The following is a 57,671-nucleotide window of genomic DNA, read 5'->3' as shown; positions in this document are numbered from 1 at the left end:
CCGTCATCAAGAAACTGGCCGACCATCCGTTGACGGACAAAGGTCTGGAAACCTTCCTCGCGGACTGGGCCAAAACCGGCCAGAAGATCCTCTGATCCCAGACCCGACCGCGCGGTGCCGAAAGGCGCCGCGCCCGGCCCAACGGCCAAATGCCTGATCTGTGATCAGGCATGGCGGGCGGGAGCCCCTGCGCCACAGCATGCAAGGAATCCCACCCTTGCATGCATTTTTTCCAAGGCAAATCCGGACCGGCATGTTATAAGCCGCGACAACAAAAAAGACCGGACGGAACATGAGCAGCAATCCCAAACTCGAGGATAACCTCCGCGCGGCAATTCTGGCCGAGCCGGATGTCGTGCTGGACGACAAAGACCTGATGCAGGCGCTTGTCGCAGCCAACGAGCAAGCACGCGGCGACAACGTGATTGACCTGCGCGGCATTGCGATGCAACGGCTCGAGGCCCGGCTGGATCGTCTGGAAGACACCCACCGTTCCGTCATCGCCGCGGCCTATGAAAACCTTGCGGGCACCAATCAGGTCCACCGCGCCATTCTGCGATTGCTGGAACCTGTCGAGTTCGAAGATTTCCTGCGCACGCTGGGCGCCGATGTGGCGGACATCCTGCGCGTCGACAGCGTTACGCTGGTTCTGGAAACCACCGTGGTTCAGAACGATCCTGCGATTGACACGCTGGGTGGTGTCCTGACGATCGCGGAACCCGGCTTCATCGACCGGTATCTGACCATTGATCGCGGTGGCCCCGCACGGGACGTGATCTTGCGGGAAATCCATCAGCCAAGCCGCCGCATTTTCGGGTCACAGGCCGATCAGCTTCGTTCCGAGGCCTGCCTGAAGCTTGACCTCGGGGCCGGTCGTCTTCCGGGCATGATCGTCATGGCAGCCCGCGACCCGCGGCATTTCACTCCGCAGCTGGGCACCGATCTTCTGGCCTTTTTTGCCGGCGTATTCGAACGCTCGATGCGCCACTGGCTGTTGTGAGCCTGATCTCACCCGCCTGCCGCGACGCGCTTCAGCATTGGCTGGACAGCCTCGGCGCACTGGCCGGACGATCCGAGAACACGCAAAACGCCTATCGAGGCGATGTCGTCGAGTTTCTGTCGTTCATGACCCTGCATCACGCCGAACGGCATGGCCTGAAAGCGCTGGAACGGATCACGGTGTCGGATATGCGCGCCTGGATGGCGGATCAGCGCGGCGCAGATGTCAGCGCGCGGTCTTTGGCGCGCAAACTGTCGGCGGTCAAAAGCTTCTACCGTTGGCTGGCAGAGCGTGAGGGGTTCGAGCCCACCGCCGTTCTGTCCACCCGCGCGCCAAAATTCACCAAGAAACTGCCCCGTCCACTGGCCGAAGACGCAGCCCGCGCCATGATCGATACAGTGGAACTGCAATCCACGTCGGACTGGGTCGCAGCCCGCGACGTCGCGGTTGTCACGCTGCTTTATGGATGCGGACTGCGCATATCCGAGGCACTGTCCCTGACCGGTTCGGACGCACCTTTGCCCGCCACGCTGCGCATCGTCGGCAAAGGCGACAAAGAGCGGGTCGTACCGGTTCTTCCCGCGGCTCGGGAAGCGGTCGACAGATACCTGAAGCTATGTCCCCATCCACAAGCACAGGACAAAGCCCTGTTTCGCGGCGTCCGAGGAGGGGCACTGAACCCGCGCGCGATCCAAGGGGTCATGGCCAAGGCACGTATGCAATTGGGCCTGCCATCTACTGCAACGCCCCACGCCATGCGGCACAGCTTTGCCACCCACCTGCTTACAGCCGGAGGCGACCTGCGTGCCATTCAGGAACTTCTGGGCCACGCCTCCTTGTCGACGACGCAGACCTATACGGCAGTGGACACAGCGCGGTTGATGGAGGTCTACAACCGCGCGCATCCCAAAGCCTGACTTACCCATCATTCGAAAACCCGGGCTTTTGGTTTGCATCTCGGACGCGCATCGGTCATGACGCTTGCATGACACTCAGATTTAAAGCTCTTTCCGTTCATCTCTTCACTGCAACAGGCGCTGTTTTTGCCATGCTGGCCATGCTGGCTGCCGTCGAAGAGAAATGGAGCCTTATGTATCTTTGGCTGGTCGTGTCTTTCATCGTGGACGGTATCGATGGCCCGCTGGCGCGACATTATCACGTCAAGCACAACGCGCCCGAGTTCGACGGCGTTCTGCTGGATCTGATCATCGATTACCTGACCTATGTGTTCATCCCGGCCTTTGCCCTGTTCAAGTCGGGGCTGATGGACGGCTGGACCGGATGGTTCGCGATCATCGTCATCACCTTTGCCAGTGCGATGTATTTCGCGGATACACGCATGAAGACCAAGGACAATTCCTTTTCCGGCTTTCCCGGGTGCTGGAACATGTTCGTCATCGTGATCTTCGCGCTGGAGCCGAATTTCTGGATCATCCTGCTGCTGGTCACGCTGCTGTCGCTGGCCATGTTTCTGCCACTGAAATTCGTTCATCCCGTCCGCACCGAGCGCTGGCGCAGCCTGACCTTGCCGATGGCGCTGGCATGGACGTTCTTCGCGGGTTGGGCCGCCTGGGTCGATTTTCACCCCGAAAGCTGGGCCCATTGGGGGCTGGTCATCACCAGCCTGTACCTGACCTTCGCAGGCATCGCCCAACAGGTTGTTCCGCAGCGCCACGCCTGACGCAGCGCTGCCCGTCCCGTTTTACAGAACGTCCTGAACCTCGAATTCGGTGCCGTTATGGGTAAAGACGTCGCCCTTTTGCAGACCTGCCATCGCCAGATAAATCGGGCTTTGGGTTGAAATGCCCATATAGGTCTTGCCGTCCACCTCGAACCGCGTCGTCGAAACACACACGACAAATCTGCGGTTGTTGAACTTGATCACGGCACCCGGCTTGACCGTGTCGGTCAGACTGAAATCGGTGTTTTCGATGACGTCAATCTTGGCATGATGCGCATGGACCGGGGCGTCAAAGGCAGCCGCCAGATCGGCGTTCTCACGCGATGCGGCAATGTCATCCTTGTCGTGACCTTCCCGGTCGTCCAATTGAGCATCTTTCAAAAACGCGTCGTAATGCGCCTGCGCTGTTGCAAGCTCTTGCGCTTCAAGCGACATCAACCGGTCGATAATGGCCTTCTTGCGGGCTGCACGGTCTTGTTCAGTGGTCATGCAATGCGGTCCTTCAAATTCAGCAACGGTTACAAGTTGTGTCTGCAAAAAGCGGATTGCAACCGAATTTCGACGCTCAGATCAAAAGACCTGCCGCCCGCTCATGCCGCAACAGGGCAACTTTCGTCTCAACACCACCGTCGCCCGAGAAACCGCCCAGGCCATTTGCGGCCAGAACCCGGTGGCAGGGAATGATCACGGGAATGGGGTTTGCGCCGCAGGCCTGGCCAACCGGCTGGGCGGGCCGCCCCAGTTCTTTGGCGATATCGCCATAGGTGCGCGTTTCTCCTAGAGGGATGGCATACATCAGGTCACAGACCTGCTTTTGAAACTCTGATCCGTCAATGCGATACGGCAGATCGAAACGGTCAAGCCGCCCTTCATCATAGGCCATCAACTGGGCGGCGGCTTCGCGCAGCAGCGCGGTCGGCTCTCCTTCGTCCCTGCCGTTCCAGACAAGCCGCGTAAGGGCCCCGTCTGTTTCTTCAACACCAAGTCGCCCGAACCGGGTTTCAACGGAAATCATCGCCATGGACCGACGGTTTCAGATCAAAGCGCCCAGCGCAAGCGCGGGAGCGTGCAAGGCTACGCAAAACGTCATTTTTGGTCATTGGTGCCATTCATGATATGCTTCTGTCGTTACTTAAAGAGATTTTGGAGAACGCAATGGGTCGGCATTTGATCCTCACGGTACATGGAATCGGTGAACAAAAACCCGGCGAAACCGTCGACCAGGTGGTCGGCGCGGCCACAACCTGGCTGGATGGAAACCCCAGACCACCGATCGAAGTCGAACGCGGCATGATCGAACTGGCCGAATCCACCTTCGACGGAAATCCAAGAAATGCAGAGCTGTTCGAAGTCAATCTGCGCACGGTGACCGACCCGGCCGTTCCTCAGGACAAGGCCCTGTTTGCCGAAGTTTATTGGGCTGATCGCTCTCCGGCCCCGAAAGGAGCGATCAAAACCGTGCTGGATCTGATCTGGGTCGTTCTGGCGTTGGGATATCTGGCGATGGACAATGTCGAGCAAACCCACAGCCGCAGGGGCGTTGCCTCGGACCAACCAAATGGCAGGAATACACTGGCGGCACAGCTGGTACATCTTTTCACATGGATCTTCTTCGGTGCGGTTGCGACGCTGAACGTCTTTTTGCTGATCGGTGCCGCAGCGGTCATGACCGACCGGATACCTGTCTCGGTTTTCCAGAACCCTACCCTGTTGTTCTGGCTGCTGTTCGGGCTGTACGCCGGCGGGGCCATCGTCGGGCTGGGGCAAGGCCGATCCGCGCCGACCTATCTCAGGCGGGTTTTCTGGCGCGGAATGCTCGGAATAGGAACAGCACTGACCCTGTGCCTGGTCATTGGACCGCTGGGCCTGAAATTGTGGGCCTGCGTCCCTTCCGAAACGGAAAGCTGCCCACCGGCCCTGGAGCAATTCGTGGCTTTTCAGGTTTTTCTGCTGTCCATCTTCTGGGCTGTACTTATCTTCCTGACGATCATCCTTTACGCGCTGTCTCTGGCGAAACTTCAGATCAATGATACGCTAACAGAGCACAGGCGCCTGTACCCCAGCATATGCGCAGGCATGCTGGTTTTCTGGATGTTCTTCATTTCCGGTCTCTGGTTGACCATAGAGCAATTGCTGGAAACTGTTACGGGCCTGTCCGGCGGTCAACTGCAACGTCTTTTTGAAAGCAATTTGAACGAGTCCATCGAAACACTCAGTGTGGCCTTTGTGGCCATCGTTCTGTTGGGGTTCGTTGGCGTCGGGCTTTTTGCAGGCCGCAAGACATACAAGGCCAACCTTCACACCCGCAGCGGTCTGATCAGCCGGGCGATTGTGAACCGGCTGGCACAGTGGGTCTTTCTGTTTGGTACAATCGTGCTGGTTCTGGTCACGATCCGAGAGATCGCGGCCAACCAGAATTTTGAGGCCGCATGCAACGTGGGAATAGGTGAAACCAACCTGATCTCTTGGGCTTTGGACAGGTTGGCCTGTTCGCAGGGCGAAATCGGCCTGGTCGTTCTTGGTGCAACTGCATTGATGTACCGGTTTTCTGATTTTGTTTCCGCCGGGCTGGGCGTGGCACGGGATATCGTCACCTACGCCATTCGCGACAAGTGCTATCTGGGAAAAGACCTGGAAACGCGGCAACGCAACTATCCGGATCGCAAGGCGATAGACGAGCGTTTCTATCGCACCTTGTACTATGTTCTCGATATCTTTCCAGCGGATCATATCACGGTGATATCCCATTCGCAGGGCACCGTGATTGCCACACAGATGCTTACGGACCCACGTGTCCAAAAGCGTATTGGCAACCGACCTCTGACTCTCGTTACGATGGGTTCCCCGGTCACGCATATTTATCAGCGCTATTTTCCCGAAATGTTCACACTTGCGGCCAGTCATCTGAACGCCGCGTGGTTCAACATCTTCCGGCAGGACGATTTTGTTGGAACGGAAATCGAAGGGGGGCTGATTTTTGCGAACCGGAACATCCCGGTCGATCCCGGAGGGCATACCGGCTACTTCACGGATTACCAGGTTTGGAAAGCGCTGACGGACCCTGCCATTGGCTTTGATCTGTTCAATCCTGTCCCGCAGGCAGTGCAGATATAGGCAGGAAAGCCCCCCCGAGTGAACCCGAGGGGGCGAATTAACTTATCCAAGCGCTTCGTCACAGCGCCCGCAGACGCCCGCGTGGGTGTGACGGCCCACATCAGGCAGGATTTTCCAGCAGCGCTGACATTTCTCGCCTTCTGCTTTTTCGAATACGACGGCAACGCCTTCGATTTCCGGCACACGGAACGCCTCGGCCGGGGCGGGATCGCCGGTCACCGTCAGGCCCGAAGTGATGCACATGTCGTCCACGTCGAACGTGGCCAGCAGATCGCGGGTATCGCCATCCTCGACATGCACGATCGGTGCCGCTTCGAGGCTGGAACCGATCACCTTGTCCTGACGCTGAACCTCGAGCGCGGCGGTCACGGCCCGGCGCACACGGCGCACCTTGGCCATGTTGGCCTCAAGCTCGGCATCGCGCCAATCGGCCGGTGTGTCCGGGAAGTCCACCAGATGGACCGAACTGTCATCGCCCGGGAACCGTTCCAGCCAGACCTCTTCCATGGTGAAGACCAGTACAGGGGCCAGCCATGTGGTCAGGCGATGGAACAGAATGTCCAGAACAGTGCGCGCGGCGCGACGGCGTGTGCTGTCCCCGTCGCAATACAAAACGTCCTTGCGAACGTCGAAATAGAAGGACGACAGGTCTACGGTGGCAAAGTTGAACACCGCGCTGAACACGCCCTGGAAGTCGAACGCGGCATAGCCCTTGCGGACCTGTTCGTCCAACTCGGCCAGACGGCTGAGTACCCAGCGTTCAAGGCGCGGCATGCCTGCGGGATCAACCCGATCTGCCTCGGTGAAGTCGGCCAATGATCCCAGCATGAACCGCATGGTGTTGCGCAGGCGGCGATAGCTGTCGGCGGTGCCTTTCAGGATCTCCGGCCCGATCCGCTGGTCTGCGGTATAATCGGTCTGGGCCACCCACAGGCGCAGGATATCGGCGCCATATTGCTTGATGACCTCTTCCGGTACGATGGTGTTGCCCAGCGATTTGGACATCTTGTTGCCTTTGGCATCCAGTGTGAAACCGTGAGTCACCACGTTCCGGTACGGTGCGCGGCCCTTGGTGCCGCAGGCTTGCAGCATGGACGAATGGAACCAGCCGCGGTGCTGGTCGGTGCCCTCCATGTAGACATCTGCAATGCCATCCTCGGTCCCGTCATCGCGATCCCGCAGAACGAACGCGTGGGTGGAACCCGAGTCAAACCACACATCCAGAACGTCAAAGACCTGATCGTAGTCGTCAGGATTGACGATGCCGTCGAGGATCTTTTCTTTGAAGCCTTCGGTATACCAGACGTCTGCGCCGTCCTTTTCGAACGCCGCCTTGATGCGGGCGTTCAGTTCTTCATTGCGCAGCAGGTAATCCGCATCGGTGGGCAGAGCGCCCTTCTTGGTGAAGCACGTCAGCGGCACACCCCATGCACGCTGGCGCGACAGAACCCAATCCGGGCGTGCTTCGATCATCGAATACAGACGGTTGCGGCCGGACTGCGGCGTCCACTTCACCAACTCGTCAATCGACCGCAGGGCACGTTCGCGGATGGTGTCGCCCATCTCGCCCATACCGTCGTCCAGCTTGCGGTCGACGGATGCGAACCACTGCGGCGTGTTGCGGTAGATGATCGGCGCCTTGGAGCGCCACGAATGTGGATAGCTGTGCTTGATCTTGCCGCGCGCCAGCAGCCCGCCGACCTCGGCCAGCTTGTCGATGACCGCCTTGTTGGCGTCACCCTCGCCGCCCTTGCGGGACAGGATGTATTTGCCGCCGAAGAACGGCAGGTCAGCGCGGAACGAGCCGTCATCCATCACGTTATAGGTGATGACCTGCTCCAGCATGCCCAGATCACGGTACAGCTCGAATTCCTCCATCCCGTGGGACGGTGCACAATGGACGAATCCGGTGCCTTCGGTATCGGTCACGAAGTCAGCGGCGCGGAAATCGCGGATGTCGTCCCATTCACCGTTGCCGCCTTCGGCCCCGGCCAACGGGTGAAGCAGTTGAACGCTCTCCAATTCGTCAGCGGTCACGTCGCGCACACGGGTCCACTGATCGTCATTCAGACGGGCACGGCCCAGTACATCGGCGGCCAGGTTGTCGGCCAACAGGAACCTGTCGCCTACCTTGGCCCAGCATTCCTCGGGCGTGTCAGTAACTTCGTAGAGACCGTAGGAAATGTCCTTGCCATAGACGACGGCCTTGTTCGACGGCATGGTCCATGGGGTCGTCGTCCAGATCACCACATAGGCATCATCAAGATCGCCCGCATTCACGACCTTGAACTTCACCCAGATTGTGAAGCTTTCCTTGTCGTGATACTCGACCTCGGCCTCGGCCAGCGCCGTCTTTTCGATGGGCGACCACATAACGGGTTTCGAGCCCTGATAAAGCGTGCCGTTCATCAGGAACTTCATGAACTCGTCCGCGATCACGGCTTCGGCGTGATAGTCCATTGTGATATAGGGATCGGCCCAGTTGCCGGTGATGCCCAGACGCTTGAACTCTTCGCGCTGGATGTCGATCCAGCCTTCGGCGAACTTGCGGCATTCCTGACGGAAGTCGACGATGTTCACCTCGTCCTTGTTCTTGCCCTTCTTGCGGTACTGTTCCTCGATCTTCCATTCGATCGGCAGGCCGTGACAGTCCCAGCCGGGGACATAGCGCGCATCAAAGCCCATCATCTGATGGGAGCGCACGATCATGTCCTTGATAGTCTTGTTCAGGGCGTGGCCGATATGCAGATGACCATTCGCGTAAGGGGGGCCATCGTGCAGGGTAAAGGGTGTGCGGCCCTTTTTCTCGCGCAGGCGGTCATAGACGCCGATGGTCTCCCACCGTTCCAGCCATGCGGGTTCGCGTTTCGGCAGACCGGCGCGCATGGGGAAATCGGTTTTGGGCAGGTTCAGCGTGTCTTTGTAGTCAGGTGTCTGGATCGTGTCGGCGCACATTTGGGGCGTCCTTTGGATGATCTGGTCGTCTATTGGATCGAAGCGGTCGGTGCGAAGTCTCAAACACCTTTGCCCGGCGTCTCAGGAGGTCAGAGCGCCGGGGATATAATTCGAATAATGATGGCCATCCGGTCATGCATGACCGCGCTTATATGACGCCTGCACCTAATGGTCCAGAGGTTCTGCCCGCTGCAGCGAATGGCGCAGTTTCGCCCACCGGTTCAGCCACGCGAGACCGGCCAGCGCAAGGCCCAGCGCCAACAGCGAAAACACCCGGATCAGGCCCCCCAGACCGGCGATGTCGATCAGGAAGACCTTGGCAACCGCCAACCCGATCACCGCCAGCCCGGCCTTGCGCATCAGGTCGGATCGGCGGGCCAGAGATTGATAGAACAGAGCGGCCCCGATCAGCAGTAGAACGATGGTATAGGTGTAGAGCTCGGGCTGCGTGACGCCGTTGCCTTCATACATACCCGCCGCGCCCTGCCAGACGTGACGGATCGCCAAACCCAACCAAACTGCGGCCAACACCCCTGCAACGGCAAAGCTTGCTTGCATGATCGGTTTGGGCATTTCCCGGATCCTCCAGGCCGAACCGCCGATGGCCAATGCGGGCAACAGATAGGCAACGGCCAGCGTATTCAAAACCGGCGCCCCCAGCACCGGATCTGCATTCGGATCAAACAAGGGGTTCTGGTCCGCCAATGCCAGCAACAGATAGAATAGGCCATGAGCCGCAAAGAACAGAGCAAGCAGGTATCGCAAATAGTTCAGCTTGCCACCCAGCCCGAACCTCTGCACCTGCGCGAACGCAAGCAAAAGCCAGATGACGGCCAGCAGACCCAGGCCCCAATGGCTGTTGTCAGCGCCGCCATCTCCGAAGCCTTCGAGCCAACGCAGCAGCAGCAATGAAAGCAGGATACCCGCTGTCGCCCAGGCCGCGCTTTCCAGCAGCAGCGCCGCCAGAGGGCGCTTCAACGGACGCAAAAGCCACCAGCCCACGACAAATCCCAATGTGGCCGCGCCATAGACCATCGCCATCTCAGACACCGGAGCGGAATTGGCCCAGTCCAGCCCGGGATCAAGCACCAGACGCACCGTGACGGTAAAGATACCCGCCCAGATGAACCAGCTCATCGGCGGCAGGATGAACCTGCGGTCCAACGCTGCGGCAACTACGACACTGGCGACCAGAGCAACCGTGAGCGCCGATGAACTGAGCACGATGACGCAAGCGAACACCAGACACGACAGCGCGGACAGAGTGGCCAGAGCCGCTCGCATCCGGTCATCGCCGTCAACACGGGCAAAACGTTCTGCCAGAACCACCATCAGCACCGCCAGTGCGATCGCATGGAGCGCCCAGGGGTAGGCTCCGATCACCGAAGCCGGATGCCAGCCTACTTCCAGCGCGATGGCCAGCACAGGGGCAAAAAGCGCGGCTCCTCCGGCCCAGACGGCGCGATACTGGCTTGTCGTGAATGACCGCCAGGCCATCAGGGCCGACATCAAACCTCCCAAGGCGACCAGAACAGTCACCACCATCGGATAGTCGGCCTCGGGTGTTTCCGCGTAAGTGCCCGCGAACCTGTCCAGAACCGCGCCGTTCTCAAGCCCGTGAGAGGCGACAAAGACCACCAGACCGGCCGCTGGCAGGACAGTCAGGTCCCGGAGGGCCGGTGCATCCTTGGCCCATAGGAGCAACGCCAGAACGAGGGTGGACAACAAGCTGACGCCCAACCAGAATTCGGGTTCCGTATCCGCCCAATGCCAGGACAGGATCACCGTACTTGCCGCGATGGCCCCGGCGGCCAGTCGAGTTGGGAATTCGGGCCAGGGGCGGGCCTTTGGGCGGCGGATCATCTCAGACAGCATGGGGCCCGCGTGATTTGGCCAAATGCGCCGCACCGGGATGGCGGTTGCCAAAAGCGCCAGCACCGTTGCGGCGATCAGGTATCCCGATTCCGTACTCGGCGTCCCGGTCACCAGAAGCAGATTCGCCGCATAGGCCCCGAACAGCGTCAGGACCGAGATCCATGCCCAGCGCCGTACCGTGTCGATACCCAGCCCCAAGACGGCAACCAGCAGGAAATACGCATAAAGCCAAGAGGGATCATCAGACGCGCCCCCAACCAGGAAAGGAGCGGCAAAGGCTCCGATCAGACCGACCGCAGCCAGCAGCGGACCGTGGAACCACCCCAGAACAAGGCCCACCAGCGCGACAACGACCATCCCTGCCAGTGCCGTTTCGGCACCGATCAGGTTGTACAGCTGGCGGGCAGACAGGATCGCCCCGAACAAAGTGACAAGCCCGGCACCGGAAAAGACCGAGGGCAAATAGGCAGTGGCCGCCTCCTCATCATCCCCGAACTTCCGACGCAACACCTCGCCTGCAAGGATCAGAACAGCGCCGAAACCCAGGGCCGCTAAAACACGGGCCGCCGGAGGCAGCAAACCGTTTTCGACGCCGTATTGCACAAGGAAAATACCGGCCAGCGCCAGAGACAGGGCCGAAACCACATAAAACCAGTTCTCGCGCAGCCACGCGCCCAAAGCCGCAAACCTGTCATGGCGAAACACGACAGCCGGAGAAGAAACCTCTGCATCCTGAGCGTCGGCACTGTTGTCTTCCTGCCGTTTCGGAACCGACCAGGGTGCCGGCCTGCGCGGCTTCTCTTCAGCAGCAGGTTGCGGTGCAGGCGTTTCCTGTTCCGGTTGCGGCAGGACGGTCGCATCACCTGAGGCCAAGGCGTCGATTTGCGCTTCCAGCTGCTCTACCCGGCGCCGCAAACGGGAATGCCCGACCAAAAGGGCAATCAATGTCACAGGGATGGCCAGAACAATCAGGCCAACAAGAACAAGCAGCGATTCCAACCGAGTCTCCGATCCTTTTGAAGGTCAGGCTATCTTGAGCCGTCCGAAAGTGACAGTCAGGAAAGCCGTGACCCGATCTAAAACACCGAAATCGTCAGGCGCGCGATCGTTGGCCTGAAAAGGTCCGGGATCTCCGGTAACGCCTGCCGCAAGAACCGTCATCCCAGCGCTGCAAAACTCATGGGTGGAACAGGGACCCGACGAGATACGCGATCAGCGCGGCCAGCCCGCCGATCAAAAACGTCTCGATCCCCGACCGCCACCAGGGGGCCAGTGACCACCGGCTTTTGAGCGCGCCAATCGCAAAGAATACAGCCATGGTCATCCAGGCCGAGATCGCAAATGCGTTCGGCAAGGACGCCAGGAACGGCAGCAAAGGGATCATCCCCGCCACCAGAAACGCAAAGAAGGTGGCCACTGCGGCTTTCATTGGATGCGGGTCGACACTGCCCAGACCGTATTCACCTTCGATCATCAGGTTGATCCAGTTTTCGGTGCTCGAGGTGATCTCTGCCGTGGCCTCATTCAGAATGCCGCCAGACAGCCCTTTTTGCGCAAGGATCTCTCGCACTTCTTCGCGCTCGCCATCCGGGTACAACGCAATGTGGCGTTCCTCGACCGCGCGGATGCGGCGAATGTTGTCCAGTTCGGCCTTGGTGCCCGAATAATTGCCCGCAGCCATCGAAAACCCGTCAGCCAGAACATTCGCCAGGCCAAGCGCCACGATAACGAACGGGGAAAGACCTGCCCCTGCAACGCCTGCCACAATGGCAAATGTGGTGACGGACCCGTCGATGCCGCCATAGACGACATCGCGCAACACACCTCGTCCAGGCGGTGCGTTGATCCGTTCGGCGATTTCCTGCGGGCTGTGACCGTGATCCGTCATGGCTGGCTCCTTTGACACTTTCAGTGTGTCGAAGCGCAGGCCGGGGCGCCTTGCTTTGGATCAACCCTTGGAAAACAGGCCCTGCAAGGCGCGTTTGATGATGCCCCGCGTCGAAGGTTTGTGCCTGTCCGAGAAGGGCAGCGGACGGCACACCTCCATCGCGGCCACACCCACACGGGCGCTGAGCGCCCCGTTGACCAGACCCTCTCCGAACCGGCGGGACAGTTTGCTTAAAACGGAACCGCCCAGGACAGGCTCCAGCAGATCATCGCCGACGGCCACGGCCCCTGTCGCCACCAGATGCACAAATACACTGCGGGTCAGACGCCAGCCGCCCAGCGCACCTGCACGCCCGCCATAGATTTCCGCAACCCGGCGGATCATCCGCAACGACGCGGCCAGCGCGGTTATCACATCCGCAAGCGCCAATGGCACCAATGCGGTCACGGTTGCAACTTGCCGGGCCGCGGCCTCGACCTCGCGGCTGGCGGCTTGATCCAGAGGGGCCAGCAGTTCATCTTCGGCAAGTTCCAGCAGAGCTGACGCATCGAACTGGTCCGCCATCCGCTCGGTCAATCGTTCGCGGCCCCAGCGCGTGTCTTCCCGGCCTTTGTAGAATGCGATGATACGGTTGGTGACCGCACGGGCCTGAGCCAGATCGTCCTCGGCCAATGCGGTGTCTGCGGCCCGACGCAGGCCATCTACGCGGGACAATCGCCCCAATGCGGCCAGTTCACGGACAGCGATCATAAGCGCCACAAGAACCAGCGCGGCGATCAATCCGGTTACGATCCAACCCAATACAGGTGTCCGCGCCACCAGCGAGGTTGCAAAATCCCACGCGGCCACCGATACGGCCGCCCCGACCACTGCCAGGGCCAGCCCCCAGAACCAGCGTGCCAGAGCCGATGGTTTGCGCGCCGCCAGCCGTGCCGCGCTTTGCATCGCCTGCCCTTGCGGTTGCGCGATGTCCGGCACCGGCGGGGCCTTGGCGACATCGGCAGGGGGCTCATCCGTTTCAAGATCGATCAAAACCGGGCCTTTAGCCATGGATCACACCCTCACTGCGCCAGACAAACAATATGTCCGGCAGGTTTTCGTCATTATCCGCCCCATCGCTGCGGGCCACCTCGGCAAAGCCGTTACGTTCATAAAACCGGCACGCTCGGGCGTTGTCCTGAAACGCGTACAAACTCAGCTCTGAGCGGGCCGATTTGGCATGATCCAGCAATTGCCGGCCAATCCCGCGGCCCCGAACCGAAACATCCAGATAAAGCGAATGGATTTCACGACCGTCGAGCGCCAAAAAACCTACAACGCCGGCCTCGGTTTCAGCCACGGTCACCCATTCCTGATCAATCATTCGACCACAGAAGGCGATGGTCTCGGCGCAGCTGTGCAATTCAGGCATCCAGTCGTTTTCCCGGGCGAAGCCATGCAGGATTGTCCCGATGGTACCTGCATCCGTTGGGCGTGCGGGACGCAGAAGTACCGTCACAACCGATCTCCAATCAAAAACTGGGCGGCACGATCCAGTCGGATATGCGGCGGGCCGTCACCGGGTTTCATGGTCAGCCGGGCCGGGGCAAAGGCCATGAAGCCGTAGTCTTCGCCCAACCACGTATCAGCCCCATTTCGGGCCGGGCCCAACAGATGCGCTGGATCCTCGGGCAATTCACCGGGGTAGAAGGCGGCCTGTTTCCCACTATCCAACAAGGTACCCCGAACGCATGGCAATTCTGTCCCGTTGTGATTGCGCAATTCTTCGGTCGTTGCGCGCAGCGATGCCAGAGACAGGGCCTCGGTCCGGGCCCCTGCGAAACTCGCCCGATCGCGCGCCTCGCGCGTCAATGCTTCGATGATCGCGGTCAGGCGGGGATGCTGGGTGTGGTGCAAATGGTCGGCTTTTGTCGCCGCAAACAAAATGCGTTCGACCCGCTTGCCCAACAGCAATTGGCTGAGCCATGCATTTCGGCCGGGGCGAAAGGCCGACAGGATATCAGCCATGGCGCGGCGCATATCCTCGACCGCCTGCGGTCCCTTGTGAATTGCGCCCAGCGCGTCAACCAGAACCACCTGCCGGTCTATCCGCGAGAAGTGATCCCGAAAAAACGGTTTCACGACCTGCGCTTTGTAAGCTTCAAATCGCCGTTCCATCTCGCGCTGAAGCGTTCTGCGCCGCGACGGGCCAGACACCACCAACGGCGCAAAGGTCAGAACCGGAGAGCCTGCCAGATCGCCCGGCAACAGGAAACGCCCGGGGGTACAGTCGTAGTACCCCGCTTCACGCGCCTGATTGAGATAGGTCGTGAAAGACGATGCCAGCGCTTGCGCCGTCGGCTCGTCATGTGCGCCGGACGGGTCTGCGGCATTGACCTGGGCCAGATACCCGGCAGCCTCCGAGCGGGCCTCGATACGTGTCAGTGTTTCCCGAGACCAGTCTGCATACGACTTGTCCAGCAAGGCCAGATCCAAAAGCCATTCGCCGGGGTAATCGACAATGTCCAGATGAACGGTGCGCGGTCCCTGCAAGCCGGCAAGCAAGCCGGCTGGGCGGGCTTTGAAGGACAGGCGCAGTTCTGACACCGCGCGCGTGCTGTCCGGCCAGTGCGGTGTCGGACCGGTCAGGGCGGACAGGTGCGTTTCATAATCGAACCGGGGCACGGTGTCATCGGGCTGCGGTTGCAGATAGGCGGCGTTGATCCGTCCTTCCTGCTGCGCAACCAACCCGGTCATACGCCCCCGATCCAGCAGGTTCGCCACCAGCGAGGTGATGAAAACCGTCTTGCCCGACCGCGCCAACCCGGTGACACCCAGGCGGATGACAGGCTCAAAGAACGTCTCGGAGACGCTGTCGCCGATGGTTTCGACGCCGCGCACAAGACTGTCTGCCAGTGATGAGATGACCAATCCGTCGCCCCGCAATTATCGTTTCACCCAAGATAGGTAGAGGGTACCGCACATACCAGCGCTTTCGCCCCCTTGCCCGTTCCCGCGCCGCGCTGTACCAGCGGCACATGCCCAGATACGCGTTGAAAGTCGAATACCAGGGGGAGCCGTTTGCCGGATGGCAGCGGCAAAAGGATCAACCGTCCGTGCAGGGGGCAATCGAACAGGCCCTGTCCCGCATTCAACCGGGTGCGCATACGATTGCTGCCGCAGGGCGCACCGACGCCGGTGTTCATGCATTGGGACAGGTTGCTCATTGCGACATGGCCAAGGACTGGAATCCGTTCCGCCTGTCCGAGGCGCTGAACTATCACCTCAAACCGCAGCCGGTGGCGATTGTTGAGGCAGCACGGGTCGACGCGGATTGGCACGCCCGGTTTTCGGCGGTCGAACGGCAATACCTGTTCCGCATCCTGATGCGGCGCGCGCCTGCAACCCATGACAAAGGGCAGGTTTGGCAGATCAATCATCCGCTGGATGTCGAGGCCATGCAGGAAGGGGCGAACATGCTGCTGGGTCGCCATGATTTCACGACCTTCAGGTCGTCGATTTGTCAGGCGGCCAGCCCGGTCAAAACTCTGGATGAGTTGCGGGTTGAACAGGTTCAGGGATTTTCCGGCCCCGAGGTCCATTTCCACGTTAGGGCACGGTCATTCCTGCACAATCAGGTGCGCAGTTTCGTCGGAACCCTGGAACGTGTGGGCGCCGGCGCGTGGACCCCGGAAGATGTTCGCAAGGCGTTGGAAGCCGCCGACCGTTCGGCCTGCGGGCCAGTGTGCCCGCCGCAAGGGCTGTATCTGGCGCGGGTTGGTTACCCGGAACCGGTATTCGACTGACCTAAATCGCTCGCAGAAGCAATCCACTTGCGATCACGGCAATGATCAGCCCGGCGACCAGTTCGATGGTTGGGGCCAACACCGATGCGAACCGTGTGGCCGAGGCTGAGGCCAGCAGACCTCCGCGAAGGCCAAAGGACGTCCATCCCACCAAGGTCGTCACCAACGCCGTGCCCAATGCCATGGCAAAGGCCCCGGCGATACCGACCATCGCGATGCCCATCTGCCACGTCAGGATCAGCACGAACAAAGCCCCTGTGCACGGTCGCGCCGCGATGCCCGCAATCAGGATCAGGGCCTCGCGCAGTGAACCCACATTTGCAATTTCCTGCGCGGTGGGGCCATGGCGGTGACCGCAATCTGAGCAGACCTCTCCTTCGTGGTGGTGATGATGCGTGTGATCGTTTTCACGATGATGGTGATCATGGGACGACGCGGTTTTCCGTCTCCTTGCGAAACTGCGCAAGGACCGGACCACCAGCCAAAGACCGATAAGGGCAATTGCACCGTAGCTGATCGGAGCCATGACCTGTTCCGTCGTTCCAACAAGGCTTTCGCGGGACATCTGGAACACCAGCACCCCGGCATAGACCAGTACGACGGCCGTCACCGCCTGCCCGAGGCTGGACAATACGCTGATCGCCGATAGCCTCCAGAAAGCAACACGCCGACCCAAACCGTAGCCCCCGATCAGGACTTTTCCGTGGCCGGGGCCGATGGCATGAAAGAACCCGTAGGCGAAACAGACGGTCAGCAGCGTTGCCACCGCCTCGGGCTGCTCGGCACGCGCGGCACGCAAAGACCGGGCGATCTGGTTCTGGAATTCTCGTTGCTCCCCCGCGGCCCAGGCCGCAAGACTGTCAAAGCCTCCGCTGCCCCAGAACCAGAGCAGCAGACCGCAGGCAAGAGCAACCGGAACAATCAGGTAGCGGGACATGAAACACGGATCTCGGTCGCGAAGCTTTCACCGACCAGAGGAATATCGTTTTCCTCGAGGTCATAATCTGCGTCCAGTGTCAGCAGGAACGCCTGCATCTGCGCAAGTTGCCCGTCGATGTCCGGGTCAAACCGATCCATCCGGCACGCAGAAGGGCCTGTGACGGTGACGGGCCGCGTCACCTCGTAGGCGGTGTAAAACGTCTCATCAAATGCCTTTGCGGACAATGCCGTGGCAGGCACGGCACCGGCTTCCACCGCCCTGAGATGCGTGGTGACAACGCGCCCGTCTTCAACTGTCGCGTGCGCCTCCATCGGACCGGAAAGTGCAACCGGGTTTCCGTCTGCGGTAACGACAAGATCGCCGTTGTATCCTTCCACCCACTGCGTATCGAACCCGGTCAGGAACCGTTCTTCGCTTTGTGTCAGAACGCCGTCGGCATCCTGATCCAGCTTCATGTCTTCCAGAACCAGCAACGAGTAGAATTCGTCATACGCCCAGGTCACGCGGACATGGGTCAGTTGACCAGCGTCATCCACGATGAATTCCAGCCCGGTATCAATGAAGACATGCGGGTGGGCGTTGGTCTGCATCGGCCAGCAAAGGATCAAAGTGGTTATAAGGTAACGCATGAGATCAAGATAGGTCTCCCTCCGTTTGGCGGCAACGACATTTTCAATCCCGATGCGAAATCCGGCCCGACATCAGGTCGGCGGAAACAGAACCAGTGTTTGCAGCGCAGCACCCACTGGACCTTGCGTATCAAAGAGCACGGACTGAGACATGCCGATGCCGGAAGGCTGCCAATGCGAAACCGACTCGGATGCCAGCCAGTCCGAAACCGGTTCACGGTGGATATGCACGGTCAGGTCGGTGTTCATGAACCCCATTTCCGAGGTTGGCGCGTTCCACGAGATACCGTTGCCACAATCCGCCAACGGGCACAGGGCCTGTATGGGCGACTGATCCTCGCCCTGCAAAAGCTGCGGAGTGCGCATCCAAATTGTTTTGGGCCCGGCACCCTGTTTTCCCCCTGCCGGATAGCGAATATCGCTGTAATGGGCGAAACCGGGCAAATCGTGGCGAATTTCACCTATCGGAAAAGGGCCCTCGACAACGTCCTCTATCCTCGGCGCATCTATCTCGACATTCGGCACCTGCCCCAGATCGCGCCGCAAAAGATGCATCGTGGTGGCCGTGGCGCAGAGCGTGTCATCAAGATCGTGTACCGTGACCCGCGTGGTGCCCAGCGTCTTGGTATGGCGCGTGGTCTCTGCCGCGACACGGAGCCCGGCCAATGGAAGTGGCCGCAACAAATCGACAGTCAGTCGGGTCAGCATCTTTTCGGGGCCGATTTCGGTTTCTGCAGCACGTACGATCAAGCCGCTGACCGGCCCCGCGTGGCAATGAGCGGCAGACCACGGCCCGCGCGCGGCATCGTTGCCAATAAAGGCCCCGTCATCGCGCTGATGAAAATAGGTCTTGTCCGTAAAATCGAGCGCTTCCGCCATGTGTTCCTCGGGTCTATTCTTGTGCAAATCGTTTCAATTCATATGGGCCCGGGTGTTTAACCACTTTCGCCATTCCGACGGCGGGGGGCGGACAAGTTGGACACACCGGCCTTGCGATCAGTTTCGCTTTCACCTCCCGGGAAACATGTGTCCTCCAGCCGCATGATCTCGAACCCGGTCATATCGGCAACGTCTTGCAGATGATAAGGAATTTGCGCGGCCAGGCTGAATGTCATGTTTTCGGAATTGTCCCTGTCAAGCACCGGGTCCGGGCTATACTTTTGCCGCAAGGATGGCTTAACTGCCCAGGCCCTGTCCACCGTAGTGACGGGACGTCACCGCATCAAACCTAAGCAGGAGCCGTACATGGCGTTGTTGATCGAAACCGGGCTGTCCAACTGGATAAGTGATGACGAAATTGCCCGCAGTTTACGGGCGGTGTTGCCGGATGCGGATATTCGCACCGCGAAAACGTTGGGAAACCCGGATGACATAACGATGCTGGCCGTGGTTGATATGCAACGTGACCACCCGACGCGACTGCCCAACCTGAAACTGGTTCAAAAGCTGGGCGCAGGGGTTGAAACCATTGTCAGCCATCCCGGTCTGCCCGGTCATGTTCGCATCGCCCGCCTGAAGCCTGACGCACCGGCACAGGGCATTGCCGAGTGGTTTCTGGCCTATATCCTGCGCGCTCAGCGACACATGGCATTTCACGAAGCGGCCCAATCCCGCGCCGAGTGGTCCCCGCGCGCACCGGTTTTCACCCCAGACACCGTGGTCGGCGTTCTGGGTCTTGGCCACATCGGTGCCCGCACCGCGCGGATGCTGCGCGCCGTGGGCTTTCAGGTGATGGGCTGGAGCCGTACGCCCAAGGTCATTGACGGTGTAACTTGTTTGCATGGGCAGGACGCGTTGCCCACGCTTCTAGGACAATGTGACCACGTTTGCGCAATCCTGCCCTCGACCCCTCAAACCGCTGGCCTGTTTGATGCCCGAATGCTGGCGGCGATGAAACCCGGCAGTCAGTTGCTGAACGCGGGGCGCGGAAATCTGATTGATGAGGGCGCCCTGATCGCGGCACTGGACGCAGGTATTCCGGGGCATGCCGTGTTGGACGTCACCTCGCGGGAACCCCTGCCACAAGACAGCCCGCTGTGGCGCCACCCCGGCGTGACGATCACGCCTCATGTTTCAGGCTGGCATCTGGGCGATGCGTTGTCGGATGTGGCTGAAAACTTCCAACGACTCTGTTCCGGCGCGCCCTTGCTGCATGAAGTCAATCGCGATCAGGGCTACTGAAATCTGACCTGATGATCAGGGCGTAAGGATCCAATTGCCGTTGCCGTCGTTGCAGCGGCGGGTTCGGATTTCCCTGCTTTGATCACCACCGTCCGGCTGAATCACATGCTGAAGGCCAACGCAATTTCCCTGTACCGATTGCACCCGGATTGTACCCTTGGAACCCGTGTCGTCATTCTTCCATGACCGTTCCTGACCCACGGATGGCGTGCCACTGGTCAAAAGCGCGTTCGAGGCTGCGTTGACCACTTCGAAATCTGCCGGAGACAACCCCATCTCGGCTATGATTCGGGACAGAGGCTTGGCCTCGCCCACGGTGTTCATCAATAGAATGCCGCATGCGGCGACGGCGGTAAAAAATGTGGCATTCATGGCGGCCTCGCAGAGCTGAAATCATTTGTGGTCAAGGTTATACCCCTAACCCGGCAGGGCCAAGCCCCTGAGGCGAACCTTCAAAACACCCCGGGCAGCCCTGTCTGCGAGACTTCTGTTCGCAAGCCCGCAACGCGGGCGATCCGGGGTGGTTCAGGCATTGGCGGCACAAGGGCTGCAACCGGCATTTGCCATTGCCCACAGCTTGCCGGGAACACCTGGCCGACGGGGTGGCGCCGCATATTTCTGACCTTGGGGCTTCACAGGCGGGCTGGAATTTGCTGAAATCCAAGTAAATTCTGATTTTGAGCACTGGAGATTGTTCCATGAAACTACGCCCTGCCCTGCTGGCCGTCGCAGCACTCGCTTCATCCGCGGCCCTTTTTGCATCCCCCATCTCGGCCAAAGAAGAAACCAAATCCGTCTTCGTCATGAGCCGCACCTGGGCGGTGACACAGGTTTCCGACGCGCCGGTCGTCTATCGCGCCACGCGTGACAACAACAACCTCAACCCCTTCGGCCCGCCGCCGCGCCTGCGCACCGTTCAGGCCATTGCCGCGATTCAGCAGGCAACCGGGTGCAAGCCGATCGTGGCCAGCATGTATCAGAACATCTCGGGCCAGTTTTTCTCGCAGGTCAGCTGCAACTGACACGGCGTCAGATCAGGCATTGAGGTCGCCCGACCGGCCTGCCATAGCTTGCGCATGAAACTCGCGATTAACGGATTCGGCCGCATTGGCCGCACGATCCTGCGGCAGGTTCTGGCCCTGCCGGAAGGGTCAGATATCGAGTTGGCGCTGATCAATGACATCGCGCCGCTGGAAACCTGCGCATACCTGTTCAAATACGACAGCACATTCGGCCCCTATCCCGGCGATGTGTCCGGGGGGGACGCTGCGCTGATCGTGGATGGACGCGCGATTCCCATGACCCACAGCGCCGATCTGTCCCGCGTTGATCTGTCCGGCGTTGACGTCATGCTGGATTGTACCGGTATCGCCCGCAGTTCGGACGTTGCGCGTCGCGGGTTGACCGCGGGCGCAGGCAAAGTGCTGATCTCGGGCCCCTCCCCCGCTGCTGATGTCACCATCGTTCTGGGTGCGAACGAAGACCAGCTGGGCAGCGCCCGGATTGTGTCAAACGCATCCTGCACCACCAACGGATTGGTGCCACTGGTCAAGGTCATAGACGAGATCGGCGGCGTCGCATCGGGGCACATGACCACCATCCACTGTTATACCAACAGCCAGCCAATGGTAGATGCCCCGCGCGGCGACCTGGCCCGTTCTCGGGCGGGGGCATTGTCGATGGTGCCGACCACATCGAGTGCGATGCACCTGATCGATGTCGTCCTGCCTCATCTGGCCGGGCGCATTTCGGGCGCGGCTGTCCGCGTTCCCACGGCAAGTGTGTCAGCCGTGGACCTTGTGGTCACATTGCAGCGCGGCATGAGTGCCGAAACCTTCGATCACGCCCTGAAGCAGGCCGTTGCTGCATCGCCTGTGCTTGGCTGGACTGACTTGCCGCTGGTCTCGTCCGACCTGCGGGCCCGCCCTGAATCGCTGGTCATTGCCGGACCTGAGACCCGTATGGTGGGTGAAAATCAGGTCAGGGTCTTTGGCTGGTACGACAACGAATGGGGGTTTTCGGCGCGAATGCTGGACGTGGCCCGCCTTATGGCAGCCGAATAGCCGGGCGGTGACGTCAACACAATTTGGCCCAAAAAAAACACGTCTCATGCATAATTCCTTTCCCCATCCGCATTCAGATGCTCTAACCTGAATTCAAACGACCGTGCATGACGCGGGCAAGAGAACTGGAATTGGGACAGTTGGGGCAATTCATGCAAAGGAGCAAGCGGCAATGCCGTCTGGGGCGCTGGCTGATGGCCGCAGTTGTGACTTTGGCCCCAACCACATTGGCGGCGCTGGAAACCTCACTTTCCGCCCCCGGCGCATCGAAAGAACTGGTTGAACGCCTCGAAAAGACATCCTCGGTAACCACGGCTGAAGAACGCGGCCTCGACACCCCGCTTGAAATCCTCTCGGGAGCCTTGTCGGATTACCGAACGATTGTGCAAATCCTGTACGACGAAGGGTATTTCAGCCCGGTCGTCAGCATCAAGCTTGATGGACAGGAAGCGGCCGAGCTGAGCTCTCTCACGGTGCCTGCACAAATCAACCGTGCTGCGATTACCGTCGAAACCGGGCCACGCTTCAAATTCGGCACCGCCACAGTTCAGCCCCTGGCCCCTGAAACGGAACTGCCCGAGGACTTTGCCCCAGGGAAACTGGCGACGACCGGTGCCATTCAACAGGCCTCCTCGGCCGGTGTTCAGGGATGGAGGGACGCGGGTCACGCAAAAGCCGGAATTGCGGGTCAGACAATCATCGCGCGCCACGCCCAGGCCCGCCTGGATGCTCAGATCGATCTTGACCCCGGGCGCAGGCTGACATTTGGCAAAATGTTCATCAAGGGCAATTCAGACGTGCGCCACAGATCCATCGAAAAGATCGCCGGCTTCCCCAGTGGCGAGGTCTATTCGCCCGAGAAAATTCAGAAGGTGGGAACACGGTTGCGCCGGACCGGCACGTTCAACGTGGTCTCGTTGCAGGAACGAGAGACGCCGAATCCGGATGGCACACTGGATTTCGATGCCACGTTCGAAGACCTGCCCAAACGTCGGTTGACCTTTGGTGTCGAACTGGCCTCTCGTGATGGTGTGGATGTGACCGCGACGTGGACCCATCGCAACATGTTCAGGCGCGCAGAACGTCTGCGCTTCGAAGCGGCGGTCCGAAATATTGGCGGTGCAGAGGATATTGATGGCCGGATCGGATTGCGTCTGGATCAACCCGACCGGCTTGGCCCTGATGACAACACCTTCTGGAGCGCCCTGCTGGAACGCCGCAACACGGAAAACTACAATGTGACGGTGGCGTCGCTGGCCTATGGTGCGCGCCGAACGTTCTCGGACAATCTTTACGCCGAGGCATCGGCCGGATTTCAGTGGTCGGATGCAGATGACGCATATGGCAGCGGGCGCAAGTTCAGGTATTTCATCGTGCCGTTCCGATCCGAATGGGATGAGCGTGACAGCAAAGTCAGTGCCACGCGCGGTTTCTATCTGGATTCCCAGATCATGCCTTTTGTCGGCTTTTCCGGCAGCGACACTGGAATTCGTCTGTTTTTCGATGGCCGCGCCTATACCAGCCTTGGCACCGGAGGACGGATTGTACTGGCGGGGCGGGCGCAATTGGGATCCGTGATTGGCCCACCCGCAGACGGTGTCACACCTGACTTTCTGTTCTTTTCCGGTGGCGCGGGAACCGTGCGCGGGCAGCCGTATGAAAGCCTCGGCATTCCGGTCGGGACCGGCGTCGCAGGCGGCAAGTCATTTATTGGCTTGTCCGGTGAGATCCGAGGCAAGGTTACCGACAGCCTGTCGCTGGTCGGGTTTTATGACTACGGTGTCGTCGATACGTCTTCCTTTGTCGGCAGCGGCGCGGAAGACCACTCGGGCGCCGGTATCGGCGTAAGATATGATCTGGGCGGGTTTGGCCCCCTGCGTCTTGATCTGGCCTATCCTGTCAGCGGCCCCACCGGGGACGGGCTACAGTTCTACATCGGGATCGGACAGGCATTTTGAGACGGTACCTTTCATACCCTCTGCTGATCGGCGCGCTGGCGGTCGTGCCTGTGGCCGGACATCCGCAGGAGGACCAAGGCGGCAGCATGATCGAGCGGTTCCTACAGGATACACTGTCGGGCGACGATCAGAACGTCACCGTCAAAGGCCTGCAAGGTGCGCTGAGTTCACGTGCCACGATTGCCGAGATCACGGTTGCCGATGACGAAGGGGTCTGGCTGACCATAAAGGATGCCGAACTTGACTGGAACCGGCTGGCTTTGATCCGTGGGCGGTTCTCGGTCAATGCCTTGACTGCACAAGAGATCGACGTCGCCCGCGCGCCGGGCACCACCACCAAAGATACGCCGCCGCCAACCGCAGAGGCAAAAGGTTTCCAACTGCCTGAACTGCCCGTTGCCATCGAAATCGGTGAAATTCGTGTCGACGAGCTGGCTTTGGGCGAGCCTCTGATCGGAGTGGCCGCAGAACTGGCGGTCAATGGCAACCTGTCACTTGCCGACGGGACGCTGGACACCGATCTGGATATCACCCGGCTGGACCGGGCGGGCGATGAAATCAAGCTGGCAGCGGGCTTCCAGAATTCAACCAGCCAGATCGATCTTGACCTTCAGGTGACAGAGGCAGCGGGCGGCCTGATCTCGGCCGCTCTGAAAATTCCGGACAGTCCACCGATTGGGTTGACCGCGAAAGGGTCCGGACCGGTGACCGACTTCACCGCAGATATCGGCCTCAGCAGCGATGGTCAGCCTCGGGTGACAGGGCAGGTTCGGTTACGCTCGGCCCCGACTGCCGCGGCCAGCGCAGAAGAGGGCATTGCGTTTACTGCCGATCTCGGTGGTGATTTGACACCTTTTGTCGCCGAAGAAATGGATACGTTTTTCGGTGCCAAAACACAGCTCTATGTGGATGGGCGAACCCAACCTGAGGGTGCGCTGGAAATTGACGAGCTTGAGATCTCGTCACAAGCACTGAACCTGAAAGGCCAGTTACAGTTGGCGGCAGGTGGGCGATTGCAACTCGCGGCCCTGCAAGGACGCATAACGCCACCGGAGGGTGAAAGGGTAACTCTTCCAGCCTCGGGCGGTGACACGTCCGTTGGAGCAGCACAGATTTCGGCGCTGTACGACGAAAAAAACGGCAATCATTGGGACCTGAGCCTGACTGCAAACGCCGTGCAGGCCGAGCAGGTTGATTTGGAGCGCGCGCAAATTACTGCTCACGGGACCCTGGAACAGGGCGCAGCGCTAAAAATCAATGGCAACCTGCAGGCCGCGTTGGACGGTATTAGTCTGGCGGACGAGGCCCTGAATGCAGCAATAGGCGACCTCGTCACTCTGGATGGCACTTTCGAATATGGCAGTGACCAATCCCTGAACCTGACCGGTCTCGAACTGGTCGGTTCGGACTACGAATTGGGCGTCGACGCATTGGTCAGCGGCCTGTCCACCGGCTTGGCCGTCGACGGCACCGCCACTTTGAAAGCCACGGATCTGTCCCGGTTTTCGGAACTGGCGCAACTGGAGTTGGGAGGCGAGGTCTCGGCCAAGGTGACCGGTCGGGGCTCGCCACTGGAAGGCAGTTTCGACGGCAAGCTGGAGGTCGAAGGAACCGACCTCTCGACCGGGCGTGATGACATCGATCCGGTGATCAAGGGCAATACAACGATAACGCTCGACGCCAGGCGCGGCGCAGATGGCGTAACCATCCGAGATTTCACCCTGATCGGAGATACCATGCGCGCCCAGGCCGACGGCACGGTAACGACCCCTGATGGCAACGTGACGATCGATGGTCAGGCGACGGTCAATTCCCGGGACCTGTCCGTGTTTTCCGGCCTTGCCCAACGCGAACTCGGAGGCGCAGTGCAAGCGAAACTGAACGGAAAAGGAACCGTTCAGACGCTGGAGTTTGACGGCGCGGCCAGCGTATCGGGCCGGGACATCAAAACCGGTCTGACCGAGATTGATCCGCTGTTGGCCGGTCGCAACGAGATTACGTTCGACGGTGCGCTGAACCAGGAACAGATTGTGATCCGCGACGCGACGGTGAACGGTTCTGCCCTGACCGCCAAGGTCTCTGCCACCATAGACGATCCAAAGAATGCTTTGGCTATTGACGGGCAGGCCAATCTGAACATCCCGGACCTGTCACCGTTTTCAAACCTTGCCAAACGCGATCTCGCTGGGGCGATCCGGGCCGATGTTGCCGGCCAGGGCGCGGTCGGCAGCAAGGCGTTCGACGTAAAAGGCAATTTGGCTGCGGACGATATCAAAACCGGGATCGACGCCGTTGACGACCTGATCCAGGGGCGAACGAACCTGACCGTGGACGCGGTGAACAACGACGAAGGCCTGAACATCCGCACGTTCCAACTGATTGGAACCGCCCTGTCGGCAAATGCATCAGGCAAGTTGGACCGAAACGCTGGCGGCTTGGACTTTTCCGCCAAACTGGATGACCTTGCTCGTCTGTCGCAAACCTTGTCCGGCCCGCTTAACCTGAGCGGGAACGTCGCTCCGACCAGTTCTGGGCTGGAAGGCACTGCCCGCCTGGACGGACCTGACAGCTCATACGCCAGCCTAAAGGGAACGGTTGAGCGGGATGGGTCTGCCGACGTCGACTTTGACGCCAATCTGAACCGGATCGAGCGGTTTGTTCCAGAGTTTCCCGGCACCGTTGCAGCAACAGGGACGGCCCAGCGCGACAATGGAGTCTGGACGATCGACGCCAAGGCGCAAGGGCCCGCCGACATAGACACCACCTTGGCCGGCACCTTTGATGAAACCCGCAGTCAGGCGGATCTGACGGCTCAGGGCGGCATAAACCTTGGAATCGCGAATGTCTTCATCACACCAAACAAGATCGACGGGTCGGCGCGCTTCGATCTGGCACTCAAAGGTGCTCCGGCGCTGGCGTCGCTGAGCGGATCGATCACCACTTCGGGCACATCTCTTGCCGTACCGGGTGCTGGCCAGACTATTACCGGGATCAGTGGTCAGGTGGATCTGGCGCAAAGCCGCGCAACCATCACACTGAATGGCGGGGTTCGGGCGGGCGGCAACTTTACCGTCGACGGACCTGTTGACCTGACCCCTCCGTTCAACGCCCAGATCACCACCACCCTGAACAACCTCGTGCTGACGGATCGGTTGCTGTATGAAACCACCCTGAACGGTCAGATTGCCATGACCGGGGCGTTGGCCGGAGACAGTTCTTTGGCCGGTCAAATCACGTTTGACGAAACCAACATCAACCTTGCAGCCGCGTCCGGCGCCGTGGGCGCGGCACCTATCCCGGACATCCAGCACATCAACGAAAGCCGTGCCGGTTTCGTCACGCGAGAGCGTGCCGGATTGGTCGTGACCGAAGGATCCGAGAAAAGCGCGTCACGTATTGCGCTGGATATCAGCCTGCTTGCACCCAAGGCGGTTTTCGTCAGAGGGCGAGGCGTGAATGCAGAACTGGGCGGTCGGATTCTCATCGGCGGCACCACAGCATCTGTTGTTCCGTCCGGTCAGATCGAACTGATCCGGGGGAATTTCGACATTCTGGGCCGCAGATTGGCGCTGACCAAGGGTATCGTCACGTTGCAGGGCGACCTGACCCCGTATATCGAGTTCGAGTCTTCAGCCAGCACGTCTGACGGCACGGCGACAATCGAAATTGCGGGTCCGCTGGATTCACCTGAGGTCAATGTGTTTTCCGACCCCGAACGCCCGGCTGAAGAAGCGCTGGCGATGTTGCTGTTCGGGAACCGGTTTTCAGAAATCTCGCCGTTCCTGATCGCGCAGATGGCGGCATCGCTGGCGCAGCTCAGCGGTGCGGGAGGGGATGCAACCAAAGGCCTGCGGGACTCCACCGGAGTGGATACGGTTGACATAGGTGCTACGGAAAGCGGCGCGGGCCGTTTGGGCGCAGGCGCGTATCTGGGTGAAAACCTTTATACAGACTTCACCGTGAACACCGAAGGTGACACCGAAGTGAACCTGAACCTTGATGTCACGGACAATTTCACGGTGCGCGGTACGGTCGATGGCCGAGGAGAAACCGGCGTGGGTGTGTTCTTCGAGCGTGACTATTGACCAACCGTCAAAAAAGCCGAGGTGAGCCATCCGTTTGTTTCGCACGATCCGGTGACGGGTGTTCAAATTGCCAAATGGACGCCTGGTTCCGATTTCGTTGGTGGTCGCGATGCCATCGCCAGTGCTGAAACTTGCGTGGTGCTGCGGCCAATTGATGACCCAACGAATTGCCGGGGCAAGTCAGATGGGGCAATCGTTTGAACGACGGCGCGGAAAAAAAAAGCGGCCCCCTGCCAGAGGCCGCCTTCGCTCAGTCTGGCCGCGATCTTATTCCGCTGCCATCGCATCCTCGATCTTTTCGACACGAATGGCCGAGAATTTGAACTCGGGGATCTTGCCGTAAGGGTCGATGGCCGAATTCGTCAGGATGTTCGCCGCCGCTTCGACATAGGCAAACGGAATGAACACCATGTCTTCGGCAATGGCCCGGTCAGCGCGCACCATGATTTCAATCGAACCGCGACGCGTGGTCAGGCGGATCATTTCGCCCGGATCAATTCCCATCAGCTTCAGAGTGCGCGGGTTCATCGAGCAGTTGGCCTCGGGCTCGACCGCGTCAAGAACCGTTGCCCGGCGGGTCATTGAACCGGTATGCCAATGTTCCAGCTGACGGCCGGTGGTGGCGATCATCGGGTATTCGTCATCGGGCGCCTCATCGGGCGGGATGACGCTGGCCGGTGTGAACCTTGCTTTGCCGCCCGCGCGGGGGAAACCATCACCGAACACGATTGACTGGCCGGGATCGGTTTCGCTGAGCGAAGGATAGGTGATCGTCTCGGTTTCCAGCCGTTCCCAGGTGATATTGTCCAGCGACTCCATGGTCAGTTTCATCTCGGCAAAGACCTCAGACACATCGGTATAATCCCAGTTCAGACCGATCCGTTGTGCCAGTTCGACTGTGATCTTCCAATCCTCGCGTGCCTCACCCGGAGGAGCCACGGCCGGACGGACACGCTGAACCTGACGGTTGGTGTTCGACACCGTGCCGTTCTTTTCATACAGCGCCGAGGCCGGCAGGATGATGTCCGCATAGTTCGCGGTTTCGGTCAGGAAGATGTCCTGCACGATCATCAGGTCCAGCTTGGCCAGCGCCTCACGTGCGTGGCCGACATCCGGATCGGACATGGCCGGGTTTTCACCCTGAATGTACATGCCCTTGATGTTGCCCGCATAGGCTTGGTCGATGATCTCGGTGACGGTCAGGCCCTTCTCGTTCGAGAAGTCGTCCGAGTTCCAGACACTGGTGAACTGCGCGCGAATGCTGTCATCGGTAACAGTCTTGTAGTCCGGCAGGAACATCGGGATCAGACCTGCGTCCGACGCGCCCTGCACGTTGTTCTGCCCCCGCAGCGGGTGCAGACCCGCGCCCGGCTTGCCCACATTGCCCGTCATCAGGGCAAGGCTGATCAGGCAGCGCGAATTGTCGGTGCCGTGGATATGCTGGCTGACGCCCATGCCCCAGAAGATCAGACCGGCCTTGGCCTGCGCAAAGGTGCGCGCAACGCGGCGCAGCTGATCCGGTTCGATGCCGCAGATCGGTGCCATCGCCTCGGGCGTGAACTGGCGCAGGTGCTCTTTCTCGGCCTCCCAGTTCTCGGTCCAGCGGTGGATGTACTGGCTGTCATACAGCTCTTCCTCGACGATCACGTTCATGATCGCGTTCAGCATCGAGACATCGGCACCGGGCCGGAATTGCAGCATTTCGTCGGCAAACTTGCGCATACCAACGCCGCGCGGGTCCATCACGATCAGCTTGCCGCCGCGCTTGGCGAACTGTTTGAAATAGGTCGCCGCGACGGGATGGTTTTCAATCGGGTTGGCGCCGATGATGATAACCACGTCCGAATTTTCGACCTCATTGAACGTCGCGGTCACAGCACCCGAGCCGACATTCTCGATCAGAGCGGCAACAGACGACGCGTGGCACAGCCGCGTGCAGTGGTCGACATTGTTGTGCTTGAAACCCTGACGGATGAACTTCTGGAACAGATAGGCCTCTTCGTTGGTGCATTTGGCCGAACCAAAGCCCGCAACGCTGCGCGGGTCTTCGTCGCGCAGGGCTTTCAGCCTGGTTGCGGCCAGATCCATCGCCTCGTCCCAAGTTGCTTCGCGGAAATGGGTGCCGATGTTACCGGGATCGACGTTCAGCCCCTTCTCGGGCGCGTCCTCGCGCCGGATCAACGGCTTGGTCAGACGATGCGGGTGGTGGATATAGTCGAACCCGAACCGGCCCTTGACGCACAGACGGCCTTCGTTTGCCGGGCCGTTGATACCCTCGACATACTTGACCTTGCCGTCCTTGACCTTCAGCGAAACCTTGCAGCCCACGCCACAGAACGGGCAGACGCTTTCGGTCTCAGAGTCGTAATCCTTGCTGTCGCCCTGCTGTTGGTCGTCCAGCACGGTTGCAGGCATCAGGGCGCCGGTCGGGCAGGCCTGAACACATTCACCACAAGCGACACAGGTTGAATCGCCCATCGGGTCGTTCTGGTCGAACACCACCTGAGCGGTATGCCCGCGACCAGCCATGCCGATCACGTCATTCACCTGCACGTCGCGACAGGCGCGGACACAGAGGTTGCAGTTGATGCAGGCATCCAGATTGACCCGCATCGCCACATGGCTGTCATCCAGCAGCGGAATCTTCTCGGGCTCTTTCGCCGGGAAACGGCTGTCGCTGACATCGTTCAGCTTGGCCATGTCCCAGAAGTGGCTCGATTTGTCATGCGCCACCTCGGGCTGGTCGGCCACCAACAGTTCCATGACCATGGCGCGCGATTTCTCGGCGCGGTCACTGTCGGTCTTGACCACCATCCCGTCAGCAGCCGGGCGGATGCACGAGGCGACCAGCGTGCGCTCGCCTTCCACCTCGACCATACAGGCGCGGCAGTTGCCATCGGGTTTGTAACCCGGCGCCGGTTTGTGACACAGATGCGGTATCACCAGCCCACGGCCATTGGCCGCTTCCCAGATGGTGGTCCCTTCGGGCACGGTGACGTCATCGCCGTTCAGGTTGAAGGTGACGGTTTTGTTTGGGCTTGCATCAAGCATGGCTCTGTCTCCCTCAGATCTCATTGGCGAAATGTTTCATGACCAGGCGGATCGGGTTCGGGGCCGCCTGCCCCAGGCCGCAGATCGAGGCATCGCCCATCACCTGGCACAGATCTTCCAGCAGGTCTGTGTCCCACGTGTCGGCCTGCATCAGCTTCACCGCCTTTTCGCAGCCCGCACGGCAGGGGGTACACTGGCCGCAGCTTTCGTCCTCGAAGAACCGCAGCATGTTCAGCGCCGCATCGCGGGCGGTGTCCTGATCGGACAGAACCACAACCGCAGCAGACCCGATAAACGTGCCCAGTGGCTGTAGAGTGTCAAAATCGAGCGGGACGTCGTCGATGCTGGAGGGGAGAAGACCTGACGACGGCCCGCCCGGTTGATACGCCTTGAACACATGACCTTCGGCCATGCCCCCGGCGGCATCAATCACGTCAAGAATGGTCGACCCTGCCGGCAGCAGGTAGACGCCGGGCTTCGCCACCCGGCCCGAGACCGAATAACTGCGCAGCCCCTTGCGACCATTCTTTTCAACAGAATTGAGGATCTCCGGGCCTTCCCGGCAAACCTTGGATACCCAGTAGAGCGTCTCGACATTGTGCACCAGCGTCGGCCGGCCGAATACGCCGACCTGTGCCACGAAAGGCGGGCGGTGACGCGGCAGGCCCTTCTTGCCCTCGATCGACTCGATCATCGCGGATTCTTCACCGCAGATATAGGCACCCGCACCGCGGCGCAGGTCGATATAGCCAGGCTCAACAATTCCGGCATCTTCCAGCGCGGCGATCTCGTGGCGCAGAATTTCCAGAACCGCAGGGTATTCGTCACGCATGTAGATAAAGCAGGTCTCGGCCTCGACCGCCCAGGCGGCGATCAACATGCCTTCAAGGAAGACATGCGGGGTGCGTTCCAGGTAATAGCGGTCCTTGAACGTGCCGGGTTCGCCCTCGTCCCCGTTCACGGCCAGGTAACGCGGGCCGTCATTCATGCGGACAAAGCCCCATTTCTTGCCCGACGGGAAACCTGCACCACCCAAACCGCGCAGGCCCGAGGCCAGAACCTGTTCCTGAACCTCTTCCCAATCGCCGCCCTCGCGCAATTCATTCAGCTTGGCGTAACCGCCATTCACGACATAGGCCGAGAAGGTCTCGTAATCAGGCAAATGGGCATGGGTGTCATCCGCAGCAATCGCGGCCTGCACCTTTTCGAGGGTCGCGTGGTCGATATGGTTGTGACCGATTTCCAGCACCGGCGCGGTGTCGCAGCGCCCCATGCAGGGCGCGCGCAGAACGCGCACTTCGGACGGGTCCAGCCCATCCTCCAGCGCTTTTTTCAGCTGTTGCGCGCCGGCCATTTCGCAGGACAGGGAATCACAGACTCGAATGGTCAGCGCGGGCGGCGGTGTTTCACCTTCTTTCACCACGTCGAAATGGGCATAGAAAGTCGCGGTCTCGTAGATCTCGGCCTGCCCGATCCGCATCTCGACGGCCAGCGCGGCGATATGGTCGGCGCTGATATGACCGTGCGTGTCCTGAATCAGGTGCAAATACTCGATCAGCAGGTCGCGGCGGCGTGGGCGGTCGCCCAGCAAGCGTGCAATTTCAGCCTGCGCCTCATCCGTGAACTGACGACCTTTGGGCGTGTGCCGCCCCTTGCCTTTACCTGACTTCCAGACGCCCTTGGGTGCGCCTGATGGCTTGGTGTCTAATGGTGCCATTATGCCCTCCGATTCAGGCCCCGTGTCTCATCAGGCTAGCATATCGTCAAATCGCTTTTTGCAATCACACGATAACGACATCTTATCACCGTAAAGACGTCACCACAGCGCGCAGCGCCTGCACCGTTGGCAGTTCTGGATCGCGGCTTCGTGTCGCCAGACAAATCGGTTTGCTGACAATGGGCTCGATCAGCGGCAGCACCTTTGTCCCTTTCAACTCGCCCAATGCCCGCACAAGGACACGGGGCACAACCGTGGCGGCCAGCCCCTCGCGTGCCATCACCATCGAAGCGGTAAATCCGCTGGTTTCGGCAACCACGTCCGGGTACAAACCCTGATCTTCGAATACATGATCCAGAATACGCCGGTTCTGCATCTGGGGCTCGAGCAGACTTAGCGGGAATTCGGCCACGCGCGCCCAAGGTATCGGACCGGTTTCGTCCGTCATGTGCGACGGGACCAGCAAGACATAGGTTTCCTCGTACAAAGGTTGCACCTGTCGCAGATCGGTCCCGATGCTGTCGCCATATGTTATCCCGGCATCCAGGCTACCTTCATCCAGCCGGTGTTGAATGGCGGTGGCAGACATGGTTTCGATGCGCGTAACGATGCGCGGATGCGCTTGTCGAAAGCGTTTGGTGAGGCGCCCGGTAAAGGCGATGGCCGTCGGAATCACGCCCAAAATCAACGTGCCGGTGATCTCGCCTCTGGTGGCCAGCACCTGCTGCTCGAGTGCCTTGGTGTCGTCGAGGATGCGCCGCGCCCGCTGGACGATCATCTCGCCCTCTTCTGTCAGACCCTGAAACCGGTTGGCCCGACGGACGATGGACACGCCCAGCCGATCCTCGAGGTTGCGTATGCGCATGGAAAAGGCGGGCTGCGAAATCCCGCATTCCTCTGCCGCCTTGGCAAAATGCCGATGCCGTGCCAAGGCACTGAGCAATTGCAGGTCGCGAATTTCGATCATCTCAGGGCGTTCCTGTTGGCAGGTCGTTCGTCAGAGTATCGGATATTCGACGGAGGAGAAAAGAGCACAAATTTTGCACCGGCTGCGACTTGTGATTCCCGAACTCAAGTCATTTGCCATGCAGGATCAGTTAAACGCATGATGGCCTCAACCAAGCGAAACTAAGCTGACAAAACCCGGAAGTTGTCTTAACTTCCAGAGGCGGAGGTTCAGGATGACGGAACGAATAACAGGTGGGTGCAAATGTGGTCTGGTTCGCTATGCAGGCACCCGACTGAATGTGCCAATGTTTCGTTGTCACTGTCGCGACTGCCAGCAACTCACAGGTTCGGGGCATTCAGAGATGATGCCACTGGTCCTTGGCTCTTTTGAAGTAAGCAATGCTTGCAAAACGTACGAAATGCTGGGCGGGTCGGGCAAACCAACGTTCAGCGGCTTCTGCCCGAACTGTGGAGCGCAGCTTACAAGGCGCAGCAGTCTTATGAATGATCGTATCTATGTTCACGCATCGTCGTTGGATGATCCGCGAAAATACAATCCAGAAAAATCAATCTATCAGGAGTCTGCGCAATCCTGGGATGCAACCTCAGTCGTCGAACAGACGTAAAAGCACAGGACAGTTCAATTCCTGATTTGAGTTGGCGGGCCTCGATACACCAATGCGATTCCGGGTTGTGACGCAATCTCAGGTATTGAACAGGAAATGCATCACATCGCCATCCTTGACGATGTAGCTTTTTCCTTCGGCCCGCATCTTTCCCGCCTCTTTCGCCCCTTGCTCGCCGTTGCAGGCGATGAAGTCGTCATAGGCGATGGTCTCGGCGCGGATGAAACCCTTTTCGAAATCACCATGAATGACACCAGCCGCCTGCGGTGCGGCAGTGCCGGTGCGGATGGTCCAGGCGCGGGCTTCTTTCGGACCGACCGTGAAATAGGTTTCCAGCTTGAGCAGGTCGTAACCGGCACGGATCAGACGGTCGAGGCCGGGCTCTTCCAGACCCATTTCCTCAAGGAACATCTGCGCCTCGTCCGCTTCAAGCAGGCTGATCTCTTCTTCGATCTTGGCGCTGATGATGACATGAGAGTTGCCTTGGGCGGCAGCCATCTCGGCGACCTTCGCCGAATATTCGTTGCCTTCAGCGGCTTCTTCCTCGGACACGTTGCAGACATAAAGAACCGGCTTGGTGGTCAGCAGCTGCAACATCTTCCAGGCCTTGGTGTCCTCGTCCGAAACCTCGACCAGACGCGCAGGTTTGCCGCTCTCCAGCATCTTTTGCGCTTCGGCAAGCAGGCGGTCCTGCTGTTGTGCCTCTTTGTCGTTGCCTTTCAGCTTGCGCACCAGGTTGGCACGGCGCTTTTCGATGCTTTCCAGATCGGCCAGCATCAGCTCGGTCTCGATGGTCTCGGCGTCGGCCACAGGATCGATGCGGCCTTCTACATGGGTCACGTCGCCATCTTCGAAACAGCGCAACACATGGGCGATGGCATCGACCTCGCGAATGTTTGCCAGAAACTGGTTCCCCAGCCCCTCGCCTTTCGAGGCCCCTTTCACCAGACCGGCGATATCCACGAATGTCATGCGCGTCGGGATGATCTGTTTTGACGATGCGATTGCGGCCAACTTGTCGAGCCGCTCATCCGGTACGGCCACATCGCCGACGTTGGGCTCGATCGTGCAGAACGGGAAGTTCGCGGCTTGCGCGGCAGCGGTTTTGGTCAACGCATTGAACAGGGTCGACTTGCCCACGTTCGGCAGACCCACGATTCCCATCTTAAAGCCCATAACGGCCTCCTGCATAGAATACGAACGCAGCTTCTATGCAGGTCCGCATCAATGCGCAAGTGATTGCCGGACTACTTTGTTCGAGTCCCTTCGGCCACATCACGAAATTGTTCTCAAATCGTGTTCTTGTCGGTGCTCAAAAACGAAGGGTAGGATAAACAATTAACATAGCGCGACCAAATAAAATGGCAGAAAGACAATAATGGAAAAGCTCCTTCTTGGGGCCGTATTGACGGTCTCCACATTTGCTGCGGCCCAGGCTCAAACGGTTGTTTTTGGTGCTGGATATGCTGATTATTCCGAAGACACATCCGAGGATCAGGGCCTGATTTCACTTGAATATCAGCACAGCCCGTTTCACCAGGCAGCCCGGTTCAGCGCGGGTTGGGGGGCCGCATTGTCGGTTGATGAAAGCGGGAATACACATGTCGGCGCAGGCCTGATCGGCCTGTATTCGCTGAACGAGCGGTGGTTTGTCGAAGGCAGCGTCATGCCAGGCTATTATCACGCCAGCGATGACAAGAACGACCTGGGCGGAGACTTTCAGATCCGCAGCCTTCTGGGCCTTGGATACAGCCTGAACAACGGCAACAGAATGTCGGTTGCGATCACGCATAAATCCAACGCCAGCACCAATGATGAGAACCCTGGTGTAAACGCGGTTCTGCTGCGGTATCATCTGGGCTTCTGACCTATTCCTGCGTTGGCGGGATTGATTTTCGGTCAAAGTTTCTGCACACGGGTCCAAACCCGAGTGCAAGGACATCCGATGACCCGTATCGACGCTAAGTTTGCCGCCCTGAAAGCCGAAGGAAAGAAGGCTTTTGTTGCCTATGTGATGGCAGGGGACCCAGACTATGACACCTCGCTCGACGTGGTCAAAGGCCTGCCCGGTGCCGGTGTGGACATTATCGAACTGGGTTTGCCCTTCACTGATCCGATGGCGGATGGCCCCACCATTCAGGCGGCGGGCCAACGCGCGCTGGATGGCGGGATGACGTTGCAGCGCACATTGGATCTGGCCCGCGCGTTCAGGGAAACAGACGACACAACGCCAATTGTCCTGATGGGGTACTACAACCCGATTTACAGCCGGGGTGTTGAGGCCTTTCTGGCCGATGCCAAAGATGCCGGTATTGACGGGCTGATCATCGTCGATCTGCCGCCCGAGGAAGACGAAGAGCTTTGCCTGCCTGCTCAGGCGGCCGGGCTGAACTTCATTCGTCTTGCAACACCTACCACGGATGACCAGCGCCTGCCGCGCGTTCTGCAAAACACCTCGGGCTTCGTGTACTACGTCTCGATCACCGGCATCACCGGTGCGGCCGAGGCGCAGGCAACGGATGTGGCCCCCGAGGTTGCCCGCATCAAGGCCGCGACCGAACTGCCGGTGATCGTGGGCTTTGGCATCAACACGCCCGAGAAATCCCGCAATATCGCGTCTGTGGCAGATGGTGCCGTAGTCGGATCGGCAATCGTCAGCCAGATCGGTGCAGGCAAACCGGTCGACGAAGTGCTGGGTTTTGTAAAGTCCCTGTCGGATGGCGCCCACAGCGCCTGATCCGGCGGTTAAAACAACACGCTCGAAAGCCTGCCGCAGAGTGCTCTGCGGCAGGCTTTTTTGACCGCCCGACACAAGGCCAGATCATTGCAGCCTTTGACATGCATTGGTAAGGAAAACGAACCAGTAAGTTCGGAGGTCTGAGTCATGCCTGTGATAACCAATGTTGAAGACCTCAGGCGCATTTACGAGCGTCGCGTGCCGCGGATGTTCTATGATTACGCTGAAAGCGGCAGTTGGACGGAACAGACATTCCGCGAAAACAGTTCCGACTTTGAAAAGATTCGCCTGCGCCAGCGGGTTGCCGTTGACATGTCCGGACGTTCGACTGCCTCGGAAATGATTGGGCAGCAGGTCTCGATGCCGGTTGCGCTGGCTCCGGTTGGTTTGACGGGGATGCAGCATGCGGACGGAGAGATGAAGGCTGCAAAAGCTGCCGAAGAGTTTGGAGTACCCTTCACCCTTTCAACCATGTCGATCAACTCGATCGAAGACGTGGCCGAGCACACCGAAAAACCATTCTGGTTCCAGCTCTATACGATGAAAGACGCTGACTATGTCAGCCGTCTGATACAGCGGGCCAAGGACGCCGGGTGTTCGGCGCTGGTGATCACTCTGGATCTGCAGATTCTGGGCCAACGGCACAAAGACCTGAAGAACGGCCTGTCCGCACCACCCAAGCTGACCGCAAAGACCATCGCGAACTTGATGACCAAATGGGCCTGGGGCATTGAAATGCTGGGGGCCAAGCGGCGCGAGTTCGGCAACATCGTGGGACATGTGCAAGGTATCTCGGACGCGTCTTCACTGGGGGCCTGGACCGCTGAACAGTTCGACCCCACCCTCGACTGGAGCAAAGTCGAAAAACTGATGGAACAGTGGGGCGGAAAGGTGATCCTGAAGGGGATACTCGACGCGGAAGATGCCAAAATGGCGGCCAAGCTTGGGGCCGATGCCATTGTCGTGTCGAACCATGGCGGACGTCAGCTGGACGGCGCGCTCAGCTCGATCCGGGTATTGCCCGAGATCATGGACGCTGTTGGCGATGATGTCGAAGTGCATCTGGACAGTGGTATCCGCTCGGGTCAGGACGTGCTCAAAGCGTTGGCGCTGGGGGCCAGGGGGACGTATATCGGCCGCGCATTTGTTTATGGGCTGGGCGCCATGGGCCAGAAAGGCGTCACCACCGCGCTGGAAGTGATCCAGAAGGAACTCGACACAACAATGGCGCTGTGCGGTGAAAAAACCGTCGGCGCGCTGGGGGCGCACAATCTTCTGGTACCTGAAGATTTCGGCGGTCGTTGGCAAGGTTGATTCCGCGGGAGTTTTTGGGGCTCTGCCCCCGCCGCCCGTTCCGGGCGCCTCCCCCGGGATATTTGTGGCCAGATGAAGCAGCGGACCCTTCACTGATCTGGCAAAGAACACTTCGGAACGCGCGGCTGAGCCCCACAAAACGACAAGCCATGAATTACCCCTTTCCAAACCGGATGAATCGAGATAAGGACGCGGCTTCACGCGGGTATACAGCCTTGGAGGATACCCGCCCTAACATTGGAGAATTATCATGGCTGGAGAGATTCCTGATCTCGTAGCTCTGGAACGGACGGGGACAGGCAAGGGCGCCGCTCGCAAAACACGCCGCGAAGGCATGGTTCCGGGCGTTGTGTTTGGCGGCGACAAAGATCCGCTGCCGATTCAGATTCCGTTCAACGAACTGTTCAAGCGCCTGAAAGCCGGTCGCTTCAAGTCGACCCTGTGGAACCTGAAGGTCGAAGGCCATGAAGACGTTCGCGTCATCTGCCGCGACGTTCAGCGCGATGTCGTCAAAGACCTGCCGACCCACCTGGACCTGATGCGCCTGCGCCGGACCACCAAGATCGCACTGTATATTCCGGTTGAATTCATCAACGAAGATGAAGCCCCCGGCATCAAGAAGGGCGGCGTGCTGACCGTTGTCCGCCCGGAAGTCGAGCTGTTGTGCACCGCAGGTGACATTCCTGAGAAGATCACCGTTGATGTGGCCGGAATGAACATCAACGACGTCGTCACCATTTCGTCGGTTGACCTGCCCGAAGGCACCAAGCCGACCATCGACCGCGACTTCGTAATCGCAAACGTCTCGGCACCGACCGGTCTGTCCACGAGCGACGACGAAGAAGGTGAAGAAGCGGAAGTTGCAGCCGATGAAGTCGAAGTCGTCGGCAAAGAAGAAGAATAAACCCGGATCAAACGTCTGGATTTTGAAACGGGGTTCTGACGAGCCCCGTTTTTTTATGGTCAACACACGCAGCGCTGGCTGGATTTCCATGGCAATTCCGGGCATCACATAGCCTCGAGGCTACAGAGGCGGAGCATGGTCATGAAACTCTTTGTCGGATTGGGAAACCCGGGACAGAAATACGCCCGGAACCGGCACAACATCGGGTTTATGGCCGTGGACCGGATTGCGGAAGACCATGGGTTTGGCCCATGGAAATCCAAGTTTCAGGGCGAAATCTCGGAAGGGCGGTTGGGCTCTGAAAAAATCCTGTTGCTGAAACCGCAGACCTTCATGAACCGGTCCGGTCAATCCGTGGGTGAAGCGATGCGGTTCTACAAGCTCGAGTCCACTGATGTTGTCGTGTTCCATGACGAGTTGGACCTCGCCCCGGGCAAAGTGCGGGTAAAGGCGGGCGGTGGACATGCGGGGCATAATGGTCTGCGTTCGATTCACGACCATATTGGCGCCGCCTATGATCGTGTCCGGCTTGGGATCGGACATCCGGGGCGCAAAGAGATGGTCTCGGCTTATGTCCTGAGCGACTTTGCGAAATCCGAGGCGGACTGGCTGGATGACGTCCTTCGGGGTGTTTCAGACGGAGCGCCCCATCTGGCGCGGGACGATGGTGGAAAATTCATGAACGCGGTGGCCTTGCGCACTGCGCCGCCCCGGTCGTCCAAGACGGCTGCCCCGAAAGCCGAAACCGCGCCTAAGGCACCTCCTGAACCACCGGCCGACGAACGGTCCGCCATGCAAAAGCTGTTGGACAGGTTCAAATAGCGCGTCGCCCTCTTTCCGTAACGTCGGCGTTGCGAAAGCGGGACGTCCGCGTTCCAATACCCGCAAACAAGGGAGGCTATGCGATGCGGTCCATATTGAAGTGGGTTCTGCGCATTGTGCTGGCGTTGGCTCTGGCCGCCGCTGCCGTTGGGCTTTGGAAACGCGAAGAGTTACAGCGCCTGATGGCGGTGAACTCTCTGTTTGCCGAGGACAGGATCGTTCACAACTTTTCCCACATGGATGAAGCATTTCTGACCGTGGATCTGCCACGCGGAAACGCCCCAACATGGGAACTGCCCTACGGCGCAGGTTTCGATCTTCCTGAAGGCACCGACACTTGGATCAATGAACGCTCTGTCACTTCTTTGCTCATCATGCACAACGGCAAGATCCGGTTCGAGGAATACTATCTGGGCACCGGTCCCGATGACCGCCGGATTTCCTGGTCAGTGGCAAAAAGCTATCTGTCGGCGCTTTTCGGCATTCTCCTGCAAGAGGGCGCAATCGAGTCGTTGGATGATCCCGTCGTCAAATACGCCCCCAAACTTGCAGACAGCGCATATGACGCGGCGACAATTCGGAACGTTCTGAACATGGCCAGCGGCGTCACGTTCGACGAGGATTATCTGGACCCGAAGTCTGACATCAACAGGATGGGCCGTGTGATTGCCCTGGGCGGTGAACTGGACGATTTCGCAGCCTCATTGCAGGATAGTTTCGCACCGCCCGGTGAAACCTGGCAATACGTTTCCATAGACACTCATGTTTTGGGCATGGTGATACGCGGGGCGACCGGTCGCAGTGTTGCGGATCTTTTGACGGAAAAAATCCTTCAGCCCCTGGGCCTTGAGCGCGACGGATACTATGTCACCGACGGCGCTGGTGTCGCCTTCGTCCTGGGTGGTTTGAACTTCACGACACGTGACTTTGCGCGGTTTGGACAAATGATCCTGCAAGATGGGGTATTGAACGGTCGGCAAGTGGTGCCCGCCGACTGGATATTCGAGGCAACTCAACCCAGCGCCCCGACCGCTCAGGGGAAGATTGGGTATGGGTATCAGTGGTGGATTCCACGAGGCGCGCATGAGGGAGAGTTTCTGGCCCGGGGCGTGTATGGGCAATACATCTATTTCAATCAACCTCGCGGCGTTCTGATTGTGTCTACCGGCGCTGATCGGAAATTCCGCGACACTGGCGTAAATGACCAGAATATCGAAATGTTCCGCAAGATCGCAGAAAGCCTGTAAGGTGCCTTCATGCAAAAGCAAGACAGTATCAATGTACTTGGCGGTGTTCTGGCGCCCTGCTCACGCGATCCTCTGACCGGGTTCTTTCGGGATGGTGCATGCAATACCTGCCCCGAGGATCAGGGCAGCCATACCGTTTGTGCCGTGATGACGGCCGAGTTTCTGGCATTCTCGAAATACGTCGGCAATGATCTGAGCACGGCTCGGCCCGATTTCGATTTCCCGGGCCTCAAGCCCGGTGACAGCTGGTGTCTGTGTGCCGGCCGGTTCCTACAGGCCCATGACGAAGGATGCGCCCCAAAGGTTCACCTGGAGGCGACCCATCAACGCGCGCTTGAGATTGTGCCGCTTGAGATCTTGCTTCAGAACAAGGCGAATGCCTGACAGCCATTGCGCCCGGGCGAGACCTGATCCGCGATCCAGTCTCGCCCCAAGGTCAGAATGACATTTGCCAGATCAGGCTGATGCTGTAGTTTTCGAAACCGCTTTCACCGATGCCATCGTAGAACACGTTTGCAGCAAGCAAGCTGTTGTTTTCCAGCCGGTAATCCAAGCCCAGATCCGCGCGGGCACGGGCGGTGTCGCCAATCGGTGTCACGCCCGGGGCGGTGCCGGTACCGGAAGTCGTGCTCCAAATACCTGAAAGCCCGCCCGTCAGCATCATCTCTCCGCGTGACACTTGCAGCGGGTGGCTGAAATCCATACCCAGCCGCGCCGTCGTCAAACTGAAATCCTGCTGTGGGATCAGATTGCCCAGACTATCGGTATAAGCTTTCTGATCGTCACTGGCATAGCTTACGTCCAGCAATGGCATCAATGTCAGGGCACCACGCTTTATCTCACCGGTCACGCGCGACTGGACCAGCCAGCGATCACTGTCGAAACTGTCCTCGTAGGTGCCAAACGGTGAGATGTTGTTGTCGGCTTGTCCATAAAGAACACGCCCCTCGAAAAACACCGCATGATTGGGCATTTTTGCCACCACATAGGGACCAACCAGCCAGCCCGTACCATCCACGCTGGCCGGGCCGTTTTCCGTTTCGGCATAGTCGAACTGAAGCATGGCTCCGATCAACAGGTTCGAACTGACCTGACGATGCGCCCCGACAACAGCCAGTGCATAGGAGCTATCAAAATCATCCTGCGAGCTCCAGTTGCCGGTCACACTGAACCAGACGGGGCGCGACGGATCACTGGCGAAATTCAGATACCCTGAGCCCTGCGTGACAGACGTGTCCAGAACACCCGACCCGGAACGTTGCAGAAACTGGGTCAGTTTCGGCTGGTTCGTCACAAGGCTGTTGGCCCGGGCGTTCTGAAACGCCTGAATCTGACGTTGAGCATTTGTCACGGCCTGAAGCGTGCTGACCCTGTTTGATTCCAGGTTCAGATTTCCAGCCGCGTCCGAGAACACCCCTGCGGGAATGAAAAGCTCGATGGTGCCGTTGTTCTGGGGCGTCAAAGTGGCGACATAGCTGGTGCCGGACCCGGTCAGAGTGGCCGTTGCATTGGTGACGGACAGGTCGCCCACGGTGAAATCGGTGCTTGGTTCGCTCAGCGTAATGGTTGCTTGAAACGTTCCGCTGCCGGTCGGCGTCAAGGCTCCGATCGCTGCGGTCGGCTGCGTGGTATCCACCAGAACGCGCGTGTTGACGATTTGGGTGTTTGTTACACCAGACAACGCGATCTCATAGCGATAAAGCGGCCCGCCGACGGATTCGCGTGCGGTGAACGTAATCCCCAGATACCCGTCAGCCGCATAGGTGGAATCCGCGCCATCCTGGCTGAGAATGGTCGCGCCGATATAGCCCAGAGAAGCAAGGCCGGCAGGCGTGATTGCAGTCAGGTTCAGAATGCTGTTGTTGAAATAGAAACTGCCGCCGGGAACCTGCCCCGATCCCCCCAGGGACACAAAGGCAGTGCTTGAAGGCGGGATATTGTTGAAAAAGATACTTCCCCCATTCGGTGTCGGAATCGAGGTTATGATGAAGCCGCCCCCAAGGGCCGCGCCCTGTTTCGCGCTTCCGATCATGAGTGCTGAAATCAGAAAACAGAGGCACAACAGCCTCGAAATAACGGACCTAACCATTTTACCTCCTACAACACCGCGAGGGTGCTAAACACCAGGGTATCCGGGCAGTTTTACTGTGCCCCGAACCGCGTCATCCATTGTCCCATCCATTGCAGAGACGCCCCTGAACCGGCCGCAACACCGCCAGTTACCCAATAGTTAATTCAATTTGGAGACGCTGTATAGAATTGGAAACGACTCAACTTTGGCGTGCGGGCCACATGGCCGTGCACAAACCGCAAGGCAAAGGTGAAAAATGCCGTAAAACACTTCGGACCCCGGTGTTTTCAGGGTGTCTTCATCGCGAAAGGCCACGACAAGCCGTGACTGTGCAAGTCACAAGCTCAAAATGTGCCGGTGACAAATTCTCGGCTTCTGCCGGAGTATTCGCAACAATCTCAGGTAGAGATAGCAACTGGCAGCCGTCGGGAAACAAAATGCGCGCACAATGAATGATCCAGGTTTCACGGCAGGCGGCGATTCCTCCGGCTTCTGACTTGTCTTCACATGCATCTTGGCGGCGATCTTTGTTGCAGGGCAACCTGCTTTCGGCGGACATGTCACATGTTTGACTACCCTGCACGTCCTGCTTTGGACATTCAGGACGTTTCGCCTTGAAAAAAATGTTTTCAAGGCTGCTTGAGCCATCAATCCCAAGACAGAGCAACCGGGACACGCCGCCCCGGTTTCCAATCAATCTGCCGAACGGCCTTCGGTATCGGACATGTCGAAGTTCAGATATTTGGCCACGGTCTGAACGTCCTTGTCTCCGCGACCACACATGTTCATGCAGATCAGATGATCTTTGGGCAATTCCGGTGCGATCTTCATCACATGGGCCAATGCGTGGCTTGGCTCGAGCGCCGGGATGATCCCCTCGGTTGCACAGCACAGCTGGAACGCCTCAAGCGCTTCCTTGTCGGTGATCGAGACGTAATTCGCACGGCCAATTTCGTGCAGCCAGGAATGCTCGGGCCCGATGCCCGGATAGTCCAGCCCGGCCGAGATCGAATAACCTTCGAGAATCTGACCATCGTCATCCTGCAACAGATAGGTCCGATTGCCATGCAGCACGCCCGGCCGACCGCCGGTCAGGGAAGCACAGTGTTCCATTTTCTCGTTCACACCTTTTCCGCCCGCCTCGACGCCTATGATGTTGACGTCCTTGTCGTCGAGGAACGGGTAGAACAGGCCCATCGCGTTCGAACCGCCGCCGATGGCCGCAATGATCGTATCGGGCAACCGGCCTTCGGCCTTCATCATCTGCTCTTTCGCTTCCTTGCCGATGATTGACTGGAAATCGCGGACCATTGCCGGATAGGGGTGCGGGCCAGCCACGGTGCCGATGCAGTAGAACGTGTCACGCACATTTGTCACCCAATCGCGCAATGCATCGTTCATCGCGTCCTTGAGCGTGCCACGACCCGAGGTCACAGGGATCACCTCGGCCCCCAGAAGACGCATGCGGAATACGTTCGGGGCCTGACGCTGTACGTCATGTGCGCCCATGTAGACGATGCATTTCAAGCCAAACTTGGCACACACGGTGGCAGTGGCCACGCCGTGTTGCCCTGCCCCGGTTTCAGCAATGATCCGGGTCTTGCCCATGCGCCGCGCCAGAATGATCTGGCCCAGCACGTTGTTGATCTTGTGTGCGCCGGTGTGGTTCAACTCGTCACGTTTCAGATAGATCTTGGCGCCGCCCAGATGCTCGGTCAGGCGCTCGGCATGATACAGGGGCGACGGACGCCCCACATAGTTTGCCCACAAGTCATCCATCTCTGCCCAGAAGGTCGGATCATCCTTGGCCTTGTTGTATTCCTCTTCCAGCGACAGGATCAGCGGCATCAGTGTTTCACTGACAAAACGCCCGCCGAAGATGCCGAAACGTCCCTGTTCGTCAGGGCCGGACATGAAGGAATTGAAAAGATCGTTGGCCATGGGTGTCTCCCTCGTCGTATCTGTTGTTCATAGGTGGTGGCAGCGGGATTTGCCATGGGCAAAACGCATCATTCTGCCGCCTGCGTGCATTGACGCCAGACCTGTATCGCCTGCTCAGAGCTGGCGATACCGATCCATGGGAAGTAGTGAAAACTGTGCATATCGGCCAAGCGGTCTGTTGCCAGCATACCCCATCCCTCCGTTTCGAGAGATACGCAGCAAGTTGTGTATCAGATCACCCAAGAGCGGTTGCAAAGTTGCGGATCAAGTCCGCATCTTTCACACCCGGCGCACTTTCAACACCGGACGAGACATCCACCTGACGGGCACCTGTCATCCGGACAGCTTCGGCAACATTCAGGGGTGTCAGGCCACCGGCCAGCATCCAAGGGCGCCGCCAGTATTTCCGTCCGGCCAGCAGCCGCCAATCAAAGGCCAACCCATTGCCGCCCGGCAATTCGGATTCTCTGGGCGGTTTTGCATCGATCAGCAGTTGATCGGCCACTTCCGAGTAAAGATCGATGGCCGCCAGATCCTCGGCCTCGGCCACACCGATGGCTTTCATCACCGGCAAACCAAATCGCTCGCGAATTTCGGAAACCCGTTCGGGCGATTCCCTGCCATGCAGTTGAAGCATATCAAGCGGTACAGTCGAAACGATCCCGTCCAATTCTTCGTCAGTGGCATTCACGACCAAAGCCACCGTGGCAACGCCAACTGGGACCAGATGCGACAGTTCTACGGCACGCGAAACATCCAGATTGCGCGGCGATTTCGGGAAGAAAACAAACCCGACATAGCCTGCCCCGGCTTCGGCCGCTGCGCGCACGTGATCAGGTGCGGTCAGGCCGCAGATTTTGAACCGAACATCAGGCATAGCGATCAGGCTCAGCTCGCCTCATCCAGAAGGGCAAGAACGTCGTCCTTGCCTTCGTTTTGCTTTTTCTTGAGTTTCTTGACTTCGCGCTCAAGCTTGCGCACTTCGGTCTTCTTCACGGTCGCGTCGCGGCGGTGCTTGTGTTCCCGCAGCCATTCCCACAGGAAGCCAATAACCAATCCTGCTGCCACACCGCCCAAAACCACCAGAAACAGCGGCAGTGACGCGCTGAGGTTAAAACCCAGAAGCTCGGCCAGAGCATCCGGCATCAGTTTCAGTTCAACAGACTGAACATTGGCAAGAGACACGGAAATCAGAACGATCCCGAGGGCCGCCAGAAAAGCATATCGAAGGTAACGCATCATGGTGTCAGGCTTTACCGTTCAATCGATCCCTGAGCAACTTCCCAGTTTTGAAAAACGGTACACATTTTTCTTCGACCTGCACCGTTTCACCCGTGCGCGGGTTGCGCCCAACACGTGCGTCGCGTTTTTTCACGGAAAAGGCACCAAAGCCCCGCAGTTCGACACGGTCACCGCGCGCCATGGCGTCCGTGACTTCTTCGAATACGGTGTTCACGATCCGCTCCACATCACGCTGATAGAGATGCGGGTTTTCGTCAGCGATTTTCTGAATCAATTCTGAACGGATCATGCGTGATACCCTCCCAGGCAGCCGGTGTGACAGGTCTACTGTTTTGACAGTATAGGAAAAAACCCGGAAGGGGGGAACGGATACTCTGAGTTTTGAGGCTTTATTTTGCCACATTCTCGCGCGAAATTTTACCTGTCAGGCCAATTTCCACACTTAATGCGCGAGCAATACCACGAACAAGCCGATGAATCGGAACATATTGATTCGCAACAAAAACGGCCCCGCGCGGGTGCGCGAGGCCGTAATTCTTGTTCGGGATTGGACCCGAACTTAGTCGCCGGATTTCAGCGCTGCACCCAGGATATCGCCCAGCGATGCGCCCGAATCGGAGGAACCGTACTGTTCCACGGCCTCTTTCTCTTCGGCGATCTCGCGCGCCTTGATCGACAGGCCCAGACGACGGGTCTTGCTGTCGACGTTGGTGACGCGGACGTCGACCTTGTCACCGACCGAGAAACGCTCGGGGCGCTGTTCGGCACGGTCACGCGACAGGTCCGAACGACGGATGAACGACTTCATGCCTTCGTATTCGACCTCGATGCCGCCATCTTCGATCGCGGTGACTTCGACGGTGATGACCGAGCCACGCTTCACGCCGCCCACGGCTTCGGCGAACTTGTCACCGCCCAGGGCTTTGATCGACAGCGAGATACGCTCTTTTTCAACGTCAACTTCCGAGACGACCGCCTGAACGACGTCGCCCTTGCGGTAGTTCTGGATGGCATCCTCGCCACGCTCGTCCCAGGACAGGTCGGACAGGTGAACCATGCCGTCGATGTCGCCTTCGAGGCCGATGAACAGACCGAATTCGGTGATGTTCTTGACTTCGCCTTCGACCTCGGTGCCCTCGGGGTGTGTTTCTGCAAACACTTCCCATGGGTTGCGCTGAGTCTGCTTCAGGCCCAGAGACACGCGACGCTTGGCGCCGTCGATTTCCAGAACCATGACGTCGACTTCCTGGCTGGTCGAAACGATCTTGCCGGGGTGGACGTTTTTCTTGGTCCAGGACATCTCGGACACGTGCACCAGACCTTCGACACCGGCTTCCAACTCGACGAACGCGCCGTAGTCGGTGATGTTGGTGACGCGACCCTGATGGACCGAGCCCAGCGGGTACTTGGCCGCAACCAGATCCCACGGATCTTCCTGCAACTGCTTCATGCCCAGGCTGATGCGGTGGGTCTCTTTGTTGATCTTGATGACCTGAACCTTGATGGTTTCGCCGATCGACAGGATCTCGGATGGGTGGTTCACACGGCGCCATGCCATGTCGGTGACGTGCAGCAGGCCGTCAACGCCGCCCAGGTCAACAAATGCGCCGTATTCGGTGATGTTCTTGACGACACCCTCGACGGTCTGACCTTCGGACAGGTTGCCGATGACTTCCGCACGCTGTTCGGCACGCGATTCTTCCAGGATTGCGCGACGCGACACAACGATGTTGCCACGGCGACGGTCCATTTTCAGAATCTGGAACGGCTGCTTCAGACCCATCAGCGGGCCGGCGTCGCGCACGGGGCGCACGTCAACCTGGCTGCCGGGCAGGAATGCAACTGCGCCACCCAGATCAACGGTGAAACCACCTTTGACGCGACCAAAGATTGCACCTTCGACGCGCTGGTCGTCGGCATATGCTTTTTCCAGACGGTCCCATGCCTCTTCACGGCGGGCCATCTCGCGCGAGATGACGGCTTCGCCACGGGCGTTTTCTGCGGCGCGCAGGTATACTTCGACCTCGTCGCCAACAGCGATTTCAGGGGCTTCGCCGGGATTTGCGAATTCTTTCAGATCAACGCGGCCTTCCATTTTGTAGCCGACGTCGATGATGGCCTGGCCGGCTTCGATCGCCAGAACCTTGCCTTTGACAACAGAACCCTCTTCGGGCGTGTCCATTTCGAAGCTTTCATTCAGGAGGGCTTCGAATTCCTCCATGGATGCGTTAGCCATGTGGCGTTGTTTTCCTTTACAATACGTTTTTGCTGGCCGAGCGGTTGTCTCCGCCGGTCTTGTTTCATGATGTCTTCAGGCGTGATCCGGTGCGCCCCTGAGCAAACAAACACAAAGGGCCGAGGTAACCCGGCCCTGCTCAGAAACGTCATCCGGACGTTGACCGCCCGTGTATCGACAGCGCGTCGTATAGGCGGATTTCCCGGTATGTGCAAGGGCAAAGCCCATATTTTCAAGGTTTGGCGGCCCTGTGCCCAGGCGCGTTGCCGGTTTTGAAACTCCAAACCCCGGCATCGCGCCGCAGCATGGCCTGTTCGATTGCGTCCAATCGCATCAACGCTGCGGAAGGGTTGCGCGCACCCCCAGCCCGGTTCCAGATTTTCTGCGCAGAAACGGGGCTCCACGGCAAGCTTGCCGAGGCCAACCACTGGCGCAGCCCTGACGGCAGAGAGTCGTAAGCCTGCATAGGCGATGCCTTTCGTCTCCGACGTTTGAGGGTGCTCCGCAAGTTCCGCCCCCTTGTTTGCCCTTGTTTCTTCTGTTGTCGCAATACGGCCGCCTTTCGCAGTTTATATGTAATTACATTACACATCGACAAAGCAGGCGGAAGCAAAAAAGACGGGGAGTTTACGCCCCGCCTTTCCTGCAAACACTCCCTGCGCAACGGGCAGGAAGCATTCAGAACAGTTGCAGATCCTTTTTGCCGCTTTGAATTTCAGCAAAGTTCGGCATGTTTTCGATGACAACAGGGGCTGGCGCCGTGCCCGGCATCGCCACTGTCGGTTTCATTGCCGCGGCCATTCCAAAGGCAGGTTGCTCAAGCTCCCCCCGGATATCGCGCAACAGTGTTTTGTGATCCGGCATCGACTTGATGATTTTCGCCAGATCCATTTTCGCGTTCTTCATGCCCTGGAACCAGATCGGTTTCTTCAACGGTCGAAGTCGATCACGGATGCCTGAACCATAGCCGGTATCATAGACCTGTTTGCCCAACAGAACGGTTTGATAAACGCGGCTGTCAAACAATGTGGCGAACTCGATATCGTGGTCCATCGGCAGGCGATACTGCCACAATTCAAGATTTTCGGCCAACCGATCCGGTATCTTCATCTCGGTGCGCGCATCGATCCAGTATTGGTCATCGGTACGGTTGCCCAACCGATAGTGCAAACAGATGAATTCCAGAACCTCGTTATAGAGCTTGTCCATCTGCCGATTGTATCTGTCCCTCAGCGAAGGCTCGATGTCTCGCGTAGGCAAATGCTCGGCGAACCAGCGGATCGCATGGTCAATCATATGGATCGCCGTGCTTTCCAGCGGTTCAATGAACCCGCCGGACAGGCCTATGGCCACGCAATTCTTGACCCAGGCATTGCGCACGCGACCGACGCGCATCGGGATCACGCGCGGTGTCAAACCCTTGCCGCTGTCACCCAGCCATTCAAGGTATTCGTCCGCGGCCTGATCATCCGTGCGGTGTGCCGACGAATAGACATATCCTGTGCCCACGCGGTTAAAAAGCGGTACGCGCCATGTCCAACCTGCGCCCAAGGCAGTGGATCTTGTGGCGCTTTCGATCTTGTCAGGATCCGGATGTTCGATCTGCAACGCCATGGCCCGATCATTGGGCAAGTAGTCAGAGTAATCCAAAAATGGCTCACCGAGTGCCTTGTTGATGATCAGCCCGCGAAACCCGGTGCAATCCACGACCATCTCAATGTCATGGCGGCCTTTTGCCTCGAGCATGAGATGACTGACATTGCCCTGTTCATCCAACTCAACCGTTTGCACCTCATCCCGGATATGCTCCACTCCGCGCTTCGTGCAGACCCTGGTCAGCATGCCTGCGAACTTTACGGCATCCAGGTGATAGGCATACCCAAACCGTTGCTCGAATTCCGGCTGGCCCAACGGACGCGCGCCTTTGCACAAACGGGCCAGATCATCATGCGGTGATATGGACTGCGTGAAATCCCTGTCGCCATTGCCGAAGCGCAGGTAATACTCGGCGGCCTCCAGCCCCTCAAGCATCTGGCCGTGCGCAAAGGGATTCATGTAATCGATGCGATTGCCCTTGGCGTCATTGTTCCAGTTGCAGAATTTCACACCCAGCTTGAAGGACGCGTTGGTCTCGCGGAAGAAACTCCGCTCTGAAATGCCCGCCTGACGCAGCGTGACAGGCATGCGCGGAACCGTAGCTTCACCCACCCCCACGGTCGAGATATTCGGGCTTTCGATCAGGCATATTTTCGGTCGATCCTTGGGCGCTGACGTGCGGGAAAATACCATGTCCAGGATCAGCGCGGTCATCCATCCAGCCGTACCGCCACCCACGATGGTGATTTTGTTCAAACGATTGTTCATGTAGTTTTGTCCCTGTTGGCTTGGGAATTTTTTGCTGCGCCCCCGTTTTATGTGCGGGTTGTGTCGCAGCTTTCCCTTTTCGCTGGGAAGAAACTATAACAGCTTTCCCGAATCCATCTAGGGCCTATGACGAACCGGACTGAAGACCCGGCCGTGCAACGACGGCCAGTCCGCTGGCGTCACGCCAATCCCAGATTCACGGTGCCGCTCAGATCTCTTCGCCTTTCTTCAGCAGCTCTTCAATCAGCTCTCGTTGCAGATCGGTGCTGTCGCCGCCTCCGAACTCTGCCGCGCCGCCGGAATACAGGGTGCCATATGTCCTGGCGATGTTCACAGTCTGGGCCAGCCCCGAGATCAACTGGTCTTTTTCCAACAGGGACAACGGGTGGATAAACGCAGCCCACAAGGTGCCATTGGCGATCGCGTACCGGGCATCCAGCGTGCTGTCGAAATTGGCCTGCATCATTCGGATCAAGTCTTCCTCCGACAGGGCCTCGGCGCTGCGGATCGGGACCATGGCCCGCATCCGATCCGCATTGGTGTCGGTGATGACCAAGACCTGCACCCCTGCAATCGTCAATTGAAACCCGGGGCCGCTCGGCTCTGCTTCGGGGTCAAGCGCAAAAAGAATGTTGCCCAGCCGTTCATACGTCATCGGCGGCTCAGCTTCGGGTGGGCTTTGCACGGGCTCTTGCGCGGCAAGGCTTCGGGCAATGAAAACAAGAATGAGGGCTAATCGGATCATGATGACACTCCTGAGGGCATTCTTTCAGCATAGGTACCGAAAACCACACTGACCAAACAAAGCTTGGTGAATGCGCCTTCCCTCAATTCAGATACCTGTACGATCTGCAATATCTGATGGGCTATCTGCGATTACACGTACAACTTTCATCCCCTAACTATGTTTCACCGGTCGACGATCCGATCGACCCGAACCCAGAACCAAAAGGAAACGTGTAATGAAAACCATCGTCTTCACCGCCCTGGCAGCTGCTATCGCCCTGTCCACTCCGGCTTTTGCCGCCGACGAAATCAACGTGTCGAACGGCATCTCGGCCGCAGGCGCCCCGCTTGCCGCACATGGGGTCGATCTGGTTGCATTGGTCAATGATGGCAACCCGGTCGAAGGCTTCGCCACCCACACGGCGACCTATGATGGCGCATCCTATTACTTCACCACCGCCGCCAACCTCGAAGCGTTCGAAGCAAACCCGGAGGCCTACCTGCCGCAGCATGGTGGGTTCTGTTCATTCGGCGTATCGGTCGGCAAGAAGTTCGACGGTGACCCGGATCAGTACCTGGTAGCAGATGGAAAACTGTACCTGTTCCTGAACGCAGAAACCCGCGCGGCCTTCCTGAAAGACGTTCCCGCCACCGCAAAAACGGCGGATGAACAGTGGGCAAACATCAAAAGCATCGCCGTTGGCGAGCTGTAAATTCTGCCCCCCTGCCTGCGACGTCAGCGCGTCGTGGGCAGTTTCGCGCTGATGATTTCAAGCGCTTTGGCCAATGCAGCCTCGATGCTGAGGTCTGTTGTATCCAGTTGCACTGCATCCTCAGCTGGCTTCATCGGCGCAGCGCTGCGCTCTGCGTCCCGCGCATCCCGCTCTTTGACATCTGCCAGAACCTGTTCGCGCGTCACGTCAGCCCCTTTTGCGCTAAGCTCCAGAAACCGGCGTTCGGCTCGCACCTCCGGGCTGGCCGTTACAAACAGCTTCACCTCGGCATTGGGACAAATCACCGTCCCGATGTCGCGCCCATCCAAGACCGCCCCGCCTGACCTTCGGGCAAAGGCGCGCTGAAAATCCACCAAGGCAGCGCGAACCTCGGGGATCACCGCCACTTTGGAGGCGGCCTGCGCGATTTCAGCCGTGCGCAGATCACCCTGCTCAAGCTCTTCGGCGGTCAGGGCCTGCGCAGCTTCAAGCGCACCAAACCCTTCGAGGGTACGCCGCCCGACGGCGCGATACAGCAAGCCGGTGTCCAGATGCGCAAACCCGAAATGCGCCGCCACGGCTTTGGAGATCGTGCCCTTGCCCGCAGCCGCAGGTCCGTCAATCGCGACAGTGAAGCTCACCTGCGCTCTACCTTTGCACCAAGCGACGCCATCAACGGCTCAAAAATCGGGAAGGAGGTCGCGATCGGGCCGCCATCATCCACGCTTACCGGGTTCTGCGCGCCCATGCCCATCACCATGAAGGACATGGCAATGCGGTGATCCAGGAAGCTTTCGCACGTCCCGCCACCCGGAACCTTGCCGATACCCAACCCTTCGACCGACCACCAGTCGTCACCCTCGTTGACCGTGACGCCGTTGGCGCGCAGACCGCGTGCCATGGCGTCGATGCGGTCGCTTTCCTTCACTCGGAGTTCCTTCACTCCGCCCATCATCGTCGTGCCCATGGCGTTTGCGGCAACCACTGACAAAACGGGATATTCGTCGATCATCGAGGCCGCGCGTTCAGGCGGCACGTCAATGCCCTTCATGTTTGGCGAGTATTTCGCGCGCAGATCGGCAACCGGCTCGCCGCCCTCTTCGCGTTCGTTTTCATAGGTCAGGTCGGCACCCATCTCGCGCAGCGTCGTGAACAGGCCCGCGCGCGTGGGGTTCAGGCCGATACCCGGCACCAGAACGTCCGAACCGGGCGTGATCAGCGCCGCACAAACCGGGAAGGCCGCGCTGGACGGGTCGCGTGGAACGGCGATGACCTGCGGCTTCAATTCGGGGCGCCCCGTCAAAGTGATGACCCGGCCTTCATCGGTGTCTTCCACCGTGATTTCGGCACCGAACCCGGACAACATCCGCTCGGAATGATCGCGGGTCGCCTCTTTCTCGATAACCACGGTTTTACCGGGGGCATTCAGCCCCGCCAGCAGGACGGCGGATTTCACCTGGGCCGAGGGCACCGGAACTTCGTACCGGACCGGAGTCGGGTCTGCCGCACCGACGATCGTCATTGGCAAACGTCCCCCCGAGCGGCCCACGGCCTGCGCACCAAACAACGCAAGCGGATCCGTTACCCGCGCCATGGGACGCTTGTTCAGGCTGGAATCCCCGGTAAACGTTGCCACAATCGGCGAGGTCGCCATGGCACCCATGATCAGTCGCACCCCGGTGCCGGAATTGCCGCAGTCAATCACCTGATCCGGTTCGGCAAACCCGCCGACACCCACGCCGTGCACGGTCCATTCGCCGCCGCCATGATCTGTGACTTCTGCCCCGAATGCCCGCATTGCCTTTGCGGTGTCCAAGACGTCCTCACCTTCGAGCAACCCCGAGATCCTGGTCTCGCCCACGGCCATCGCACCAAGGATCAGTGACCGGTGCGAAATCGACTTGTCGCCCGGCACCTCTGCCGTGCCGGTCAGCGGGCCGCAGGGATGCGAAGTCATCGGGATGGGCGTTCCGTGTCCGGACATGGGGGCTCCTTTTGCGCTATCAGTGCTCAAGCCGATTAGCGAATTGGCACCGGTTGGTCCAGCGGCAATCAGTCTTTGCGGCGGAAGGTCAGGTAATGGGGCGTGCGACCTTCACGCAAGGCCTTCTGCTCGTAGCGTGTGGAAATCCAGTCGTCCCACGGCTCGCGCCAATCTGCGGGGCGTTCGGCCAGCCACTCGAACCCGGCGCGGGGGACTTCCTCCAGTGTCTGCCGCACATAGTCGGGGATGTCCGTGGCGACCCGGAAGATCGATCCGGGCTTCAGGACCTTCGCCAACGGTTCAAGATGTTCCGGTGTCACGAAACGGCGACGGTGATGCCGGGTTTTGGGCCACGGGTCAGGATACAGAAGGAAGGCGCGCGATATACTGGCCTCTGGCAGCACGTCGAACAGGTCACGGGCATCGCCGGGATGTACAGCAAGATTCTCAACCCCCGCCTGCCGGATTTTGCCCAGCAGCATGGCAACGCCGTTGATATAGGGCTCGGCCCCGATGATGCCGATGTCGGGGTTGCTTTGCGCCTGATGAACCAGATGTTCGCCACCGCCAAAGCCGACTTCCAGCCAGACCGGCTTGCCGCCGAACAGCTTGTTCAGGTCCAACGGTCTGCGTTCAGGGTTTGTTTCCCAATCCACCGCGCCGGGCGACAAAGCCGCCAGATCTTCGTTCAGATAGGTCTTTTGGCTGGGCTTCAGGGTCTTGCCCTTAAAGCGGCCATAGAAGTTTCTGCGCGGGCGTTGTGGGGTCTCGGTGCTCATGGCGGTCGCCATACTGCGGGCCAGAGAACGTTGCAAGGGCGCGCGGTCCACACGAGGAAAAAGCGCGCCCTGAAAGGCGCGCTTTGTGTTGTTCAGATCAGACTGCGGATTTCAACGCATCGACCAGATCGGTGCGTTCCCAGCTGAACCCCCCATCATCGCTCGGCTGACGACCAAAGTGGCCGTAGGCAGCAGTGCGCTGATAGATTGGCTTGTTCAGTTGCAGATGCTGGCGAATGCCGCGCGGCGTCAGATCCATGACCTCACCCACGGCTTTCTCGATAGCCGCATCCGCCAGTTGGCCGGTACCATGCGTGTCGGCATAGATCGACAGCGGCTTGGACACACCAATCGCATAGCTCAGCTGAATCGTGCAGCGCTCGGCCATGCCGGCCGCCACGACGTTTTTGGCCAGGTATCGTGCTGCGTAAGCTGCCGAACGGTCAACCTTGGTCGGGTCTTTGCCCGAGAACGCGCCGCCGCCATGCGGGGCCGCGCCGCCATAGGTATCCACGATGATCTTGCGCCCGGTCAGGCCCGCGTCACCATCCGGTCCGCCAATAACGAACTTGCCGGTCGGGTTGACGTGCCATTCGGTTTCTGCCGACAGCCAGCCGTCGGGCAGGGTTTCACGGATGTAAGGTTCTACGATGGCGCGGATATCATCAGAAGACAGCGCTTCATCCAGATGCTGCGTAGAAAGAACGATCGAGCTGACACCAACCGGTTTGCCATCCTGATAAACGACCGACAACTGCGACTTTGCATCGGGGCCCAAAGCAGGTTCGGTGCCGTTCTTGCGTACTTCCGCCAGACGCCGCAGGATAGCGTGCGAATACTGGATCGGTGCAGGCATCAGCGCCGGAGTTTCAGTCGTGGCATAACCAAACATGATGCCCTGGTCGCCGGCACCTTCGTCCTTGTCATCCGCCGCATCAACGCCCTGAGCGATATGGGCGGATTGTTCGTGCAGCAGGTTGGTTACTTCGACGGTTTCGTGGTGAAACTTGTCCTGCTCGTAACCGATGTCTTTCACACAATCACGAGCGATCTGTTCGATGCGCCCCATGTAGTCGTGCAGCTTGTCTTGATCAGACAGGCCTACTTCGCCACCGATCACAACCCGGTTGGTTGTTGCAAAGGTTTCGCAGGCCACACGGGCTTCTGGTTCTTCGTTGAGAAATGCATCAAGGACAGCATCCGAGATACGGTCGCAGACCTTGTCAGGATGCCCTTCGGAAACGGATTCCGAAGTAAATGTATAGTTCTGTCGGGACATAAATGCGCTCCATTAGGGGTTTCTCCGCCACGCCAGGAAGCCGTTGTGACAGGTCACAGACGCATACGCGCGCTTCAAGATGGGGTCAATCTCTAATTATTTGGTCAGGCGACGGATGTTGAACCACGCCAGTGCAGCAAGAAACAATAGCGCAGCAAGAACGGGGCTGTCCCCGATGCGGGAATAAACTGTTGGCCGTTGTGGCTGCGGCAGGATCACATCCACGTATCCCGCCTCGCCCAAAGCCAATGAGGCCGTGACCTGACCCAGCGGGTCAATCATGGCCGATATGCCGGTATTGGCCGAACGGATCATCGGCAGACCCTGCTCAATCGCCCTCATCCGGGCCTGCGCCAGATGCTGAAACGGTCCGGAACGCGTTCCGAACCATGCGTCATTGGTGATCTGCAACAGAAAGTCTGCCCGGCCCGGCGCACCGTTCACATCCTGCGGGAACACGGCTTCGTAACAGATCAGAGGCAACGCCTTTCCCAATTCGCCAAGGTCCAAAAGATCAGGCCCCGGCCCCGCGCTGAATCCATGCCCCGTCGTGGCCGCCATCCCATAAATCCCAAAACGGCCCATCAACTCGCCAAAAGGCACATATTCCCCAAAAGGGGCCAGATGGTGTTTGTCATACAGACCGCCCTGCTGCCCGGCTTCATCCAGATAGACCATCGAGTTGAAGATCCTCGGGCCGTCTCCGCGCTGGATCCCCAAAACCACGGGCGTCCCCTGAGCTGCATCCGCGATGGCCGTCAAATACGGTTGTGCGCTGCCCAGCCAGGCTGGAACTGAGGTCTCGGGCCAGACGAT

General features: G+C 59.1%; 51 protein-coding genes and 1 riboswitch (2 of these 52 only partly in view). Of the genes, 20 read left to right on the top strand and 31 right to left on the bottom strand.

Translation table 11 applies throughout. The features are described from left to right. The 4 genes from fsa to ACR0DJ_RS14075 form a co-directional block, all read left to right on the top strand. On the top strand, positions 1–95 hold the end of the coding sequence (fsa, locus tag ACR0DJ_RS14090) for a fructose-6-phosphate aldolase (RefSeq protein WP_117869747.1). Its footprint begins 559 nt before the window's first position; only the last 95 of its 654 coding nucleotides appear in the window; its start codon lies off the left edge, out of view; the stop codon is at positions 93–95. A 197-nt stretch (positions 96–292) separates the two neighbouring features. Continuing rightward, positions 293–1,000, top strand: coding sequence for a DUF484 family protein (locus ACR0DJ_RS14085; RefSeq protein WP_425079799.1), 708 nt, complete (start codon positions 293–295; stop codon positions 998–1,000). Further along, a complete protein-coding gene (locus tag ACR0DJ_RS14080) occupies positions 997–1,917 on the top strand; it encodes a tyrosine recombinase XerC (protein WP_257600206.1) in 921 nt (306 codons plus the stop codon). Before ACR0DJ_RS14085 ends, ACR0DJ_RS14080 begins: the two co-directional genes overlap by 4 nt. Positions 1,918–1,985: 68 nt before the next feature. Further along, positions 1,986–2,681, top strand: coding sequence for a CDP-alcohol phosphatidyltransferase family protein (locus ACR0DJ_RS14075; protein ID WP_170344959.1), 696 nt, complete (start codon positions 1,986–1,988; stop codon positions 2,679–2,681). A 21-nt stretch (positions 2,682–2,702) separates the two neighbouring features. On the opposite strand, the gene ACR0DJ_RS14070 is transcribed toward ACR0DJ_RS14075, so the two are convergent. Next, positions 2,703–3,170, bottom strand: coding sequence for a hypothetical protein (locus ACR0DJ_RS14070; protein ID WP_170344958.1), 468 nt, complete (start codon positions 3,168–3,170; stop codon positions 2,703–2,705). A gap of 76 nt (positions 3,171–3,246) precedes the next feature. After that, a complete protein-coding gene (locus tag ACR0DJ_RS14065) occupies positions 3,247–3,702 on the bottom strand; it encodes a methylated-DNA--[protein]-cysteine S-methyltransferase (protein ID WP_480685352.1) in 456 nt (151 codons plus the stop codon). Positions 3,703–3,836: 134 nt separating this feature from the next. Here ACR0DJ_RS14065 and ACR0DJ_RS14060 point away from each other — a divergent pair, with 134 nt between their 5' ends. Beyond that, positions 3,837–5,795, top strand: coding sequence for a lipase family protein (locus tag ACR0DJ_RS14060; protein ID WP_480685351.1), 1,959 nt, complete (start codon positions 3,837–3,839; stop codon positions 5,793–5,795). 42 nt (positions 5,796–5,837) lie between these two features. Here ACR0DJ_RS14060 and ileS read toward each other — a convergent pair whose 3' ends face one another. The 6 genes from ileS to ACR0DJ_RS14030 form a co-directional block, all read right to left on the bottom strand. After that, positions 5,838–8,750 (bottom strand): isoleucine--tRNA ligase, encoded by a 2,913-nt coding sequence (gene ileS / locus ACR0DJ_RS14055; protein WP_480685350.1) that lies wholly within the window; start codon positions 8,748–8,750, stop codon positions 5,838–5,840. Positions 8,751–8,915: 165 nt separating this feature from the next. Continuing rightward, positions 8,916–11,624 (bottom strand): DUF2339 domain-containing protein, encoded by a 2,709-nt coding sequence (locus ACR0DJ_RS14050; RefSeq protein WP_480685349.1) that lies wholly within the window; start codon positions 11,622–11,624, stop codon positions 8,916–8,918. A 178-nt stretch (positions 11,625–11,802) separates the two neighbouring features. Next, positions 11,803–12,513 carry a VIT1/CCC1 transporter family protein gene (locus ACR0DJ_RS14045; RefSeq protein WP_257600202.1) on the bottom strand — a complete coding sequence of 237 codons (711 nt, stop codon included), beginning with the start codon at positions 12,511–12,513 and terminating at the stop codon, positions 11,803–11,805. A gap of 60 nt (positions 12,514–12,573) precedes the next feature. Next, complete coding sequence (locus ACR0DJ_RS14040) at positions 12,574–13,563, bottom strand: YcjF family protein (RefSeq protein WP_425079804.1); 990 nt, start codon at positions 13,561–13,563, stop codon at positions 12,574–12,576. After that, entirely contained in the window at positions 13,556–14,011 is a 456-nt protein-coding gene (locus tag ACR0DJ_RS14035) for an N-acetyltransferase family protein (protein ID WP_480685348.1), read from the bottom strand. The genes ACR0DJ_RS14040 and ACR0DJ_RS14035 overlap by 8 nt, the downstream gene beginning before the upstream one ends. Next, positions 14,008–15,423, bottom strand: coding sequence for a YcjX family GTP-binding protein (locus ACR0DJ_RS14030; protein ID WP_480685347.1), 1,416 nt, complete (start codon positions 15,421–15,423; stop codon positions 14,008–14,010). The genes ACR0DJ_RS14035 and ACR0DJ_RS14030 overlap by 4 nt, the downstream gene beginning before the upstream one ends. A gap of 107 nt (positions 15,424–15,530) precedes the next feature. On the opposite strand from ACR0DJ_RS14030, the gene truA reads away from it, so the two are divergent. Further along, positions 15,531–16,298: a tRNA pseudouridine(38-40) synthase TruA gene (gene truA / locus ACR0DJ_RS14025; RefSeq protein WP_480685346.1), complete on the top strand. Its 768-nt coding sequence runs from the start codon at positions 15,531–15,533 to the stop codon at positions 16,296–16,298. A gap of 1 nt (position 16,299) precedes the next feature. Here truA and ACR0DJ_RS14020 read toward each other — a convergent pair whose 3' ends face one another. The 4 genes from ACR0DJ_RS14020 to ACR0DJ_RS14005 all read right to left on the bottom strand — a co-directional run bounded on the left by ACR0DJ_RS14020 (position 16,300) and on the right by ACR0DJ_RS14005 (position 18,982). Beyond that, on the bottom strand, positions 16,300–17,235 hold the full coding sequence (locus ACR0DJ_RS14020) for a nickel/cobalt transporter (RefSeq protein ID WP_480685344.1): 936 nt from the start codon (positions 17,233–17,235) through the stop codon (positions 16,300–16,302). Next, positions 17,220–17,867 carry a DUF1007 family protein gene (locus ACR0DJ_RS14015; RefSeq protein WP_480685343.1) on the bottom strand — a complete coding sequence of 216 codons (648 nt, stop codon included), beginning with the start codon at positions 17,865–17,867 and terminating at the stop codon, positions 17,220–17,222. The genes ACR0DJ_RS14020 and ACR0DJ_RS14015 overlap by 16 nt, the downstream gene beginning before the upstream one ends. Before the next feature lie 72 nt (positions 17,868–17,939). Continuing rightward, positions 17,940–18,746, bottom strand: a complete 807-nt coding sequence (locus ACR0DJ_RS14010) for a thioesterase family protein (protein ID WP_480685342.1) — start codon at positions 18,744–18,746, stop codon at positions 17,940–17,942. A gap of 56 nt (positions 18,747–18,802) precedes the next feature. Next, positions 18,803–18,982, bottom strand: coding sequence for a hypothetical protein (locus ACR0DJ_RS14005; RefSeq protein ID WP_425079811.1), 180 nt, complete (start codon positions 18,980–18,982; stop codon positions 18,803–18,805). 130 nt (positions 18,983–19,112) lie between these two features. Here ACR0DJ_RS14005 and ACR0DJ_RS14000 point away from each other — a divergent pair, with 130 nt between their 5' ends. Next, complete coding sequence (locus ACR0DJ_RS14000) at positions 19,113–20,048, top strand: 2-hydroxyacid dehydrogenase (protein ID WP_425079812.1); 936 nt, start codon at positions 19,113–19,115, stop codon at positions 20,046–20,048. A 15-nt stretch (positions 20,049–20,063) separates the two neighbouring features. On the opposite strand, the gene ACR0DJ_RS13995 is transcribed toward ACR0DJ_RS14000, so the two are convergent. Further along, a complete protein-coding gene (locus tag ACR0DJ_RS13995; RefSeq protein ID WP_480685340.1) occupies positions 20,064–20,420 on the bottom strand; it encodes a hypothetical protein in 357 nt (118 codons plus the stop codon). Positions 20,421–20,746: 326 nt separating this feature from the next. Between ACR0DJ_RS13995 and ACR0DJ_RS13990 the strand changes: the two genes are divergently transcribed. The 4 genes from ACR0DJ_RS13990 to ACR0DJ_RS13975 all read left to right on the top strand — a co-directional run bounded on the left by ACR0DJ_RS13990 (position 20,747) and on the right by ACR0DJ_RS13975 (position 28,154). Then, a complete protein-coding gene (locus tag ACR0DJ_RS13990) occupies positions 20,747–21,070 on the top strand; it encodes a hypothetical protein (protein WP_170344942.1) in 324 nt (107 codons plus the stop codon). Positions 21,071–21,124: 54 nt separating this feature from the next. Further along, positions 21,125–22,111, top strand: coding sequence for a type I glyceraldehyde-3-phosphate dehydrogenase (locus tag ACR0DJ_RS13985; protein WP_425079813.1), 987 nt, complete (start codon positions 21,125–21,127; stop codon positions 22,109–22,111). A gap of 194 nt (positions 22,112–22,305) precedes the next feature. After that, complete coding sequence (locus ACR0DJ_RS13980; protein WP_425079868.1) at positions 22,306–24,069, top strand: autotransporter assembly complex protein TamA; 1,764 nt, start codon at positions 22,306–22,308, stop codon at positions 24,067–24,069. Continuing rightward, positions 24,066–28,154, top strand: a complete 4,089-nt coding sequence (locus ACR0DJ_RS13975) for a translocation/assembly module TamB domain-containing protein (RefSeq protein ID WP_480685339.1) — start codon at positions 24,066–24,068, stop codon at positions 28,152–28,154. The genes ACR0DJ_RS13980 and ACR0DJ_RS13975 overlap by 4 nt, the downstream gene beginning before the upstream one ends. Positions 28,155–28,421: 267 nt before the next feature. On the opposite strand, the gene fdhF is transcribed toward ACR0DJ_RS13975, so the two are convergent. From fdhF to ACR0DJ_RS13960, 3 genes are all read right to left on the bottom strand, one after another. Beyond that, a complete protein-coding gene (gene fdhF, locus ACR0DJ_RS13970; protein WP_480685338.1) occupies positions 28,422–31,205 on the bottom strand; it encodes a formate dehydrogenase subunit alpha in 2,784 nt (927 codons plus the stop codon). Positions 31,206–31,218: 13 nt separating this feature from the next. Beyond that, complete coding sequence (locus tag ACR0DJ_RS13965; protein ID WP_480685337.1) at positions 31,219–32,922, bottom strand: NAD(P)H-dependent oxidoreductase subunit E; 1,704 nt, start codon at positions 32,920–32,922, stop codon at positions 31,219–31,221. Positions 32,923–33,007: 85 nt separating this feature from the next. Further along, a complete protein-coding gene (locus ACR0DJ_RS13960; RefSeq protein WP_170344938.1) occupies positions 33,008–33,889 on the bottom strand; it encodes a LysR family transcriptional regulator in 882 nt (293 codons plus the stop codon). A gap of 214 nt (positions 33,890–34,103) precedes the next feature. Here ACR0DJ_RS13960 and ACR0DJ_RS13955 point away from each other — a divergent pair, with 214 nt between their 5' ends. After that, entirely contained in the window at positions 34,104–34,496 is a 393-nt protein-coding gene (locus ACR0DJ_RS13955; protein WP_480685336.1) for a GFA family protein, read from the top strand. 78 nt (positions 34,497–34,574) lie between these two features. Here the strand turns inward: ACR0DJ_RS13955 and ychF are convergent, their stop codons facing one another. Continuing rightward, positions 34,575–35,672, bottom strand: a complete 1,098-nt coding sequence (ychF, locus tag ACR0DJ_RS13950; RefSeq protein WP_170344936.1) for a redox-regulated ATPase YchF — start codon at positions 35,670–35,672, stop codon at positions 34,575–34,577. Between the two features lie 202 nt (positions 35,673–35,874). On the opposite strand from ychF, the gene ACR0DJ_RS13945 reads away from it, so the two are divergent. The 7 genes from ACR0DJ_RS13945 to ACR0DJ_RS13915 all read left to right on the top strand — a co-directional run bounded on the left by ACR0DJ_RS13945 (position 35,875) and on the right by ACR0DJ_RS13915 (position 41,904). Further along, positions 35,875–36,363 carry an acyloxyacyl hydrolase gene (locus tag ACR0DJ_RS13945; RefSeq protein ID WP_257600188.1) on the top strand — a complete coding sequence of 163 codons (489 nt, stop codon included), beginning with the start codon at positions 35,875–35,877 and terminating at the stop codon, positions 36,361–36,363. A gap of 78 nt (positions 36,364–36,441) precedes the next feature. After that, a complete protein-coding gene (trpA, locus tag ACR0DJ_RS13940) occupies positions 36,442–37,233 on the top strand; it encodes a tryptophan synthase subunit alpha (protein ID WP_170344934.1) in 792 nt (263 codons plus the stop codon). A gap of 147 nt (positions 37,234–37,380) precedes the next feature. Beyond that, positions 37,381–38,547 (top strand): alpha-hydroxy acid oxidase, encoded by a 1,167-nt coding sequence (locus tag ACR0DJ_RS13935; RefSeq protein ID WP_480685335.1) that lies wholly within the window; start codon positions 37,381–37,383, stop codon positions 38,545–38,547. 250 nt (positions 38,548–38,797) lie between these two features. Further along, the gene (locus ACR0DJ_RS13930; RefSeq protein WP_170344932.1) at positions 38,798–39,451 is read left to right on the top strand and encodes a 50S ribosomal protein L25/general stress protein Ctc; all 654 of its coding nucleotides are present in this window, start codon (positions 38,798–38,800) and stop codon (positions 39,449–39,451) included. A 141-nt stretch (positions 39,452–39,592) separates the two neighbouring features. Then, positions 39,593–40,273 carry an aminoacyl-tRNA hydrolase gene (gene pth, locus ACR0DJ_RS13925; protein WP_170344931.1) on the top strand — a complete coding sequence of 227 codons (681 nt, stop codon included), beginning with the start codon at positions 39,593–39,595 and terminating at the stop codon, positions 40,271–40,273. A gap of 83 nt (positions 40,274–40,356) precedes the next feature. Beyond that, positions 40,357–41,520, top strand: a complete 1,164-nt coding sequence (locus ACR0DJ_RS13920; protein WP_480685334.1) for a serine hydrolase domain-containing protein — start codon at positions 40,357–40,359, stop codon at positions 41,518–41,520. Positions 41,521–41,529: 9 nt separating this feature from the next. Next, positions 41,530–41,904, top strand: coding sequence for a DUF2237 family protein (locus ACR0DJ_RS13915; RefSeq protein WP_425079820.1), 375 nt, complete (start codon positions 41,530–41,532; stop codon positions 41,902–41,904). A gap of 52 nt (positions 41,905–41,956) precedes the next feature. Here the strand turns inward: ACR0DJ_RS13915 and ACR0DJ_RS13910 are convergent, their stop codons facing one another. From ACR0DJ_RS13910 to ACR0DJ_RS13870, 9 genes are all read right to left on the bottom strand, one after another. Next, a complete protein-coding gene (locus tag ACR0DJ_RS13910; protein WP_480686276.1) occupies positions 41,957–43,552 on the bottom strand; it encodes an Ig-like domain-containing protein in 1,596 nt (531 codons plus the stop codon). 732 nt (positions 43,553–44,284) lie between these two features. After that, positions 44,285–45,532, bottom strand: coding sequence for a tryptophan synthase subunit beta (gene trpB / locus ACR0DJ_RS13905; RefSeq protein WP_170344927.1), 1,248 nt, complete (start codon positions 45,530–45,532; stop codon positions 44,285–44,287). A gap of 235 nt (positions 45,533–45,767) precedes the next feature. After that, on the bottom strand, positions 45,768–46,409 hold the full coding sequence (locus ACR0DJ_RS13900) for a phosphoribosylanthranilate isomerase (RefSeq protein ID WP_480685331.1): 642 nt from the start codon (positions 46,407–46,409) through the stop codon (positions 45,768–45,770). An 11-nt stretch (positions 46,410–46,420) separates the two neighbouring features. Continuing rightward, a complete protein-coding gene (locus tag ACR0DJ_RS13895) occupies positions 46,421–46,771 on the bottom strand; it encodes a lipopolysaccharide assembly protein LapA domain-containing protein (RefSeq protein ID WP_170344925.1) in 351 nt (116 codons plus the stop codon). Positions 46,772–46,778: 7 nt separating this feature from the next. After that, the gene (ihfB, locus tag ACR0DJ_RS13890; protein ID WP_050603110.1) at positions 46,779–47,063 is read right to left on the bottom strand and encodes an integration host factor subunit beta; all 285 of its coding nucleotides are present in this window, start codon (positions 47,061–47,063) and stop codon (positions 46,779–46,781) included. Between the two features lie 270 nt (positions 47,064–47,333). After that, positions 47,334–49,010, bottom strand: a complete 1,677-nt coding sequence (gene rpsA, locus ACR0DJ_RS13885) for a 30S ribosomal protein S1 (RefSeq protein ID WP_170344924.1) — start codon at positions 49,008–49,010, stop codon at positions 47,334–47,336. A 232-nt stretch (positions 49,011–49,242) separates the two neighbouring features. Beyond that, entirely contained in the window at positions 49,243–49,518 is a 276-nt protein-coding gene (locus tag ACR0DJ_RS13880) for a DUF6525 family protein (RefSeq protein ID WP_302476904.1), read from the bottom strand. A 170-nt stretch (positions 49,519–49,688) separates the two neighbouring features. Next, on the bottom strand, positions 49,689–51,374 hold the full coding sequence (locus ACR0DJ_RS13875) for a tryptophan halogenase family protein (RefSeq protein WP_170344922.1): 1,686 nt from the start codon (positions 51,372–51,374) through the stop codon (positions 49,689–49,691). Positions 51,375–51,582: 208 nt separating this feature from the next. Beyond that, the gene (locus tag ACR0DJ_RS13870) at positions 51,583–52,119 is read right to left on the bottom strand and encodes a hypothetical protein (RefSeq protein WP_170344921.1); all 537 of its coding nucleotides are present in this window, start codon (positions 52,117–52,119) and stop codon (positions 51,583–51,585) included. 217 nt (positions 52,120–52,336) lie between these two features. Here ACR0DJ_RS13870 and ACR0DJ_RS13865 point away from each other — a divergent pair, with 217 nt between their 5' ends. After that, the gene (locus ACR0DJ_RS13865) at positions 52,337–52,813 is read left to right on the top strand and encodes a YHS domain-containing (seleno)protein (protein ID WP_257600182.1); all 477 of its coding nucleotides are present in this window, start codon (positions 52,337–52,339) and stop codon (positions 52,811–52,813) included. A gap of 23 nt (positions 52,814–52,836) precedes the next feature. Here the strand turns inward: ACR0DJ_RS13865 and cmk are convergent, their stop codons facing one another. The 5 genes from cmk to lnt form a co-directional block, all read right to left on the bottom strand. Further along, positions 52,837–53,454 carry a (d)CMP kinase gene (cmk, locus tag ACR0DJ_RS13860; RefSeq protein ID WP_480685330.1) on the bottom strand — a complete coding sequence of 206 codons (618 nt, stop codon included), beginning with the start codon at positions 53,452–53,454 and terminating at the stop codon, positions 52,837–52,839. After that, a complete protein-coding gene (gene aroA / locus ACR0DJ_RS13855) occupies positions 53,451–54,797 on the bottom strand; it encodes a 3-phosphoshikimate 1-carboxyvinyltransferase (RefSeq protein ID WP_480685329.1) in 1,347 nt (448 codons plus the stop codon). Before aroA ends, cmk begins: the two co-directional genes overlap by 4 nt. Before the next feature lie 68 nt (positions 54,798–54,865). Then, positions 54,866–55,576: a tRNA (guanosine(46)-N7)-methyltransferase TrmB gene (gene trmB, locus ACR0DJ_RS13850; RefSeq protein WP_480685328.1), complete on the bottom strand. Its 711-nt coding sequence runs from the start codon at positions 55,574–55,576 to the stop codon at positions 54,866–54,868. Positions 55,577–55,673: 97 nt separating this feature from the next. After that, a complete protein-coding gene (metK, locus tag ACR0DJ_RS13845) occupies positions 55,674–56,855 on the bottom strand; it encodes a methionine adenosyltransferase (RefSeq protein WP_170344916.1) in 1,182 nt (393 codons plus the stop codon). 5 nt (positions 56,856–56,860) lie between these two features. Continuing rightward, a riboswitch (SAM-SAH riboswitch) is annotated at positions 56,861–56,910 on the bottom strand. A 41-nt stretch (positions 56,911–56,951) separates the two neighbouring features. Then, a protein-coding gene (gene lnt, locus ACR0DJ_RS13840; protein WP_480685327.1) for an apolipoprotein N-acyltransferase crosses the window boundary here: on the bottom strand, positions 56,952–57,671 show its 3' portion. 786 nt of this gene lie beyond the right edge of the window; 720 of the gene's 1,506 nt are visible here — the last part of the coding sequence; its start codon lies off the right edge, out of view; the stop codon is at positions 56,952–56,954.

The organism is Ruegeria sp. BF10 (assembly GCF_056538725.1).
Note: the sequence above shows the minus strand (reverse complement) of the source record. Positions and strands in the feature narration are given on the sequence as shown.

Bases quoted from the DNA above. Each gene is read 5' to 3' on its own strand.
- ACR0DJ_RS14085 (WP_425079799.1), top strand. From the start codon at position 293: ATGAGCAGCAATCCCAAACTCGAGGATAACCTCCGCGCGGCAATTCTG.
- ACR0DJ_RS14075 (WP_170344959.1), top strand. From the start codon at position 1,986: ATGACACTCAGATTTAAAGCTCTTTCCGTTCATCTCTTCACTGCAACA.
- ACR0DJ_RS14070 (WP_170344958.1), bottom strand. From the start codon at position 3,170: ATGACCACTGAACAAGACCGTGCAGCCCGCAAGAAGGCCATTATCGAC.
- ACR0DJ_RS14065 (WP_480685352.1), bottom strand. From the start codon at position 3,702: ATGGCGATGATTTCCGTTGAAACCCGGTTCGGGCGACTTGGTGTTGAA.
- ACR0DJ_RS14060 (WP_480685351.1), top strand. From the start codon at position 3,837: ATGGGTCGGCATTTGATCCTCACGGTACATGGAATCGGTGAACAAAAA.
- ileS (WP_480685350.1), bottom strand. From the start codon at position 8,750: ATGTGCGCCGACACGATCCAGACACCTGACTACAAAGACACGCTGAAC.
- ACR0DJ_RS14045 (WP_257600202.1), bottom strand. From the start codon at position 12,513: ATGACGGATCACGGTCACAGCCCGCAGGAAATCGCCGAACGGATCAAC.
- ACR0DJ_RS14040 (WP_425079804.1), bottom strand. From the start codon at position 13,563: ATGGCTAAAGGCCCGGTTTTGATCGATCTTGAAACGGATGAGCCCCCT.
- truA (WP_480685346.1), top strand. From the start codon at position 15,531: ATGCCCAGATACGCGTTGAAAGTCGAATACCAGGGGGAGCCGTTTGCC.
- ACR0DJ_RS14020 (WP_480685344.1), bottom strand. From the start codon at position 17,235: ATGTCCCGCTACCTGATTGTTCCGGTTGCTCTTGCCTGCGGTCTGCTG.
- ACR0DJ_RS14015 (WP_480685343.1), bottom strand. From the start codon at position 17,867: ATGCGTTACCTTATAACCACTTTGATCCTTTGCTGGCCGATGCAGACC.
- ACR0DJ_RS14010 (WP_480685342.1), bottom strand. From the start codon at position 18,746: ATGGCGGAAGCGCTCGATTTTACGGACAAGACCTATTTTCATCAGCGC.
- ACR0DJ_RS14005 (WP_425079811.1), bottom strand. From the start codon at position 18,982: ATGACATTCAGCCTGGCCGCGCAAATTCCTTATCATCTGCAAGACGTT.
- ACR0DJ_RS14000 (WP_425079812.1), top strand. From the start codon at position 19,113: ATGGCGTTGTTGATCGAAACCGGGCTGTCCAACTGGATAAGTGATGAC.
- ACR0DJ_RS13995 (WP_480685340.1), bottom strand. From the start codon at position 20,420: ATGAATGCCACATTTTTTACCGCCGTCGCCGCATGCGGCATTCTATTG.
- ACR0DJ_RS13990 (WP_170344942.1), top strand. From the start codon at position 20,747: ATGAAACTACGCCCTGCCCTGCTGGCCGTCGCAGCACTCGCTTCATCC.
- ACR0DJ_RS13985 (WP_425079813.1), top strand. From the start codon at position 21,125: ATGAAACTCGCGATTAACGGATTCGGCCGCATTGGCCGCACGATCCTG.
- ACR0DJ_RS13980 (WP_425079868.1), top strand. From the start codon at position 22,306: ATGGCCGCAGTTGTGACTTTGGCCCCAACCACATTGGCGGCGCTGGAA.
- fdhF (WP_480685338.1), bottom strand. From the start codon at position 31,205: ATGCTTGATGCAAGCCCAAACAAAACCGTCACCTTCAACCTGAACGGC.
- ACR0DJ_RS13965 (WP_480685337.1), bottom strand. From the start codon at position 32,922: ATGGCACCATTAGACACCAAGCCATCAGGCGCACCCAAGGGCGTCTGG.
- ACR0DJ_RS13960 (WP_170344938.1), bottom strand. From the start codon at position 33,889: ATGATCGAAATTCGCGACCTGCAATTGCTCAGTGCCTTGGCACGGCAT.
- ACR0DJ_RS13955 (WP_480685336.1), top strand. From the start codon at position 34,104: ATGACGGAACGAATAACAGGTGGGTGCAAATGTGGTCTGGTTCGCTAT.
- ychF (WP_170344936.1), bottom strand. From the start codon at position 35,672: ATGGGCTTTAAGATGGGAATCGTGGGTCTGCCGAACGTGGGCAAGTCG.
- ACR0DJ_RS13945 (WP_257600188.1), top strand. From the start codon at position 35,875: ATGGAAAAGCTCCTTCTTGGGGCCGTATTGACGGTCTCCACATTTGCT.
- trpA (WP_170344934.1), top strand. From the start codon at position 36,442: ATGACCCGTATCGACGCTAAGTTTGCCGCCCTGAAAGCCGAAGGAAAG.
- ACR0DJ_RS13935 (WP_480685335.1), top strand. From the start codon at position 37,381: ATGCCTGTGATAACCAATGTTGAAGACCTCAGGCGCATTTACGAGCGT.
- ACR0DJ_RS13930 (WP_170344932.1), top strand. From the start codon at position 38,798: ATGGCTGGAGAGATTCCTGATCTCGTAGCTCTGGAACGGACGGGGACA.
- pth (WP_170344931.1), top strand. From the start codon at position 39,593: ATGAAACTCTTTGTCGGATTGGGAAACCCGGGACAGAAATACGCCCGG.
- ACR0DJ_RS13920 (WP_480685334.1), top strand. From the start codon at position 40,357: ATGCGGTCCATATTGAAGTGGGTTCTGCGCATTGTGCTGGCGTTGGCT.
- ACR0DJ_RS13915 (WP_425079820.1), top strand. From the start codon at position 41,530: ATGCAAAAGCAAGACAGTATCAATGTACTTGGCGGTGTTCTGGCGCCC.
- ACR0DJ_RS13910 (WP_480686276.1), bottom strand. From the start codon at position 43,552: ATGATCGGAAGCGCGAAACAGGGCGCGGCCCTTGGGGGCGGCTTCATC.
- trpB (WP_170344927.1), bottom strand. From the start codon at position 45,532: ATGGCCAACGATCTTTTCAATTCCTTCATGTCCGGCCCTGACGAACAG.
- ACR0DJ_RS13900 (WP_480685331.1), bottom strand. From the start codon at position 46,409: ATGCCTGATGTTCGGTTCAAAATCTGCGGCCTGACCGCACCTGATCAC.
- ACR0DJ_RS13895 (WP_170344925.1), bottom strand. From the start codon at position 46,771: ATGCGTTACCTTCGATATGCTTTTCTGGCGGCCCTCGGGATCGTTCTG.
- ihfB (WP_050603110.1), bottom strand. From the start codon at position 47,063: ATGATCCGTTCAGAATTGATTCAGAAAATCGCTGACGAAAACCCGCAT.
- rpsA (WP_170344924.1), bottom strand. From the start codon at position 49,010: ATGGCTAACGCATCCATGGAGGAATTCGAAGCCCTCCTGAATGAAAGC.
- ACR0DJ_RS13875 (WP_170344922.1), bottom strand. From the start codon at position 51,374: ATGAACAATCGTTTGAACAAAATCACCATCGTGGGTGGCGGTACGGCT.
- ACR0DJ_RS13870 (WP_170344921.1), bottom strand. From the start codon at position 52,119: ATGATCCGATTAGCCCTCATTCTTGTTTTCATTGCCCGAAGCCTTGCC.
- ACR0DJ_RS13865 (WP_257600182.1), top strand. From the start codon at position 52,337: ATGAAAACCATCGTCTTCACCGCCCTGGCAGCTGCTATCGCCCTGTCC.
- aroA (WP_480685329.1), bottom strand. From the start codon at position 54,797: ATGTCCGGACACGGAACGCCCATCCCGATGACTTCGCATCCCTGCGGC.
- trmB (WP_480685328.1), bottom strand. From the start codon at position 55,576: ATGAGCACCGAGACCCCACAACGCCCGCGCAGAAACTTCTATGGCCGC.
- metK (WP_170344916.1), bottom strand. From the start codon at position 56,855: ATGTCCCGACAGAACTATACATTTACTTCGGAATCCGTTTCCGAAGGG.